Below are 55,357 nucleotides of genomic sequence, written 5' to 3'. Positions count from 1 at the left end.
CGTACTCGAAGGCGTGCCGGAAGCTCTCCTCGCTGGCCCGCAGCGCCTGCTGCTCCTTCTCCAGGCGGGCCAGCGCGCGCTGCATCTCCGCGCGCAACCGGGCGTTTCCGATCGCGATGGAGGCTTGCAGGGAGAACATCTCCAGCGCCTCGCGGGTCCAGGCGCCGGGGCGCTTGCCGCTGCGCGGGCGGTCCACGCTGAGCACGCCGAGCAGCTCGCCGCCGGCGCTGTACATCGGCGCGAGCAGGCCGTCCTCGGGGTGCCAGTCGTTGGCGTACATCGGCAGCGGGCCGTCCCCGGTCCACCGCGGGATGTCGGTGCCCACCGCCCAGCCCCGGTCGTGCGGCAGGAAGCGCAGCGTCCCCCAGTGGTCGCTGACCGCCAGCAGCCGGTCCCAGGACTCCCGGGTGCCGACCTGGCCGAGCAGCACCGACGGACCGCCGTAGTCGCGTTCCTGGTACTCCCAGACGGCCGCCACCACCAGGTCGCCGTCCGGGCGGACCAGGGAGAGCGCCGCGGCGTCGAAGCCGAGCCCGTGCACCGAACCCTCGACCACGGCCTGCAGAGTGCCCGGCAGGCTGCGGGCAGCATTGAGGTCCGCCACGACCCGGTGCAAGGTGCGGAGGGTCGCGAGGCGGACGTACGGCTCCGACTCGGCTTCCATGCGGGGGCTCCCCGGCTTCTTCGGATAGGTCTTGATGGTTATCGTCCGATTGCCAGAAGAACTGAATCACAGCGAGCACAGCGATCGGCACGCTCGGTCAGCAATAGGTCGCCACTTGTGACTCAAATCACACAACGCATAGACAGGCAAACCCGGTTCATCCCGGTCATGCCCGGACACGATGCAGCGATGGACACCTTCGAGTTCGGTCGGACGGGCCGCGAGCTGTAGCCCGCGCCCGCCAGCGGGCCGCACCGCTTCACCGCCCGGAGTGAGGCGAGCCCCCGTCCAGGGTGAACCGCAGGCGGCCGGACGGCCGACCGGCGAGCCGCCGGGCCCGGGGCGATGGACCTAGGCCCACCGCCTGATGCAGCCGCACCCGTACGGCGACTACCGTGCGGTACGTGTCCATGTCGCCGCAGCCCGCCGCTGCCTCCCTCGCCACGCCGGACGAGTTCCGCGCCGCCCTGTCCCAGCTCGCCGCCGGGGTGGCGCTGGTGACGGTCCATGACACGGGCGAAGACGCCGACGAGCCGGGCGAGGACGCCGGGATGACCGCGACCTCGTTCCTGTCGGTCTCGCTGGAGCCGCCGCTGGTGCTGATCTCGGTGCGCGAGGACTCCCGGATGGACGAGCTGCTCTCCCGGAACGACCGCTGGGCGGTCTCGCTGCTGGGCGAGCAGCACCGGACGCTGGCCTCGCGGTTCGCGATGAAGGGCCGGCTCAGCGACCGGCTGCTGTTCGCCGACACCCCGCACGAGCGAGGCCCGGCCAGCGGAGCGCCGCTGGTGACCGGGGCGCTGGCGACCGTGGAGTGCCGCACCGAGCAGCGGATACCGGCCGGCGACCACCTGCTGCTCATCGGGCGGGTGCTGGAGGCGCGGGTCCCCGCGCCGGACGGCCGCCCGCTGATCTACTTCCGGACCGGCTACCGCCAGCTGGCCTGACCGGCGCCGGCCCACCGAACGGCCGGCCCGTAACAGGCGGCGCGTAGCAGGAGGCCCGCTCAGTCGGCCCGCAGCGGGCCGCGGCCGCGCTTGACCTCGGAGCGGCGCTTCTTGTTCTCCAACCGCCGCTCGACCATGCCCCGGCTGGGCTTGGTGGCCCGGCGGGTCCGGGGCGGCGGCGCGGTCGCCTCACCGAGCAGCGAGGCCAGCCGGGCGACCGCGACCTCGCGGTTGCGCCACTGCGAGCGGTGCTCGCTGGCCCGCACCACCAGCACCCGACCGTCCACCAGGCGGGCGGCTAGGCGCTCCAGGGCGCGCTGCTTCCACACCTCGGGCAACGCGGCCGAGGCGGCCAAGTCGTAGCGCAGCTCGACCTGGGTGTCGGAGGTGTTGACGTGCTGGCCACCGGGGCCGCTGGAGCGGGAGAACCGCCACTGGAGCTCGGCCTCCGGAACCACCACCGAGCCCCGCACGCGTATGGGCTCGGGCATGGGTCCATCATCCCCGGCCCGGCCCCGTGCCGTCACCCGGTTATCGCCCACGGCCGCGGGCCGGAACAATGGCCCGCGTGATCGAGATCGGCTACTCCCTGTCCGTACGCTTCCCCGACCCGCCGCAGACCGACTACCGCACCGCCGCGGTGCGGGCGCTGCGCCATGACCTGTTCTGCGGTGACGTCTACCTGGCGCAGGACGAGCTGGAGTTGTCCACAGCCTGGGGATGGGTGCCGGTGCTGGACTTCGCCTGGGCGCTGTGCGACATCGCCGAGCGGCTGGACGAGGACCCGCGCGGCAGCCGGGCCGCCGCGCTCCAGCGGGCCGACCTGGACTTCACCCAGAACACCGAACTCCTGCGGTTCGCCCGCCGGTTCGGGCTGGTCGAGGTCTCGGCCACCTGGCTGGAGGAGGAGCCCCTGGTGGTCCGGCACGCGGAGCTGCGCCGCGAGGCCCGGGACTTCCTGCAGGACGTGCTGGCCGATCTCACCGACCTGCACCCGGGACTGGCCGACAACCCGAACATCTGGACGGTGCAGGCCCGCTTCCCCCGGATCTGACCACCCGGGGAAAAGACGAACGTGAGCTTGGCTCAGCTACTCCGGGAGGCGCGCAGCTCGCCCAGGTCGAGCAGCTCGGTGTCGTCCTCCGGCGTCAGGTCGACCACCTCGGGCCGCTCCTGCTCGGCCGCGACCTCGTCGCCCAGCACATCCGCGAGATCCGCCAGCTCCCGCTGACCTGCGGTCACCGGCGCCGCGGCCGGTGCGGGCCGCTCGACCAGCCCGGGGCGCTCGGCCTGCGTCGCCGGCTCGGTCAGCTCGGTGACCGAGCCGACCGCGGGCGCCGGCGCCGCGGCACGGACCGCGGCGGCGCGGTCGAAGAAGCTGAATCCGGGGCCCCGGCCCGTCGTCTGCTGCGGGCGCGGGCGCTGCCGCTCGACCGGGACCATGGCGGCGGCCGCGACGGCCGCCTCGGCCGGGCCCGCCAGCACCGGGCGCACCGGCGAGGCGGCCACGGCGGGCCGCTCCGCACGCGGCGCGGCCGGCTCCAGCCGGCCGATCCGCTCGACCGGCACCGCCGGGGCGTGGGCGGTGCGGACCTCGGGCAGTGCCAGGGCACTCCCCCGCCGCCGCGCCGCCCGCTCCGCCTCGGCCGCCCGCTGCTCCAGGGCCCGCAGCGCGTTCGCCGCCTTGAGGTAGGCCAGCGGCGTCACCGGGTGCACGGGCCGGGCCGCCTCGGTCGCCCGCTGGGCCGCCTCGGCCTCCCTGAGCGCCTGCTCGGCGGCCAGCACGGCCCGCTCGCGCAGCAGCCGGGCGATCTCGGTCTCCGCCTTCGCCAGCCGCGACTTCTCCGCCGTCAGCCGCCGGCCGAGCCGGGTGGCCCGCTCCTCGGCGACCTCGGCGGCGTACTCGGCCTCCGCCAGCTGCTCCTCGAACCGCTCCTCGTCGCGGATCCGGCGCACGGCCGCGGCGTCCGCCGCCGTGCGGGCGGCGGCGTCACGCTGCCGCAGCACCAGCGCCAGTCCGAGCACCGCGAAGACCGCCGCGACGCCCACCGAGCTGACCACCACGTGGTCCTCGCTGACCAGCAGGGCGGCGAGCGCGGCCACCGTGAGGCCGGCGGCCGCGGTGGGCGGCACGGCGCGGCTGAGCAGAGAGGAGTGTCGGTGGCGTCCGCGAGGCATGAGCAAGAAACTAGCGTGCGAATACCGGCATTGTCAGCCTGAGACCCGATCTCGACCTTGACAGACCGAGGTCGTTACAGAGCGCCAACCGAAACCGACGGATCGTCAGCGGGGCGAGGGGGCCGCGCCCTTGCCGTTCCCGCTGCCGCCGTCCTCGGGCAGCTTGCAGATGTGCTGCAGCCACAGCGCCGCCGCGACCACCCCGGCCCCGGCGAGCACCGCCAGACCCGCGGTGAGCGCCGCGCTCTTGTGGGCGTCGAAGTCCGGCAGCGTGAGCAACTCGATGCCCAGGCCCGCATAGACGCCGCTGACCAGGGCCGCGACCAGCGCACTGGCCTGCCCGAGCACCAGCGCCCGGGCGGCCCCCAGCGGGTCCACCCGCTTGGCGCCCGGCTGCCGGTCCCGGATCGCCTTCAGCCGCGACCGCAGCGAGATCGCCGTCGCCAGCAGGATCACCGCGATCACCGCGAGCACCACCGGAGCGGCCGCCGGCACCCCGGGCAGCGTGTCCAGCGAGTTCCACAGCTTGGCACCGGCCCAGGAGAGCGCCGTCGCGACCACGAAGATGCCGAGCAGGAGACGGAGGCGGAGCGGCTTCACTGGAAAGAGGGTCCTTCCCGACGGTGGGTGGTGCGGGCAGCGCCAACCCACCGTACCCGCACCCTGGCGGCCGATCACCGGCGTGTCCGGATCGCCGCCCTTCGACTCAGGGCGCGGTCACGCTCACTCCGGCAGCCGGAGCTGGATGTCCGTGCGCCGCCGCACGCCCTGGGCACCCTCGCCGCCGAGCCCGGCCAGCAGCTCGGCCACCTTGCCGTGCCCCGGAAGCTCGCCCGCCGGGTCGACGTCGGTCCACGGCGCGAGCACGAAGGCGCGCTCGTGCGCCCGCGGGTGCGGCAGCAGCAGGACCGGGTCGGTGCTCAGCACCTTCTCGTAGCTGAGGATGTCGACGTCCAGGGTGCGGGCGCCCCAACGCACGGCGCGCTCGCGTCCGAAGGCGTCCTCGATCGCGTTCGCCCGCTCCAGCAGCGAGTACGGCGGCAGCGTGGTGCGCAGCAGCACCACCGCGTTGTAGTAGTTGGGCTGCTCGTCGGGGCCACCCAGGGCCGCGGTCTCGAAGACCGCGGAGACGCCGGTGATCTTCAGTCCGGGGGTGTCCGCCAGCGCGTCCACGGCGCCCTGCAGGGTCTCCAGCCGGTTGCCGAGGTTGCTGCCGAGCGCCACCACCGCGGTGCGCGGGTTCTGCAGGGTGGCGTCGACGCTGTCCACCCGGTGCTCCAGGTCGAACGTGGTCGGCGAGGCGGTCGGGTCGCTGGTGCTCATCGGAAGTCCTCTTCGGCTGGTGGCACGGCTGCGGCCGCGGCTGAGACTGCGGGAATCACCGGGACCGTCATGCGCGGCCCCGGTGGATGGTGATGGTCACATCGTCGAACGGCACCGTGATCGGAGCGTCCGGCTTGTGCACGGTCACCTCGACCTCCTCGACCGCGTCGTGCTTGAGGCACTGGTCGGCGATTCGCTGGGCCAAGGTCTCGATCAGGTCCACCGGCTCACCGGCGATGATCGCGGTGACCTCCTCCGCGACGATCCCGTAGTGGGCCGTGCGGGCGAGGTCGTCGCCGGAGGCGGCCGGGCGGGTGTCGAGGAAGAGCACGAGGTCGACCACGAAGGTCTGCCCCTCGATCCGCTCGCGCTCGAAGACACCGTGGTGGCCGCGGGCGCGCAGGCCCCGCAGGGTGACGCGGTCCAGCACCTGAATCACTGCTCCTGATCTTGGAACGGCAGGCACCATCGCCCGCCGTCCGTCGAATCTACCCTCCGGCGAATCTACCCCCGGCCCCCGACAGCGCCGACGGTCAGGCCCCGTCCTCGTCGTCCTCGTCATCTCCGCTGGTCAGCACGGGTGAGCCGTGATGTGACCAGAGTCGCCAACCCGAGGCGGTCCGCCGGAACAGGTTGGTCGAGACCACCTTGCCGCCGACCAGCGGGCCCAGTTCCCCCTCCTCCTCGGCCTCGCCGCCGGAGAGGATGTTCTCGGTACAGGTGACAAGGGCCACATCGCCCTGCACCTCGACCTCGACATCGGTCAGGAAGAACTGGATGTACTCGGTGTTCATCATGATCAGCAGATAGGAGCGGGTCACCTGGGCCCGCCCGCGCAGCACCGGCCACCCGGGGTGCACGCACACCACGCCGGTCTTGTCGTCGGCGTCCGCCGCGGAGAGCCAGACGTCCTCGATGGCCTCCAGGTCGCCGTTCTCCAGGGCCTCGTAGAGCCGCTGGTTGGCGGCCAGCACCGCCTCGCGGTCGGCGGCCGCCGAGGCCGCCGCGCCGTTGCCCAGCATGCCGTTGCCCGCCGTGCTGTCACCAGTCACGCCACCACCCACTTCCGTCAGCTCAACTCGCCCCCGCCGCACGCCAGGCGGCCACCACACGGACCGCGTCCGCCGTACCCGCCACGTCGTGCACCCGGACGGCCCAGGCACCGGCCCGGGCCGAGAGCACCGAGATCGCCGCGGTGGCATCGTCGCGCTGCCGGGCCGGGCGCAGCTCCCCGGTTTTCGGGTCGGCCAGCAGCGTACCCAGGAAGCGCTTGCGCGATGCGGCCACCAGGACCGGGCGGCCCAAGGCGGTCAGCGCGTCCAAACCCCCGAGCAATGCCCAGTTGTGCGCGCTGGTCTTGGCGAAGCCGAGGCCCGGATCCAGGATCAGCTGCTCCTCCTTGACGCCCGCCGCCAGCAGCGCCTCGATCCGCGCGGTCAGCTCGGCCAGCACGTCGGCCACCACATCCCCGTAGACCGCCAGGCTGTCCATGTCGTCGGACTGACCGCGCCAGTGCATCACCACGAACGGGGCACCATGATCGGCCACCACCTGGGCCATCACGGGGTCCGCGAGACCACCGGAGACGTCGTTGACCAGCGCGGCACCGGCCGCCAGCGCCTGCTCGGCGACCGCGGCGCGCATGGTGTCGATCGAGACCACCACACCGGCCGCGGCCAGCTCCCGGACCACCGGGAGCACCCGGCGCAGCTCCTCCTGCTCGGTGACCCGCTTGGCGCCGGGGCGGGTCGACTCACCGCCGACGTCCACCAGGTCCGCGCCCCGCGCCACCAGGTCCAGACCGTGCGCCACCGCGGCGCCCGGATCCAGCCAGAGCCCGCCGTCCGAGAACGAGTCGGGCGTGACATTGACGACGCCCATCACGGCGCAGCGGTCAAGGGCGGGCAGGCCGGGCAGCGGGTTGTTCATGGGGCCATTATCGAACGCCCCGCCGCCCGGTCCTGGTGACCACCAGGGCCTACGCCGCCGGGGCGATCGATCCCGGCTCACCCGCCGGGGCCGGCAGCAGCCCCTGCCGCTGGCGCTTGCGCCCGAACTTCGGCATGCCCAGCGTGATGAACGCCTCGGCCTGCATCGCGGCGAAGCCGATCCGCGGCAGGTCGCGGGTGCTCGGGTAGACCAGGAACCGCGGCTCCCACTCCGGCTGGAACTTGGCGTTGAACTTGTACAGCGACTCGATCTGGAACCAGCGCGACAGGAAGACCAGCAGCCCGCGCCAGGCCCGCAGCACCGGTCCGGCCCCGATCCGCTCACCGCGGGCCAGCGCCGAGCGGAACATCGCGAAGTTCAGCGAGACCCGGCGCACGCCCATGGCGGGCACCGCCTGCAGCGCGGCCACGATCAGCAGCTCGTTCAGGCCGGGATCGGCCGCCCGGTCGCGGCGCATCAGCTCCAGCGAGATGCCGTCCGGGCCCCAGGGCACGAAGTGCAGCACGGCCTTGAGGTCGTCACCGTTCGGTTCGCCCTCCTCCGGCGCCTTGTGCGCGGTGACCACCACGCAGTCGTCGTCGTTGGGGTCGCCGAAGCGGCCCAGCGCCATCGAGAAGCCGCGCTCGGTGTCGGTGCCGCGCCAGCGGGCGGCGGCGTCCGCGATCCGGATCTTCTCGGCCTGACTCAGCTCGCCGACCCGGCGGACCTGGCAGGAGTAGCCGTTGCGCTCGATCCGCTTGACCATCTGGCGCACGTTGCGCATCGCCCGGCCGGCCAGCGAGAAGGTGCTGGCGTCGACGATCGCCTCGTCGCCCAGCTCCAGCGCGTCCAACCCGGCCTCCCGGGTCCAGACCTCGCCGCCGACCTCGCTGCAGCCCATCACGGCCGGCACCCAGGCGTGCTCGCGGGCCTGCGCCATGAAGACCTTGATCGCACCCGGCCAGGCCTCCACGTCGCCCACCGGGTCACCCGAGGCGAGCATCACCCCGGAGACCACCCGGTAGGAGATCGCCGCCTTGCCGGTCGGCGAGAAGAGCACGCTCTTGTCCCGGCGCAGCGCGAAGTAGCCCAGCGAGTCGCGCTCGCCGTGCCGCTCCAGCAGCGCCCGGACCTTGACCTCCTCCTCGGAGGTCAGCTCCGGCTCCGGCTTCTCGGGGCGCAGCAGCAGGTAAGCGGTGGAGAAGGCGGTCAGCAGCCCGAGCCCGGCCAGCGAGTAGCCCACCACGTCGCCGATCCGGTCCGGGTGGTACCTGATCGGGCCGTCCAGGCCGAAGAGCCCCCAGACGGTCTCGTGCGCCCGGTCGAAGAGGCTGGGCGAGCCCATCTCCCGCCTCGGGTGGGCACTGACGATCAGGAACCCGAGGCCCAGGCTGACCGCGCCCATCACGACCAGGTTGAGCAGCGCCCGCCAGCGGGTGCGCGGGTCGGCCTTGGCGTAGAACTCGCCGTGGTGCACCAGCAGCACCGCGAGGACCACCAGCGAGACCACCGCGGGGCCCATCTGGTGCCAGCGCAGGATGTGCAGCGCGGCACCGACCGGCAGCAGCACGCAGACCATCCGCCAGGCCCGGCGCTTGCGGCGGCGCAGCGCGTGCGCCAGCAGCACCAGCAGGATGCCGATCAGCAGGGTGCCCGCGGTGGCCAGCGTGGTGGTGGTGCCGGGCAGCTGTCCGGCCCAGATGTGCACCCGGGTCCGGCGCAGCCTGGGGAAGACCGCGCTGGCGATGTCCATCAGGCCGATCAGCAGAGAGGCGCACCCCACCACGCCCGGGAGCCACGCCCGGGGGACGGCGGCGGCCTGACTGCGCAGCGTCTGCAGCCCTCGTCGACGGGGCTGCTCCGGGGTCTGAGGGGTCGGCTCAGTGGACACGGGAACGCTCATGGGGACTCAGCGTAGAGGTAACGCGCGGGTGCCCGGTCACCCCGGAGGATGAGCCGTGATGGGCCTTCATACGTATGTCCTTACCTTGACCATGTGACCGTCAAGAGCGAGTAATGGCTGGTCCAGCTGCGTCGGACCTCCGCCGGGCGGCCGATCCGCGCCCCCCGCACGAGTGGCGACGCCGAAGTCTAGAGCCTTGGTTCCTGTGGGTGAAGCCGACCGGCAGCCACCGGCGCGCCCGTGCCGCTCACCGTTCACGCCGCGTTGCCCAACTCGCCAAGACATTTGAAGCTGAGACATGACGCCCCGACAGATCGTCCGGCCCCGTGCGGGGGAGGCTCTGGGATGGAACTGACCAGCAGCGTGCTGGTGTACGCCGTTGCGGCGCTGGCCGCGTTGACCCTGCTGGCCACGCTCTGGCTCTGGCCGCGGCTGGCCCGCCAGCGGCCGCTGTCGCTGCTCGGCCGGCTCGGCCTGCTGGCGCTCACTCAGTTGACGGTCCTGGCGGTCTGCGGACTGACCGTCAACAACGCCTACGGCTTCTACACGTCCTGGCGGGACCTGCTCGCCCCCGACACCAGCACACTCGCACTCGGGCCGGCGCAGAGCGGCGGCAAGGGCGGGCCGCCGACCGGGGACGCCCTGGTCCAGCCGAGCGACGACGGCGGCCTGTCCGGCGTCGCCGACGACCTGCCGCAGGGCAAGCCGGAAGAAGTGGGCCGGGTGGACTCCATCCGGGTGAGCGGGAAAGCCACCGGGCTCTCCGACCAGATGTTCATCTATCTGCCACCCGAGTACTTCAATCCGAAGTACTCCCGGGAGCGCTTCCCGGTGCTGCTCACCCTGGCCGGCTTCCCGGGCGGGCCGGTGAGCCTGCTGAACGAGCTGCACACCCCGCAGACGGTCTGGGACCTGCAACGCACCGGCAAGATGGCGCCGACCGTGGTGGTGATGGCCCGGCCCACCGTGGCCGCGCCGCGCGACACCGAGTGCGTGGACGTGCCCGGCGGGCCGCAGAGCGAGACCTGGTTCGCCAAGGACCTGCCCGCCGCGCTGCGCTCCGCCTACCGGGTGAGCCGCTCACCCGGCTCCTGGGGCGTGTTCGGCTACTCCACCGGCGGCAGCTGCGCGCTGCGCCTGGCGATGCGCGACCCCGGCAGCTACGCCTCGGCGGCCGCGCTGCACGCGGACTACCAGGTGGCCGCGGACTGGGGCACCGGCGACCTGTTCAGCGGCAACCAGCAGCTGGCCCAGGGCTACGACCTGAACTGGCGGCTGCACAACGCGCCGGTGCCGCACGCGGCGCTGCTGGTGGTCAGCACCAGGACCGAGGACGACTACGCGGCCACCCGGCAGTTCCTGGCCACCGCCGCGCCGGTCAGCACCGCCCACCCGGAGTTCACCGTCGACTCGCTCTTCCTGCCCGACGGCGGGCACACCTTCGACACCTGGCGCCGGGAGCTGCCCGCCGCGCTGGAGTGGAGCGGCAACCACCTGGCGGCGGCGCCGGACCGGGAACCGATCGGCTGACCGCCGCGACGCCCGCTGACGGGTGGTCAGCGGGCGATGATCAGGCTCATCGCCTCGTTGCGGGTGGCGGGATCGCGCAGCTGGCCGCGGACCGCCGAGGTGATGGTCTTGGCGCCGGGCTTGCGGATGCCGCGCATCGACATGCACATGTGCTCGCACTCGATCACCACGATGGCGCCGCGCGGCTCCAGGATCCGCATCAGCGAGTCGGCGACCTGGCTGGTCAGCCGCTCCTGCACCTGGGGACGGCGGGCGAAGACGTCGACCAGCCGGGCCAGCTTGGACAGGCCGGTGATCTTGCCGCTGGTGGACGGGATGTAGCCGACGTGCGCGACGCCCTGGAACGGAACCAGGTGGTGCTCGCAGGTGGAGAACACCTCGATGTCCTTGACCAGCACCATCTCGTCGTGGCCGAGGTCGAAGGTGGTGGACAGCACCTCCTCGGGCTGCTGCCAGAGCCCGGCGAATATCTCCTTGTAGGCCCGGGCCACCCGGGCCGGGGTCTCCAGCAGCCCCTCGCGGTCCGGGTCCTCACCGACCGCGATCAGCAGCTCCCGCACCGCGTTCTCGGCACGCTTCTGGTCGAAGGTGCCAACGGCGGGCTGTCCGTCGAGCGTCACCGGGTCGATCATGCGGGCCTCGCAAGTAGCTGGAAAGGTGAACGAGCCTGAGCAGCACGAATGCCGCGCCTCCAGGGTACAAACCCTGGAAACGCGGCATCCATTCCGAACGCCGATCGACCTACCGGCCGGTCAGAGTTCGGTCGCGCTGTCCCCGCCCAGCGGCGGGAGCTTGATGATGTCCACCGGGGCGGCATCGACGGAGGCGGCGGCGCCGTTGGTCAGCGCCAGCTCCTTCGGGGACTGCACCGGCGGGCGGGTCGACGGGGTGCGCCGAGCCGAGCCGGTCCAGGCGGGGCGGGCCGGGCGCTTCACCACGGGGGCGAAGATCTCGGCGATCTGCTCCTTGTTCAGGGTCTCCTTCTCGAGGAGCTCCAGAACCAGGTTGTCGAGCACGTCGCGGTTCTCGACCAGGATCTCCCAGGCCTCGTTGTGCGCGTTCTCGATCAGCTTCTTGACCTCCTCGTCCACCAGCCCGGCGACCTCTTCCGAGTAGTCGCGCTGGTGGCCCATCTCACGACCCAGGAACGGCTCGGCGTTGTCGGAGCCGAACTTGATCGCGCCCAGCCGCTCGGTCATGCCGTACTGGGTGACCATCGCGCGGGCCGTGGCCGTGGCCTTCTCGATGTCGTTCGACGCGCCGGTGGTCGGGTCGTGGAAGACCAGCTCCTCCGCCGCACGCCCGCCCAGCATGTAGGCCAGCTGGTCGAGCATCTCGTTGCGGGTGGTGGAGTACTTGTCCTCCTCCGGCAACACCATGGTGTAGCCGAGCGCCCGGCCGCGGGACAGGATGGTGATCTTGTGCACCGGGTCGCTGTTGGGGCAGGCCGCCGCGACCAGGGCGTGGCCGCCCTCGTGGTACGCGGTGATCTTCTTTTCCTTCTCCGACATGATCCGGGTGCGCTTCTGCGGGCCGGCCACCACGCGGTCGATCGCCTCGTCCAGGGTGACGTTGTCGACCAGCTTCTTGTCGGAACGGGCGGTCAGCAGCGCGGCCTCGTTGAGGACGTTCGCCAGGTCCGCGCCGGTGAAGCCGGGAGTGCGCTTGGCGACGGCCTTGAGGTCGACGTCCGGTGCGACCGGCTTTCCCTTCTGGTGCACCTTGAGGATGTCCAGGCGGCCCTGCAGGTCGGGGCGCTCGACGGCGATCTGCCGGTCGAAGCGGCCCGGGCGCAGCAGCGCCGGGTCCAGGATGTCCGGGCGGTTGGTGGCGGCGATGAGGATCACGCCGCCCTTCACGTCGAAGCCGTCCATCTCGACCAGCAGCTGGTTGAGGGTCTGCTCGCGCTCGTCGTGACCACCGCCGAGGCCGGCGCCGCGGTGGCGGCCGACCGCGTCGATCTCGTCGACGAAGACGATCGCCGGGGCGTTCGCCTTGGCCTGCTCGAAGAGGTCACGCACTCGGGAGGCACCGACACCGACGAACATCTCGACGAAGTCGGAACCGGAGATCGAGTAGAAGGGCACGCCCGCCTCACCCGCGACCGCGCGGGCGAGCAGGGTCTTGCCGGTGCCGGGCGGGCCGTAGAGCAGCACGCCCTTGGGGATCTTGGCACCGACCGCCTGGAACTTGGCCGGCTCCTGCAGGAACTCCTTGATCTCGTGGAGTTCCTCGACGGCCTCGTCGGCACCGGCGACGTCGGCGAAGGTGGTCTTCGGGGTGTCCTTGGTGAGCAGCTTGGCCTTGGACTTGCCGAACTGCATGACCCGGGAGCCGCCACCCTGCATCTGGTTCATCAGGAAGAGGAAGACCACCACGATGATCACGATCGGCAGCATCGACTCGAGCAGGCTGACGAAGGTCGAGGTCTTCTCGGGGCTGACGGTGTAGCCCTGCGGCGGCATCTTGCCCTGGGCCGAGGACATCGTCTCGGCCAGGTCCTTGCCCTGGTCGCCGATGTAGGAGGCCTGGAACTTGGTGCCCGAGGGCGCCTTGCCGGAGCTGCCGACCGGCAGCGTGGCGCCGTCCTTCAGCTGGATCTTGATCGTGTTCGAGTCACCAGTGGTGAGCTGGGCCTGCTGGACCTGGCCAGCGTTGATCGCCGCCACCACCTGGCCGGTGTCCACCGTCTTGTAGCCGTTCGAGTCCGAAACGACGTTCATCAGCACAATGACGGCGACGACTGCCAGGAGGATCCATGCGATCGGCGCGCGGAAGTATCGCTTGACGTCCATCCATGCGGGGCGTTGCCGCCCCGTCCCTCCTGCCACTCAACGGCACCGGCCGGTCTTTCGGCCGCCGGTGCATCTGGTATGTGCGTATGCACTCGCTCGCCATCGCCGCTGTGGTACGACGAGCAGGTAATTTGACCGTACAGCAGTCGTGCCCCGCTCTGTGGAAGCACGGCGGTACGGTCCTGTCCAGTTGTGGGTTCCGCCGACTCCAACGGGCGAAGCCGGTGAGGTGTTCCCCGGGAGCCCGGGTTCCGGTTCAGCCGCCGTAGACGTGTGGGGCGAGCGTACCGATGAACGGGAGGTTGCGGAGCTTCTCCGCGTAGTCCAATCCGTAGCCGACCACGAACTCGTTGGGGATGTCGAAGCCGACGTACTTGACGTCGATCTCGACCTTGGCCGCGTCCGGCTTGCGCAGCAGCGCGCAGACCTCCAGCGAGGCCGGGCCACGCGAGCCCAGGTTGCCCAGCAGCCAGGACAGGGTCAGCCCGGAGTCGATGATGTCCTCGACGATCAGCACGTCGCGCCCGGCGATGTCGGTGTCCAGATCCTTGAGGATACGCACCACACCGGAGGACTTGGTACCCATGCCGTAGGAGGAGACCGCCATCCAGTCCATGGTGACCTGCGAGTGCAGCGCCCGGGCGAGGTCGGCCATCACCATCACCGCGCCCTTGAGGACGCCGACGATCAGGAGGTCCTTCCCGGCGTAGTCCCGGTCGATCCGCTCCGCCAGCTCCAGCAGCTTCGCGTCGATCTCGTCCTTGCTGATGAGCACCTTCGCCAGATCGGCGCCCATGTCCTTGTCGTCCACCGGGAGTACGTCCTCAAGGGTTTGTGGTCCTGTGTCGACGGTCAGTCGTCCTGCCGCCGAAACACCAGGTTGCCACACCTACGGGTGACCTCGACGCCCCCGGGTAGCTGGAGCGGCCCCTGGCCGCGCCAGCCGGTGACCAGCAGGTCCACCGTCTCCAGATGGCGGGCGAACAGGTCGCCGGCGGGCGAGCCGGTGCGCAGCGCGACCCGGCGCAGCACCCGGCGGCGCACCGCCGCGGGCAGCTCGGCGAGCGCGGCCACCGGCAGCTCGCCCTGGTCGGGACGGTAGAGCCGCTGCTCGGCGCGGACCGCCCACTGGTCCAGGGCGTCCGCGTCGTCGCGGAACAGCCGGGCGGTGCGGGCCAGCGCCTCGACCACGCCGGCGCCCAGGTGCTTCTCCAGCACCGGGAGCACCTCATGGCGGACCCGAGCGCGGGTGTAGGCGGGGTCGAGGTTGTGCGGGTCGTCCCAGACCTGGATGGACTGCGCGGCGCAGGCCTGGCGGGTGGCGGCGCGGTCCAGATCGAGCAGCGGGCGGCGGTAGCGGCCCTTCTGCGCGGGCATGCCGGCCAGCGAGCGGGCCCCGGAGCCGCGGGCCAGGCCCAGCAGCACCGTCTCGGCCTGGTCGTCGCGGGTGTGGCCGAGGAAGACGGCCAGCGCCTGGTGGCGCTCGGCGGCCTCGTCCAGTGCGGCGTAGCGGGCGTCGCGGGCCGCCGCCTCGGGGCCGCCCTGCCGGCCGACCCGCACCGGGACCGCCTCCACCGGGTCCAGGCCGAGCGCGCGCAGCCGCTCGGCGACCTGGCGGGCGCGGTCGGCGGAGCCGTCCTGCAGCCCGTGGTCGACGGTGACCGCGCCGACCCGCAGGCCGAGCTTGGGGGCCTCGAAGGCGGTGGCGGTGGCGAGCGCCATGGAGTCCGCACCGCCGGAGACGGCGACCAGGACCAGTGGCGAGCCGGGGGCGGCGGGGGTACGGGGCAGCCCGGAGGGGTGGCGGCGGGCGTTGCCGATCAGCACGGTGGCCGGGCCCGGGGAGGCGCCGGCGAGGGCGACGGCGGCGGCCGGCACGGGGATCGGGGTGGCGACGCCGCGCAGCGCGGCGGCCGGGATCGGGACGGCGGCCTCGGCCGCCAGGTCCATCAGAGCGCGGCGGACGGCCAGGCGTATCGCCGCGACAGCGGGGTGTGGGCCCACGGTGGAGCAACTCCTCAGACTGGATGGGTGACCGAACGCTCACAGATAGTCGCAGAAACCGGGGCACGCCCAGGCCACCGGCGCCACCGGTACGACCACCGTCCCACGGACGGGTGAATGCAGAAACGTTCCGCCGCCCCGCCCCCTCACTCGTCCGGGGGTTTCGGCTGGGACTGGCGTCCGACGCGCGCCACCCAGGCGGCCGGGTCGTGGATCTCGTCCTTGGTGGGCAGGGTGTTCGGCGAGGTCCACACCCGGTTGAAACCGTCCATCCCGATCCGGTCCAGCACCCCGCGCACGAAGACCGCGCCGTCCTGGTACTGGCGCAGCTTGGCGTCCATCCCGAGCAGCTTGCGCAGCATCAGGTCGAGCCGGCTGGCGCCCCGGTCGCGGCGGCGCTGGAACTTCTCCCGGATCTCCGCCACGCTCGGCACCACGGCCGGGCCCACCCCGTCCATCACCACGTCCGCGTGGCCCTCCAGCAGCGACATCACCGCGGTCAACCGGGCGAGGATCTCGCGCTGGCCCGCGGTCTGCACCACGTCCAGCAGGCTGCCGGCGCCGCTCGGCGGGCGCTCGCCCGGCATCAGCGCCTCGCGCAGCCGCTCCAGCAGCGCCATCGGCTCGACGTCGGCCGCGGCCAGGAAGGCCTGCACCTCGGACTGCACGTGGTCGCGCAGCCAGGGCACCGCGCTGAACTGGGTGCGGTGGGTCTCCTCGTGCAGGCAGACCCAGAGCCGGAAGTCGTGCGGGTCGACGTCCAGCTCCCGCTCCACCTGGACGATGTTCGGCGCCACCAGCAGCAGCCGCCCCGGACCAGGCCGGCCCGTGCCGGCCCCCGGCCGCTCGAAGAGTCCGGCCGGGCTGTCGGGTGCGGTGATCGGCAGCGGCTCCTCGTCGGCGGCGAAGGTCTCGTACTGGCCGAGCACCTTGCCGGAGAGCAGCGCCAGCACCGCGCCCACCTCGACGCCGGTGAGCTTCTCGCCGACCGCGCCGAGCACCGCACCACCGGAGGTCTCGGAGCGCCTGGCGGCGAGCTTCTGGGTCAGCGGGCGGATCACCGTGCGAAAGCCCGCCACATTGGCGCGCACCCAGCCGGCGCGGTCCACCACCAGGACCGGCGCGGCCCCGTCGGTGGCCAGCCGGGACGCGCGCATGCCGGTGTACCCGCGCACCGCGTCCTCGGCGGTCAGCGCGTGCCGGCGCAGCTCCGCGACCACGGTGCGGGCCTCCTCGCGGCTGACCTGCGGCCCCGGCCGGGCCAGCCGGGTCGCCGTCGCGACCGCGAGATTCCAGTCGACCATGTCAGCACCGCCGCTCGCGCTCGTCATGTCCTCACGGTACGTGCTGCGGCGCCCGGGCCCCACCCCTTCCGGACAGGCTCGGCTACTTGCACCCGCACAGGACCAGCTTGGCCACGATCCGGTCCATCGCGGCCCGGGCGGCGTTCGCGTCGACGTTGGTCCTGGTCATCAGCGCGAAGGCGAGCAGCCGCCCGTCGGCGTCCACCACGGTGCCGGCCAGCGTGTTGACACCGCTCAGGGTGCCGGTCTTGGCCCGCACCACGCCGGCGCCGTCGGCCGAGCCCTGGGCCTGGACGAAGCGCTTGTCGAGCGTTCCGGTCAGCGCGGCGATCGGCAGTCCGGTCAGCACCGCGCGCAGCTGCGGGTGGTCGGCCGAGGCGGCCAGCGTGAGCAGGTCGGACAGCACGATCGGCGGGATGGTGTTGTTCACGTTCAGGCCGCTGCCGTCGTTCAGCTGCACGCCCGCCATCGGCAGGCCGAGCCCGGCGAGCGTCTTGGTGATCGCCTGTGCCGCGCCGTCGTAGCCGACCGGCAGGTGCTGGGCGAGTGCCACCTGCCGGGCCACCGCCTCAGCCAGCGTGTTGTCGGAGTTGGTCAGCAGCCGCTCCACCAGGCGGGGCAGGATCGGCGACTGCACCTGGGCGATCGGCGCCGCGTTCGCCGCGGCCTGGGCCTGGGCCGGCTTGCCGTCCACCGTCACGCCCTGGGCGCCGAGCAGGTCGGCGAACTTGGCGGCCGCCTGGGCGGCCGGGTCGGGGACCCGGGCCGGGGCGTCGATGTCCTGGGTGGCGACCACCCGGCCCTCGTCGATCATCAGCGACGACATCGGCCCGATGTTGTAGCCGTCGTTGTACTTGTGCGCGGCCGGGCCGGTGTACAGCGAGGTGTCGTACCCGAGGTGGACGGTGGCCACCCCGGCCGCCTTCAGCGCGGCGGCGGTCTGCCTGGCCAGGTCCGGCAGCGAGGCGGGGGCCGAGTCCGGGTCCACCGGGGCACCGCCGATCCGGATCTGATCCACCGTCAGGCCCGTCAGCGTCGGGTCGCCGCCGCCGACCAGCACGATGTCGGCCGGGGCGGCGCCGTGCACCACCTTGGTGGTCAACCGGGTGTCCGGGGGCAGCAGGCTGAGCGCGGCCACCGAGGTGGCCAGCTTGGTGGTGGAGGCCGGGGTGGACGGGGTGGTCTCGCCCGAGCCCAGCAGCAGCTTGCCGGTGACGCCGTCGCTGATCGCGAAGGTGAGCGTGCCCAGCGCCTTGTCCGAGGTGAGCTGGCCGAGCGCGGCCTGCAGGCCGGCAGCGGTGGGCAGGGCGTCGGTGCCGCCAGTGAGGGCCGGAACGAGCACTGGTGGGGCGGGTGACGGCGCGGTGGCCCCGTCCGGCGCCTGCGGGTGCGCCGGGCCCCCTCCCGCCAGCAGGGCGAACCCCGTCAGCCCCGCCACCACCGTTGCTCCCAGACTTCTGCGAGTCCCCGTGCCTGCCACAGCCCAGCCCCTTTCCACAGCACTCCCTCCCGTAGGAGACACTTGGATTCTGTCAGTCCCTACCTTGGAGGAACCGTTGGAGTTCGACGTCACCATCGAGATCCCGAAGGGCTCGCGCAACAAGTACGAGGTCGACCACGAGTCCGGTCGTCTTCGTCTTGACCGGATGCTCTTCACCTCGACCCGCTACCCGGCCGACTACGGCTTCGTCGAGGGCACTCTCGGCGAGGACGGCGACCCGCTGGACGCCCTGGTCATCCTGGACGAGCCGACCTTCCCCGGCTGCCTGATCAAGTGCCGCGCGATCGGCATGTTCAAGATGACCGACGAGGCGGGCGGCGACGACAAGCTGCTCTGCGTCCCGGCCACCGACCCGCGCTGGGAGCACCTGCGGGACATCCACCACGTCTCGGAGTTCGACCGCCTGGAGATCCAGCACTTCTTCGAGGTCTACAAGGACCTGGAGCCCGGCAAGTCGGTCGAGGGTGCCGAGTGGGTCGGCCGCGTCGAGGCCGAGACCGAGATCACCGCTTCGGTCAAGCGCCTGGCGGAGTCCGGCGACGCGCACTGAGCGTGATGCTTAACCTCCGCCCTCGGTCGAGCGACCGAGGGCGAAGGTGAGGGATCAGTCTCAGCGTGCTCAGACCACGGCGCGGATCTCGCCGACCACCTCGGCGCCGCCGTAGAGCGGGGCGCCGCCGATCCGGTCCAGCACCTGGTCGGTGTACCCCAGCCGGCGCAGCAGCGCGGCGAGCACCGGGCCGAGCGCCCGGCCCGCGCCGTCGTCGATCTTGAAGGCCAGCGCCCGGCCGTCCGGCAGCGCCACCGCCTGCACGGCCTCCGCGCCCATCTTGGAGAGGGTGCCCGGGATCGCCCGCATCAGCCAGGTGTCCGGGCGGCGGGTGCCGGCCACGTACTCGGGGTGGGCGCGCATCGCGTCGGCGACCAGTCGCGGCGCGCTGCCCTCGGGGGCCCGCAGCAGCGCGCGGTAGCCGCGGGCCAGGCCCACCAGCGAGACGGCCAGCAGCGGGGCGCCGCAGCCGTCCGTGCCGGCGGCGGCTATCGACTCGCCGCTCGCCTCCTCCAGGGCCTCGTGGGCCAGCCGCTGGATCGGGTGCTCCGGGTCCAGGTAGCTCTCGGTCTGCCAGCCGTTGGCCAGGCTGGCGGCCAGCCAGGCGGCGTGCTTGCCCGAGCAGTTCATCACCAGCGGCTCCCGGCGGCCGCCGCCGGCCAGGTACGCCTCGGCCTCGGTCGGGTCCAGCGGCAGGTCCGGCGGGGTCTGCAGGGCGTCGGCGCCCAGGCCCGCGCCGGACAGGATGGTCCGCACCCCGTCCAGGTGAAACGATTCTCCGGAGTGGCTGGCGGCCGCCAGGGCCAGCAGCTCGCCCTCGATCGGCAGCCCCGCCCGCAGCGTGGCCACCGCCTGGAAGGGCTTGTTGCAGGAGCGCGGGAAGATCGGCCGCTCGGGGTCGCCCAGCGCGAACTCGATCGAGCCGTCGGGCGCGAGCACCACCAGGGAACCGCGGTGGTACCCCTCGGTGAAGCCTGAGCGGACGACCTCGGCGAGGACGGGCGACAGGGCGGCGGAGTCTGGCATCGGTGGCAGCCTTCCGGAGCAGGAGGGTGGGAGCCGGCCGCCGTCGCCCGCTGGTTCTCAGTCGGGCAGCGGGCCGCCGGCCAGCAGGTCGTCGACCCGCGCTTCCCCTTCACGGTACCGCCGGGTGATCTCCGCCCCGCAGCCGTCCGCCGTGCGTTGCAGCAGCTGGCGGCGCCCGGAGACCTCGCGCTCGTGCGCGGTGAGCCGGTCCAGCGCCGCGAGCAGCTCGGCGGAGGCGTGCGCGGCCAGGTCGGCCAGCTGCACGTCGCCCATCAGGGCGTCCGCCTGCGCCTGGTACTGCTCGCCGCGCGGGGTGCCCAGGGTCAGGTGCCGGGCCGACTGGCGCACGTTGGAGGGCGCGTCGGCGAGGATCTGCGGCAGCCGGTGCAGCAGGGTCTGCCAGCCGGCGTCCGGCTTCGGCGGGCACAGCCGGACGTCGAGCGTGCGGCGGTCCAGCTCGGCCCGCAGGATGTCCACCCGGCCCTGCAGCAGCCGGCGCAGGTACGAGAGGTCGGCCTCCTGCTCCAGGGCGTCCCGGCGCAGCGTGCGCAGCTCGTCCAGGGCCAGCGCCTCGATCACCGGCACCTCCGGTGCCGCGGGCTTGCCGGGCACCCCGTTCGCCTCCATCGACCAACCACCTGCCCTCGGATAGATCCCACCCGTGTCACCCCTGCCCTTGGTGGCACGCTCCGGCGCCCCCTGGGGTTCCCCACCAGCACCGCTGCCACCCACTCGGGCGAGCGCCCTCGGCACGGGTGTGCGAGCGGTGCGAACGGCCGTCCGCGACGGGCGGCACGGCCGACTCCGGAATCGTGCCACCCCGCGAGCACCGCTGCGGCGCAGATGCACCCGAACGGCGGCCTGGCGAACGGGACCTGGCTGATATGACCTGTCGGCGGCTCGGCACAATGGCCGCATGCGAGCAGTGGTGCAGCGGGTGAGCGAGGCCGCCGTGACGGTGGCCGGGGAACAGGTCGGCGCGATCAGCGGTCCGGGGCTCTGCGTCCTGGTCGGGGTGACGCATCAGGACACGGCGACGCAGGCCGCCGAGCTGGCGCGCAAGCTGTGGACGCTGCGGCTCTTCGACGGTGGGGATAGCGAGCTGTCCTGCTCGGACCTCGACGCGCCGCTGCTGGTGATCAGCCAGTTCACGCTCTACGGCGACGCCCGCAAGGGCCGCCGGCCCACCTGGCAGGCCGCCGCGCCCGGGCCGGTCGCCGAGCCGTTGCTGGCCGAGCTGGTCGAGCGGCTGCGGGCGCTGGGCGCGACGGTGGAGACCGGCCGGTTCGGGGCGGACATGAAGGTCTCGCTGGTGAACGACGGGCCGTTCACCGTGCTGCTGGAGGTCTGAGGTCCCGGAGCGCGCTCCAGCGCTGCGGGGCTACGGGGCTACGGGGCTACGGGGCTACGGGGCGACCACGACCTCCTGGGCGGCCGGCACACCGCCGGCCCGCAGTTCGGCGTCCACCGGGACGTTGCGCTTCACCAGGGCGAGCGCGATCGGGCCCAGCTCGTGGTGGCGGGCCGCGGAGGTGACGAAGCCCAGTGCCCGGCCCTCCGGCTCGGCGGCCAGGCGCACCTCGGTGCCGTGCGCGGGCAGCACCTCCTCGGTGCCGTCCAGGTGCAGGAAGACCAGCCGGCGCGGCGGCTTGCCCAGGTTGTGCACCCGGGCCACCGTCTCCTGGCCGCGGTAGCAGCCCTTGTTGAGGTGCACGGCGGAGCCCAGCCAGTCCACCTCGTGCGGGATGGTGCGGTGGTCGGTCTCGAAGCCCAGCCGCGGGCGGTGCGCCTCGATCCGCAGCGCCTCGTAACCCCAGATCCCGGCCGGGCTGCCGAACTCCTTCGCCTGCTCGGCGAGTTCGCCGCGCGGCAGGAACAGGTCCCGCCCGTACGGCAGTTCGCGCACTGCGGCGGCGCCGGCCGCGGCGGCGGGGTTGCCGGCCGGCAGGTGGACGACGGCGAACCGCTCGGTGGCGTCGGCCACCTCCACCCGGTACATGAACTTCATCCGCTCCAGGTACTCCAGCAGCGCCGGCTGGGTGCCCGGCTCGACGTGGGCCCAGGTGGTGGTGCCGTCGTCGACCAGGTAGAGGGCGTGCTCGACGTGCCCGTGCGGGGAGAGGATCAGCGCCTCGGTCGCGTGCTGGGGCGGGAGTTCGCTCACGTGCTGGGTGAGCAGCAGGTGCAGCCAGGCGAGCCGGTCGGGGCCGGTCACGGTGATCACACCGCGGTGCGAGAGGTCGGTGAAGGCCCGGCCGGCCGCCAGCTCCCGCTGCTCGCGGAAGATGTCGCCGTAGTGGGCCGCGACGCCCTCGTCGGCTCCCTCGGCGGGGACGGCTCCGGGCAGGGACAGCAGCGGGCTCTTCATGCCCGCCAGCTTACGACTGCGGCTGCCCGACCCCGGCGGTGCAGTCGGCGCAGCGGCCGAAGATCGCGAAGTGCTTGAGGTCGGTGTCGAAACCGTGCTCCACGCGCAGGCTCTCGATCAGCGGGGCGGCGATCGCGGTGCCGGTCTCCTGCACCTTGCCGCAGTCCCGGCAGACCAGGTGCAGGTGGTGGTGGCGACCGGCCAGGTGGTAGGTCGGCGCACCGTGGCCCAGGTGGGCGTGCGAGACCAGGCCCAGCTCCTCCAGCAGCTCCAGCGTCCGGTAGACGGTGGAGATGTTCACCCCGCTGGCGGTCAGCCGGACCTGGGCCAGGATCTCGTCCGGGGTCGCGTGGTCGAGCGTGTCCACCGCCTCCAGGACCAGCTGGCGCTGCGGGGTGAGGCGGTAGCCGCGCCGGCGCAGGTCGGCCTTCCAGTCGGTGCCGGTGTCCGCCACCACGCTGCCACCCCTTCGCCACTCGCTCGCCCGCCGCTCAGCGGAAGAAGGCGATCCCGTCGTCCGGCAGGTCGTTGATGTCCTTGATCAGCTGGGCCGGGCTGAGCACCTTGCGCAGCTGGGCGGACATGTAGGGGCGCAGCGGCACCTCGGGCGCCGCCTTCTCGCCGACCCAGAGCAGCTCGTCGTTGACGAAGCCGTAGAGCCGCTTGCCACCGCTGTAGGGCGCCGAGCCCTCGACCCGGGCGACCGCGTCGGTGGCCACGTCGATCTGCGGCTTGCCGTCGGCCAGCTTGCCGTACCAGATCTCCACCGTGCCGTCGTCGCGCACCATGGAGATCTCCACCTCGCGCTCGCCGCTGGTGCCCTGGTGGTTGCTGGTGATCCGCCAGAAGCCGTGCTCGGTCTCCAGCGGGCGGATCTTCTCGCCCTCGTTGTCCAGCACCCAGCTGCGGGAGCGGAACTCCAGGAACGGGCGGCCGTCGTGGCGGAAGACGACTTCCTGGCCGAAGTTGCACTTCTCCTGGCCGGGGAAGTCGAAGACGCCCGCTCCCTCCCAGGTGCCGAGGAGGAAGGCCAGCGAAACGACGTCCTTGTGGAGGTCGGAAGGAATCTCGATCATGGTCCTGGATCGCAGTCGTGGGCGGTGGGCTACCTCTACGGTACGGGAGAGGTCAGCGCTGGCCCTGGTACAGCTTCATCACGGAGAAGACGGCGAACCAGGCGATCACGACGGCCACGACGCCCAGCAGGATGTCGAAGAAGAGTTCAAGACCGTTCACGGTGGGCTCCCGGTGCGGTGTCGGCGGACGGACGATGACGGCGCGAGTCTATCCGGCCCCACCACGCGCTTCACGGTGAGGCCCGCCACGCGGCCGGTCTAAGCTGACGGCGTGTCGAAGAAGCTGGTCATCAAGGTCACCGCCGGAGCGGACGCGCCCGAGCGCTGCTCGCAGGCCTTCACGGTCGCCGCCGTCGCGGTCGCCAGCGGGGTCGAGGTCTCGCTCTGGCTGACCGGGGAGTCCTCCTGGTTCGCCCTGCCCGGGCGGGCCGCGGAGTTCGAGCTGCCGCACGCCGCCCCGCTGCCGGACCTGCTGGAGTCGATCCTGGCAGCCGGCACGGTCACCCTGTGCACCCAGTGCGCGGTCCGGCGCGGCATCGAGCAGGCGGACACCATCGAGGGAGTCCGGATCGCGGGCGCCCAGGTCTTCGTCAGCGAGATCATGGCCGACGCCGTCCAGGCGCTCGTGTACTAGGGCGTCAAGAGGCCGGCCTCACCGCTCGGTCTCGTGGTCCGGCTTGTCCCGGTCGTGCCCCGGCTCCTCCCACTTGGGGTCGTCCCAGCGCGGGTCCCGCCACCAGTCGTCCTCCGGGTCGCGCCGGTTGGCGAAGATCGCGGCCAGCGGCGGGATGACCATCGCCACCAGGCACATGCCGATCGCCGCGCCCACCGAGAAGAACCGCACGACGCCCCAGGCCAGGACGAAGAGCCCGAGGCAGACCGCCATCGCCGCGAAGTAGTAGACATGCCTGCGCCGCTGCTGCACACCTCCCAGTAAAGCGCTGAGCCCCCGCCGACGGGCAGGGGCTCAGCGCTTCTTTCCCGAACGGGGTCAGACCGCGATCGGGACCTCGGTCAGGGCGCCCTGGGAGGCGACCACCTTGCGGTCCACGGTCGCGCCCGGCACCAGCGCACGCACGGTCCAGCTGCCGGGGGCCGCGAAGAAGCGGAACTGCCCCGTGGCCGAGGTGGGCACCTCGGCGGTGAACTCGCCGCCCGCGTCCAGCAGGCGCACGTAGCCGTTGACCGGCTCACCGTCGCGGGTCACCGAACCCTGGATGATCGTCTCGTTCGCCACGTCAACTCCTGCCAGGTCCGGGCCGCCGGCCTTCGCACCACACATGTCTCGGTCTCCTTGCTTCTCGGTACGGCGCGGTGCCGCTCAGGCGCCGATCTCGATCGGCACGCCCACCAGGCTGCCGTACTCGGTCCACGAACCGTCGTAGTTCTTGACGTTCTGCTGGCCGAGCAGCTCGTGCAGCACGAACCAGGTGAGCGCGGAGCGCTCGCCGATCCGGCAGTAGGCGATGGTGTCCTGGGCCAGGTCCACGCCCTCCTGCGCGTAGAGCGCGCGCAGCTCGTCGTCCGACTTGAAGGTGCCGTCGTCGTTGGCGTTCTTCGACCACGGGATGTTGCGGGCGCTCGGCACGTGGCCGGGGCGCTGCGACTGCTCCTGCGGCAGGTGGGCGGGGGCGAGCAGGCGGCCGGAGAACTCGTCGGGCGAGCGCACGTCGACCAGGTTCTTGTTGCCGATCGCGGCGACCACGTCGTCGCGGAAGGCGCGGATCGCGCTGTTCTGGGCCTGCGCCTTGTAGGCGGTGGCCGCGCGGTCGGGGACCTCGGAGCCGTCGACCAGGTCGCGGGAGTCCAGCTCCCACTTCTTGCGGCCGCCGTCCAGCAGGCGGACGTCGCCGTGGCCGTAGAGCTTGAAGTACCAGAACGCGTAGGAGGCGAACCAGTTGTTGTTGCCGCCGTAGAGGACGACGGTGTCGTCGTTGGCGATGCCCTTGGCGCTGAGCAGCGCCTCGAAGCCGGCCTGGTCGACGAAGTCGCGGCGGACCGGGTCCTGGAGGTCCTTCTTCCAGTCGATCCGAACGGCGTTCTTGATGTGGTTCTTGTCGTACGCGGAGGTGTCCTCGTCCACCTCGACGACGACGACCTTCGGGTCGTCCAGGTGGGCCTGGACCCAGTCGGCATCGACCAGCACGTCGCTGCGGCTCATGTTCTGTCTCCATCCGGGGGCGGTTGGCGGAAGGTGAGGGCCCGGCCGGTCACGGTCCGGCCATCCGGGCCACTTGTCCGAAAATCTGTCCGGATAGTGGGACGGGGCGGGGAAGCCGGTACTGCCGGGCAAGCTGGGGAGAAATCCGGCCGCAGGCGAGAATGCCTGGTCAGGCCAAGGGTGCGGGCGTGGCGGCGAGTCGATTCTGCCGGACCGGGCCGCCGGTCAGCGCATGCGACACAGGCAGGCAGCCACGCGGCAGAGGTCTACCGCCCGCCGCTTCGTGAGGTCCGCCTGTCGCTTCATGAGGACGATGCTAGGGAGCCGGGACCGCCCCTGTCACCAGCGTATCGAATGGCGAGACCAATATGTTCGAATAGTGGGATTTCGGACCCTGGGTCAGCCGATCAGCTGGACGTGGCTGCCCTGGAAGGTGAGGGCCAGACCGTCGGGCTGCGGGGCGACCTGCTGCAGCCGCAGGCCGACCGGCATGCCGCCCTGGAGGGTGAAGGTGTGCGAGCCGATCGCCGAGTTGACCAGCTGCCCGACACCCGGCAGGGCGCCCACCCCGGGCAGCGCGCCCACGCTGTCCACCTCGACCGTGTCGCCGTTCGTGCGCAGCTTCACCGTGGTGCTGAGCTTCTGCCCGAACATCACCCCGGTCACCTTCACCAGGCCCGGGCCCCCGTAGCCGAGCGTGACGCTCTGGTCGAGGCCGAGCAGGCTGTGCACCTCCTGGTAGCTGACCCGCCCGGTGCCGGTGCCCGAGTCGATGGTCGCCGACTTGTAGTCGCCGGAGAGCTGAACGCCCTTCAGGTCGGCCGAGAAGGACTCCAGTTGGAAGCTGCTGCCGCCGCCGGACAGCTGAACGCCGGCGCCCGACAGGTGGACGCTGCCGACCTTCCGGCTGATCAGGTCGGTCAGGAAGGGGAGGTCGTCGATCGAGACCGAGGGCTTGCCGGTGATGCCCTGCCGCCCCGCCAGCCGGTCGGCCGCCTGCCCCTGCGCGACCACCACCGCGATCCGGTCGGCGCCGACCAGCAGCCCCGCCGGCACCAGGACGGCGACGGCCGCTTTGATCCAGGTCCGCATCGAACTCTCTCCCCGTCCTCGCTCGTCCTACCGCCGTAACGACGATCCGGCGCGGACCATGGTTCCGAACGGGCATCCGGCAGCTGAGCACCGGGGTCCGGTCGGCCGCCCGCACCCGGTCCGGTCAGCCGCCCGCGAAAGGCGGCAGCACCTCGATGGTGCCGCCCTCGGTCAGCGGCACCCGGGTGCGGTCCCGGCCGCCGACCGGCTCGCTGTCCACCAGGTAGGAACAGATGCCCAGCAGGCGGACGAAGGTCGGACGGTCGGCGTGCCGCGCCGCGGCCTGCGCCAGCGCCTCGGCCAGGCTGGCCGCCCGGTACGGCTCCTCGGCGACGCCCGCCTCGGCCTTGGCGGCGGCCCAGTAGCGGATGGTCCCGGCCACCAAGGTGGTCGGTTCGGTGGTCGCGGTCATGGCGGCCCCTTCTCGAAGGTGTACACATACGTGTGCCGGTCGCTGCCGTGCTCCATCATCGCCCCGGCCCCGGACCAGGCGGGAATCCCGCAGGCCAGAGCAGGCGTACCCGGGGCGCACGGGGCCGGATGCGAAAAGGATCACGTGTCCTGACCCCTGCGCCGGCCAGCTCTGTTGAGCTATTCTCGATCGCTAAGGGATCCGGGCAGAGTCGCCCCCGGGTCCTTTTGTGCTTTCAGGACTCCGATCCGGACGTCCTTGCGAGTGGTAGCCCACCCGTACCAGTGGCCGCACGACGAGGTGCCGGCCCCCGGTCCGCGGAGACGAAAAGAGGACGACCCGGGATATGAGTTCTCTCCTCCTGCTCACCAACGCACTGCAGCCCTCCGCGGAGGTGCTGCCGGCCCTCGGGCTGCTGCTGCACCAGGTGCGGGTGGCCCCGGCCGAGGGGTCGGCGCTGGTCGACACCCCCAGCGCCGACGTGATACTGGTCGACGGCCGGCGTGACCTGCCACAGATCCGCAGCCTGTGCCAGTTGCTGCGGTCCACCGGCGTCAGCTCCCCGCTGATCCTGGTGGTCACCGAGGGCGGGCTGGCCGCCGTCACCGCCGAGTGGGGCGTCGACGACGTCCTGCTGGACACCGCCGGGCCGGCCGAGGTGGAGGCCCGGCTGCGGCTCGCGATGGGCCGCCAGCAGCAGGCCCAGGTGGACGACAGCCCGATGGAGATCCGCAACGGCGACCTGTCGGTGGACGAGGCGACCTACTCGGCCAAGATCAAGGGCCGGGTGCTCGACCTCACCTTCAAGGAGTTCGAGCTGCTCAAGTACCTCGCCCAGCACCCGGGCCGGGTCTTCACCCGGGCCCAGCTGCTGCAGGAGGTCTGGGGCTACGACTACTTCGGCGGCACCCGCACGGTGGACGTCCACGTCCGGCGGCTGCGGGCCAAGCTCGGCGTCGAGCACGAACAGCTGATCGGCACCGTACGCAACGTCGGCTACCGCTTCGTGATCCCCTCGCAGGGCGACAAGGCCGAGCGCGGCGCGGGCCAGAGCGAGCCGGCCGAGCGGACGGGCGCCGAGCGGACGGGCGCCGAGCAGGTGGTCGGCGGCGGCCCGCCCAGCTGACCTGCGCGGGCCCGGCAACGTGACCGGGCCCACCGGCCAGGGCTGGACAAACACGCGTAGACTCCCGCTGTGGCCAAGGTGACGCGCGACGATGTAGCCCGACTGGCTGGGACCTCGACCGCGGTCGTCAGCTATGTCATCAACGACGGACCGCGACCTGTCGCGCCCGCGACCAAGGAGCGGGTGCTCGCCGCGATCGAGCAACTCGGCTATCGGCCGAACAGCGTCGCGCAGGCGATGGCCTCCCGGCGGACCAACCTGATCGGCATGATCGTGCCGGACGCCCGCCAGCCGTTCTTCGCCGAGATGGCACACGCGGTCGAACGCGCCGCCTCCGACCGCGGCAAGCTCGTGCTGATGGGCAACTCGGACTACGCCGACGACCGCGAGATGCACTACATCCAGGCCTTCCTCGGCATGCGGGTCTCCGGCCTGATCCTGGTGAGCCAGGGCGCCCCGCAGCGCGCCGCCAAGGAGTTCGCCGCGATGGAGGGCGCCAAGGTGGTGCTGCTGCACCGCCGGCCCGACGCGATCGACGACGTCTCGGTGGTCACCGACGACGTGGGCGGCGCGGAGCTGGTGGTGCGCCACCTGCTGGAGGTGCACGGCCACCCGTACGTCGCCTGCTTCGGCGGCCCGGTGGACACCCCCGCGCCCGGCGACCCGGTGATCGACCACGTCGAGGGCTGGCAGCGGGCGATGGAGGGCCACCGGCTGCCCGTCGACCAGCACCTGATCGACGCCCCCTTCCACCGCTACGGCGCCTACGAGGTGGCGCTGGAGCTGCTGCGCTCGGAGCACCGCCCGCCGGCCATCTTCTGCTCCACCGACGACCAGGCGATCGGCGTGCTGCGGGCCGCCCGCGAGGTTGGCCTGCGGGTCCCGCAGGACCTGGCGGTGGCGGGCTTCGACGACATCCCCGAGGCCGCGCTGGCCGACCCGCCGCTCACCACGGTGGCCAGCGAGCGCGAGGCGATGGCGCGCGCGGCGGTGGACCTGGTGCTGGACGACTCGCTGATGGTGCCGGGCTCCGAAACCGAGCGGGTGCGCCGGTTCCCGTCCCGCCTCGTGGTGCGACGCTCCTGCGGCTGCGACGGCGCCCCGCGGTGACCCGTGGGTGGGCGGCAGAGTAGCCGCCCTTTATGAGAAGTCAACGGGCTTCTCTGTCCGTTCTGACCGGACTCTCATGGGTTCTTCATCCGCCGGGCGGACGGTTTGATCCATGAGCGACCAGTACCGCACCACCGCAGATGAGTCGGGGTCCAGCCTCCCGCCGAAGCCGGCCGGAGCACCCACCGCTCACCAGGAACACCCGATGGCGCCGGCCCCGGCCGTGGCCCACTTCGACTACACCCAGGGCGCCTACGCCGCCGGCACCCCGGCCGCCTCGGCCGGCGGCGAGCCCCCCTACTACGGCCCGCCGCCCACCGTGGTCGGCGAGCAGCCCGAGCCGGGCAGCCCCGCGCACCGGGCCCGCACCGGGTTCCTGCGCGGCCGGCTCGCCCTGGTCACCGCCGTCGCCGCGGTCGCCGCCGTGCTCGGCGGGCTGGCCGGCGGCGCGGTCGCCGATGCCCGGCACAGCACCTCCGCCGGCTCCACCACGCTGGTCAGCCCCGTCTCCGCGAAGAGCGACGGCAGCGCCGACGTGGCCGCGATCGCCGCCGTCGTCTCGCCCAGCGTGGTGCAGATCGACGTCCAGTCGAACAGCGGCACCTCGACCGGCACCGGCGTGGTCCTCACCGCGAACGGGCAGATCCTCACCAACTACCACGTGATCTCCAGCGCCGTGGGCGGCGGTGGCACGATCACCGTCACCTACCAGAACGGCACCAAGACCTCGGGCAGCATCACCGGGAGCGACAAGTCGCTGGACGTCGCGGTGATCACCGCGAGCGGAGCCAGTGGCCTGCCCACCGCCACCCTCGGCGACTCCGACGCGATGGCGGTCGGCGACTCCGTGGTGGCCATCGGCAACCCCGACGGCCTGACCGGCACCGTCACCTCCGGCATCATCAGCGCCAAGAACCGCCAGGTCACCGTCCAGGTCGACGAGGGCAGCACGCGCGGCAACGGCGGCTTCGGCTACCCCTACTTCCCGGGCTACGGCGGTCGTTCCAGCACCGCCACCGCCTCGGACACCGCCACCTACTCGGCCCTGCAGACCGACGCCGCACTCAACCCGGGCAACTCCGGCGGTCCGCTGATCAACTCGGCCGGCCAGGTGATCGGCATCGACTCCGCGATGTACTCCGGCAGCGGCAGCGGCTCCACCAGCAGCAGCCAGGCGGGCAGCGTCGGCCTCGGCTTCGCCATCCCGATCAACGCCGTCAAGCAGGTGCTGCCGAAGATGCAGGCCGGTCAGACGCTGTAGTCCACGGTTCGGCCCGCCGAACACCGCACAATGGCAAGACCCCTTCCGGACCCAGAGAGGGCCACACCGCCGATGACTCCCCCCGCCGACGACCGCACCCCTGCCGAGCAGCCGGCCACCGCCCGCCTGCTCGTGGTCGACGACGAACCCGCACTGCGGGACGCCCTGGAGAGCAGCCTCGCCTTCGAGGGCTACGAGGTCACCACCGCCACGGACGGCTACGAGGCGCTGGAGGCCGTCGAACGCGACCAGCCCGACCTGGTGCTGCTCGACATCATGATGCCCCGGATGGACGGCCTCACCGCGGTGCGCCGGATGCGCTCGCGCGGGGACACCGCCCCCGTCCTGATGCTCACCGCCCGCGACGCCGTCGGGGACCGGGTCACCGGCCTCGACGTCGGCGCGGACGACTACCTCGCCAAGCCCTTCGAACTCGACGAACTCCTCGCCCGGATCCGCGCGTTGCTGCGCCGCAACGCGCTGGCGACCGAGGCCGCCGCCCGGGCGACCGCCGTCGAGGACGACTCCGAGGTGCTGGCCTTCGCCGACCTGCGGATGAACACCGCCACCCGCGAGGTCACCCGCGAAGGGCGCCCCGTGGAGCTCACCCGCACCGAGTTCATGCTGCTGGAGATGTTCCTGGCGCACCCGCGCCAGGTGCTCACCCGGGAGCAGATCCTCAAGGCGGTCTGGGGCTTCGACTTCGAGCCGTCGTCGAACTCGCTGGACGTGTACGTGATGTACCTGCGGCGCAAGACCGAGCAGGGCGGCATGCCGCGCCTCATCCAGACCGTGCGCGGGGTCGGCTACGCGCTGCGGGCACCCAGCGGCACGACCGGCTGAGCGACGGCGATAGCGAACTGAGGGCGATGACGAGAGTGGCATGGCAACGGGGGCGGGGACGCGTGGCGAGGTGGTACCACGGGAGAACCTTGCGCAGTCGGCTGGCGATCCTCACGGCGGCGGCCGTGGCCGTGGTGATCGCGCTGTCGGCGCTGGCGTGCTGGTTCCTGGTCAGCCAGCGGCTGTACCAGCAGGTCAGGGCGAACCTGGCGGCCAGCCCGCTGGACGTCGTCACCCCGGTCGGCCCGACGAACTGCGGACCCACGCCGGCGGCCGCGCAGACCGCGGTCGAGCAGCACCCGCCGCATCGCGGCAGTGTGGCCGCCAAACGACCGCCGCGCGCCGAGCAGTCCAGCTCCGAGATCTACTCGCCGGTCGACTCGCAGGTCTGCCTCACTCCCGGCTCCACCAAGGGCATCCAGCTCGCACCAGGCGACCAGGATGCCGTCAGCTTCGGCAGCGATCAGGTCAGCTACCGCTCCGGAACCTTCGTGGACGGTACACCGGTCGAGGTCCGGGTCAGCGCCGTCCAGGACTCCGCGCAGAACGTCTACGTCCTGCTCACCGCGCTGCCCGTGAAGAGCGTCGAAGCCTCCCTGCAGCAACTGGCCCTGATCCTCGGCGGCGTCGCCGTCGGCGGCGTCGCCCTGGCCGGTATCACCGGCCGCCTGGTCGCGCGGGCCGCGCTGCGCCCCGTGCACGACCTCACCGACGCTGTCGAGCACATCGCCCGCACCGAGGAGGTCGGAACCACCATCCCCGTGCACGGCAACGACGAGATCGCCCGGCTCTCCGGCTCCTTCAACTCGATGAGCACCGCCCTCGCCAACTCCCGCGAGCGGCAGACCCGGCTGATCGCCGACGCCGGGCACGAGCTGCGCACGCCGCTCACCTCGCTGCGCACCAACGTCGACCTGATGATCCGCAGCGACGACACCGGCCGGCCGCTGCCCCCCGCGACCAAGACCAAGCTGCTGCACAGCATGAAGGCCCAGATGCAGGAGCTCACCGTGCTGATCGGCGACCTGCTGCAACTCTCCCGTCCCGACTCCCCGCGCCCGGGGCAGAACGTGGCCACCGTGGCGTTCCACGACATCGTGGTGCGGGCGGTCGAGCGTGGCAAACTCCGTGGCCCCGGGCTGACCTTCAACGTCGAGCTCGATCCCTGGTACGTCCGGGCGGACGCCGCCGCGCTGGAGCGGGCGGTGATGAACCTGCTGGACAACGCGGTCAAGTACAGCCCGCCCGGTGGGGCCGTCGACGTCGCGCTGCACGAGGGCCGGCTCACCGTGCGCGACCACGGGCCCGGCATTCCGGCCGACGAGCTGCAGTACGTCTTCGACCGGTTCTGGCGCTCGCCCTCCTCGCGCCAACTCCCGGGCTCCGGGCTCGGCCTGTCGATCGTGGCGCAGACCATCCAGGACTCCGGCGGCCAGGTCGCCCTCGGAGCGGCGCAGGACGGCGGCCCCGGTGCCCTCGCGGTGGTCCGGCTGCCCGGCGTGCCCGAGCAGCCGGACGCCGTGCCGCCGGTGCTGCCCAGGGACTGAGGGCGGCCGGGGGGACCCCCATTTCGCGGCCCGGGCGGAACGTCAGACCCCCGGCTCCGCCGCGAGCTGACGTTCCGCCCGGATCCGCTCCGCGACCGCGTCCTCGGTCATCGCGCGGTCGGTGTAGACGAGCGGGCGCTCGGCGTCGGTGATGATGTGCTTGACCACCTGGACGTTGCCGTTGACGTCCCAGACCGCGATGCCCGGGGAGAGGGTCGGGATGATCTCCACCGCCCACCGGGGCAGGCCCAGCACCCGGCCCGTGGCCCTGGCCTCGTCGGCCTTCTGCATGTAGATGGTCCTGGTGGAGGCCATCTTGAGGATCGCCGAGGCCTCCTTCGCCGCCGCCCCGTCCACCACGTCCGACAGGTGGTGGACCACCGCGACGAAGGACAGGCCGAGCCGGCGGCCGAACTTGAGCAGCCGCTGGAAGAGCTGGGCGACGAACGGGCTGTTGATGATGTGCCAGGCCTCCTCGACCAGGAAGATGCGCTTCTTCCGGTCGGGGCGGATCCAGGTGTGCTCCAGCCAGACGCCGACGATGGCCATCAGGATCGGCATCGCGATCGAGTTGCGGTCGATGTGCGAGAGGTCGAAGACGATCAGCGGGGCGTCCAGGTCGATGCCGTCCGTGGTCGAGGCGTCGAACATGCCGCGCAGGTCGCCGTCGACCAGCCGGTCGAGCACCAGGGCCACGTCCAGGCCCCAGGACTGCACCTCCTGCGGCTCGACGCCCAGCGACTCGACCGAGGAGAGGTCGGGGCGGCGCAGCGTGTCGATGATGTCGCCGAGGATCGGCTGACGGTCCGTCACCGTGGCCCGCACATGGGCGTGCGCGGCCTTCAGCGCGAAGCCGGCCCGCTCCTCGAGCCCGCGCCCCATCGCCACCTCGATGATGGTGCGCAGCAGCGACAGCTGGCCCGTGGTGGTGATCGCCGGGTCCAGCGGGTTGAGTTTCACCCCGCCGTCCCGGGCCGCCATCGGGTCCAGGCGCACCGACTTTATGCCCAGCGCGTTGGCGATCAGGTTCCACTCGCCGACGCCGTCCTCGCCCTGTGCGTCCAGCACCACCACCTGGCGGTCGCGGAACCTCAACTGGCGCAGCACGTAGGTCTTCTCCAGCGCCGACTTGCCGTTGCCGGACTCGCCGAGGACCAGCCAGTGCGGGGCGGGCAGCTGCTGGCCGTAGAGCTGGAACGGGTCGTAGACGTACCCCTTGCCGCTGTAGACCTCGCGCCCGATGATCACCCCGGAGTCGCCCAGGCCCGGTGCGGCGGTGGGCAGGTAGACCGCCTGGGCCTGGCCGGTGGAGGTGCGCACCGGCAGCCGGGCGGTCTCCACCTTGCCGAACATCAGGCTGGTGAAGGCGTCGGTGAGATTGCCAATCGCCAAGGGGGGCCTCCAGTGCGGGTCAGCGGCGGATGCCGGTGGCGAACGGCAGGGTGTTGACGAACGCCCGGTGGTGCTCGCGGTCGCACCACTCCAGCTTGAGGTAGCTCTTGCCGGCCGAGGCCCGGATGGTCCGCTTGTCGCGGGCCAACGCCTCGGGGCTGCGCGAGGAGACGGTGATGTAGCCGACCAGGTTGACCCCGGCGGCGCCGGAGGCCAGGTCGTCGCCGCGCTGGTCGACCCGGCCGGTGTGGGCCAGGTCGCGCGGGTCGACCGTGCGGTTCATCTTGGCGGCCCGGCTGGACTCGGCCTCGTCGTTGGTCTTCTCGGTGAGCATCCGCTCGATCGCCACGTCCGTGGGCTCCAGGTCCATGGTGACGGCCACCGTGCGGATCACGTCGGGGGTGTGGACCAGCAGCGGGGCCAGGAAGTTGACGCCCACCGGGGTGAGCGGCCACTCCTTGATCCAGGCGGTGGCGTGGCACCAGGGCGCGCGGGTGGCGGACTCGCGGGTCTTGGCGGTCAGGTACTGCGGGTGGGTGGCGTCCAGCTCGGCCGGCCAGGCGTTGCGCCGGCTCATCGCCTGGAGGTGGTCGATCGGGTGGTCCGGGTCGTACATCGAGTGCAGCAGCGAGGAGAGCCTGGCCTGGCCGAGCGGCTGCCGCACCCGGATGTCGGCCTCGGCCAACCGGGCGCAGATGTCGGTCAGTTCACGTGCCATCACGGCCGCCAGGCCCTCGTCGTCGCGGTTCGCCTGGTCGGCGTCCCGCTTGTCGTAGGCGCTGCGGCCCATCGCGTGCGCCTCGGCGGCCAGGTCGCGGTTGTACTGCATGCAGGCGACCAGGTAGGCCCGGTGCTGCTCGGAGGAGGTGGAGACCATCGACTGCAGCTGGTCGTAGGAGTCCTGCAGCCAGCGCGGCGCGTCGTGATCGCCGCGCCGCTCGACGTCCTTGGCGTGCGCGTCCGGGTCGGCGGGCAGGGTGCGGGCCAGGATCTGCAGCCGGGTCACGAACCCGTCCCCGTTGGCGACATGCTTGAGCAGCGTGCCGAAGCGGTCGACCAGCGCCTCCTGGTCCTCGGAGTCGCGCAGGCCCACGCCCGGGCCCTCGATCTCGATCGCGGCGGTGACCGTGCGCCGCTCCAGGTGCATCAGCACCGCGACCTCGTCCGGCCCGAACGGCGCGCTCAGCCAGCGCAGCCGGCCCACCCCCGGCGGCGGGCCGACCTCGATCTCGCGGCCGTCAAGACGGGTGCCGGCGTCCATCGCGGTGGACTGCCACACGGCCCGCCCGCTGCGCACGGTGCGCCGGTAGCTGCGGTTGATCTCGACCCACTTGTAGAAGGTCCGGCGCCGGTAGGGGACGTAGACGGCGGCGATCGCCAGCAGCGGGAAGCCGACCAGGCCGGCGATCCGCAGCGCCAGGATCGGCATCAGCAGGCCCCAGAGCATGCCCAGGAAGGCGCCGAAGATGATCAGCAGGATCTCCCCCGACTCCCGGTTGCGCCCGATCGGCGCGTTCGGTCGGGCCTTGCCGATCAGATAGGTGCGGCGCTGGTGGACATAACTCTGGGCGTACTGCCCCCCGTACTGGCCGAGCTCGCTGCTCAAGGTGCGTCACCCTCCCTTCGCTGGGTTCTGTGCTGGGGCCTGGGCGGGCGGCTGGGCCGGTGGCGCCGGGGTGCGCGAGGCGTGCGCGGCGATCCCGGCCGCGGCCGAGCCGCCACCGGCGCCACCACCCCCGCCGCCCCCTCCCTCGGCGCCGCCGCGCGAGCCGTGCGTCGAGATGCCCTGCTTCACCAGGTTGGCCGGACCGTTGATCATCGCCGAGCCGGCCGACACCGCGCTCGCCCGGGCCTGGCGCAGGTGCACCATCTCGTCACCGAAGCCGGGCACGAAGCGGTAGATGGCGGTGCTGGCGAAGATCGACAGGAAGAGGATCGCCAGGCCCGAGAGCACCCGGGCGAAGTCGTCCGAGGCTCCGGCGCCACTGGCCACCGCGCTGGCCAGGCCCAGGATGATCACGATCACCGGTTTGGCGAGGTCGATCGCGGCCATCAGGCCCGCCCAGCGGCGCACGTGCTTCCACAACTGCTTGTCCACCAGGCCGGCGTAGACCGCGGTGCCCAGCAGCGCTCCCACGTAGAGCATCGCGGCCCGGATCAGCAGTTCGATCCAGAGCACCGCGGCGGCCAGCACCGCGACCAGCGAGACCAGGATCAGGATCAGCGGACCGCCGCCGATCGTGCCGTGCTCCAGGGTGTCGGCGAGCCCGCCGAGATAGCCCTTGGTGTCCGACTTGGTCCCCGAGGCGATGGCGGCGGTCAGGCTGTCGGTGGCGCCGGTCACGGTGTAGAGGATCAGCGGGGTGAAGGCGGAGGCCACCACGGTCAGCCAGAGGAAGCCGATCGCCTCCGAGAAGGCCTGGGTCAGCGGCACCCCGCGCACCGCGCGCTTGGTCACCGCGAGCAGCCACAGCACCAGGGTGACCACGGTGGCGCCGGCGAAGACGACGGCGTACTGCTGCAGGAAGCTGGCGTTGGTGAAGTCGACCTGGGTGGTGCCGTCTATCTGGCCGGACAGGCTGCGCACCACCCAGGCGGCGGCCTGGGCGCAGCCCTTGGCGAGCGAGCCGAGGGGGTCGGTGACGGAGCCCACGGTGGAGGTGCCGGGGAGGTTGGTACCACCATTGCCCTGGGCGCAGTACACGTCGCTGCCGGGCAGCGGAAGGACGTTGCAGCCCCCCGAGGCACCAGGCGACGGGGCAGCGGACGGGCTCGGACCCCCCGAAGGCGACGGCGCCGCGAAGGCGCGCTGCGCCAGCAGCAGCCCGCCCAGCTGCACCAGCAGCACCGCGCTCCCCAGCCGCCCGGTCCGGCGCAGGAGGGAGCCTTGCAGACCGTCAGCGGGCATAGCGGAAGCCTCCGAACTGCTGGACGGCGCCGGTGATCTCGTCGGCACTGGCGGCCTGTTGGTCGGCTGGGACGGGAGCGGGGCCGTTCTGGGTGGCGAAGTCGGTGAGCTTCCAGTCGCCGCCGGTCCAGCGCAGGCTCAGCGTGAGCGTGAACCAGTTCGCGGACACCGGCTTGGTCGAGGAGGTTCCGGCCAGCCCCTCCAACCCCGTGCACCAGACCATCGCCTTGGTGCTGTCGGCCGTGTAGCCGTCCGTGTGGGTGCCGATCGGCACCGTGCGGCTGACGAAGGTGAGTCCCTTGGGCGGCTGGCCCTGGGCGTCCAGGCCGTAGCCGCTCAGCACGGCCGCGGTGAGCTGCTGGTCCAGCCGGCCGCGCAGCGCGTCGGCGGTGGCCGGGTCGGCGATGGTGGCGAACACGCCGCGCCGTCCGTCGGCCCGGAACATGTCGGTGCTGCCCAGCGCGACCGCGTAGTTGGCCGCCGCCGACTGGGCGCCCTGTTCGGTGTCGGGGTAGCCGGTGGCGATCCCGTTGCTGGTGGTGCTGACCGGCTGGGTGCCGCTGGGCGCGGTGGGCGCGCTCGCCCCGGGCGGCGGGGGGGCCTGGTGGCCGCCGCTCGCCGAGGGGTCGGGCTTGCCGCGGTTGGCGATGGCGATCGCGACCACCAGCAGGGTGACCACCAGCAGCACCGTCAGCAGGGTGCGCAGCGGCCGGGGCTGACGGCCCGCCGGATACGGGGAGGACTGTTCGCCGACCGGCAGCCGCGTACGGGTGTGCGGCTGGTCGTCGGGCAACGGCACGGCGGCCCTCCTGGGACAGGGGAGCCGGCGGTGGGCTCCAGCGTTACGTTCCGGGACACCCGGCGGCGGCCGACCTGGCTGACCGCAGGTCGGCCGTCCAGTTCTGACTCTCCGATTCTGACCGACCGGCACGGCTACCGGTACGACTGTCGGAAGACTTCCGGTATGACTGTCTGACCGTCAGATGGACATGCCGTACACAATGGTGAACAGAGTGCCCAGGGATCCGATGATGAACACGCCGGTCAGGCCGGCGATGATCAGCCCCTTGCCCTGCTCGGCACTGAAGGTGTCGCGCATCGCGGTGGCTCCGATCCGCTGCTTCGCCGCCCCCCAGACCGCGATCGCCAGGCAAGCCAGAATGGCGACCGCCATCACGACCTCCACCATGATCCGGGCCTCCGAACCGAGGGTGGAGAACGGGCCCCAGTCCGGGGCGATTCCCCCGATGATGGTGTCGATGCTGCCCTTCGGGGCCGGACTCGGGCTCGGGTCTGCCAGCAAGCCCCCCGCGTATCCGTTCACGACGCCACCCACACTGCTCGCTGTGTCACTCACGTGCATTCCTGTCTCACCGCCCGCTCAGGCAATTGAAGGCCCATCACCTCAGGAGCGCGAAGGGCTGAGGCCTATTCTTGGCCGGATCTGATGTCGACTTGGCTACTTCTTGCAGATTGGTCGCGCGGCTCGGGACATGTACGTCAGTATGTCCACCGTACGAAGGATAGCGCTCACTCTTTGTATCTCCGATGATTGCGCCGAGCAACGCCTTGCAGAAGACTGGCGGGGGTGTCGGCCGATCGCCCTGGCGCGTGCGGGGGGCATATGCGGGCCCGTGTCGCGCCGGAGGCTCCGGCCCAGGATCCACTGGGGCACAAGCACTCTGACACTGCATCGGGATGGTGCTGATGGTACTCCGGAAAGGCGGTCGCGCGGCGATCGCGGGGGGAGCTGTTGCATTCGGCTTCCTACTGCTGGTCGGCGTCGGAACATACGCCGCCGGCGGCACCGTGCAGGCCGGCGGCTCGGGCCTGGCGCTCGCCCCGGGGACCGTTCCGGCCGCCTATCAGGGCCTGATCCAGCAGGCCGGCGGCAAGTGCCCGCAGATCTCCCCGCCGATGCTGGCCGCCCAGCTCTACCAGGAGAGCGGCTTCGATCCGTCAGCCCGCAGTGGTGCCGGGGCGCTTGGCCTGGCCCAGTTCCTGCCGAGCACCTGGGCGATCTACGGAGTGGACGGCGACGGTGACGGCAAGGTCGACATCTGGAACCCGGCCGACGCCATCGCCTCGGCCGCCAACTACGACTGCGCGCTGGCCAAGGACACCGCCAACGTCCCCGGCGACCCGCAGGCCAACCTGCTCGCCGCCTACAACGCCGGCCCCTACGCGGTGATCAGCGCCGGCGGGGTGCCCGGCTACACCGAGACCCAGGGGTACGTCCGCTCGATCAAGGCGCTGGAGGCGAGCTTCACCGCACCCACCAGCACGGTCGCCGTCTCCCCGCAGGCCTCCGGCGCGATCTACTTCGCCCAGACCAAGCTCGGCACGCCCTACCTGTGGGGCGGCGACGGACTCGCCTCGCAGAACTACGAGTTCGACTGCTCCGGCCTGACCGTGGCCGCCTACGCCTCGGTCGGCATCACGCTGCCCCGGGTGGCCAACGACCAGTGGTACGCCGGACCGCACCCCTCGCGCGACCAACTGCGCCCCGGCGACCTGGTCTTCTTCGCCACCGACCTGAGCGACCCGCGCACCATCCACCACGTCGGCATCTACGTCGGCGGCGGCTACATGATCAACGCCCCGCACACCGGCGCGGTGATCCGCTACGACTCCATCGATCAGAAGGAGTACATCGGCGCCACCCGGGTCACCCAGGACGGCGCCGCCGCCGTACCGGTCCGCGACAACAACGGCAACGGCAACATCACCGGCGGCTCCGACCCCGGCGCGAACGGCCCGGCCCAGTCGACCGCCACCCCGACCACTCCGCCGCCCGGCGCCCCCGCTTCGAACCCCGCGCCACCCGCCGCCGCGGCCGCCCTGCCCACCGGCGCCAGCACCACCAGGCCGGGGAAGGCCGCCTGACGGCCCACCAGATCCGCCCGGCTCACGTCAAGTTTCCGTAACACCCGCCTGCCATGGAACGCTGTGCTCCGCCCGGCTCGTTATGCACAGGGCCACCCACCGACCACGCGGCGCACAGGAGGTACGGCGTGTCGACGCTGCTTGCCGACACCAGCAACCCGGACCTCGAACTGCTCTACACCGTCAACGGCTGGGCCAAGGCCTCCCCCGGCTGGCTCGACGGCCTGGTCTCCTGGATCGGCGAGTACGGCATCCTGCTCGGCCTGTTCACCCTGTGCGCCGTCGCCTGGCTGCGGGCCCGCCACCGGCCGGCCGCGCCCGCGGCGGTGGCCGGGGTGCTCTGGGTCCCGCTCGCGGTGGCCCTGGCCGAACTGGCCAACCTGCCGATCGCCGCCATCGTGAACCGGCCCCGCCCGTTCCTGAACCACCCGGGCCTGGACGTGCTGGTGGCCGGCAAGGCCGGCACCCACTCCTTCGTCAGTGACCACGCCACCATGTCGATGGCGGTGGCCGTGGCGCTCTTCCTGGTCGACCGGCGGCTGGGGGCACTGGCCGGCACCTTGGCGGCGCTGCAGGGCTTCTGCCGGATCTTCATGGGCGTGCACTATCCGACCGACGTGCTGGGCGGCTACGCCCTCGCCACCGCCGTGGTGCTGCTGCTGGCCCCGCTGGCGATGGCCGTCCTGGTGCCGCTGTGCCACGCGCTGGCCCGCACGGCGGCCGCGCCGCTGATCACGGCCGGCCCGTACGGCAACCCGCGCGGCGGGCGCCGTCGGCGCGGCGCCCGGGCGCTCGATCGCCCGCTGCCCGGCCCGGAACGCGCCACCACCGCCGATTCCGATCTCGCCGCCTGATCCGGCCCCGGCCGGCGCCCCGCGGCGAACGCTACGCCGAGCCCGCCCCCGCCTGATGCTCGCCCGCGTCCCGCCGCGCCCGATCGCGCGAGCGCCGGGCCGGCGCGAACCAGCCGCAGTCACAGGAGGCGTACGCGAAGGACCCTCGCTCGGCGACCGCCACCCGGTGCGCGGCGGGCCCGTCTTCGTGTTCATCGCGGGAGTCGGCGTGGGCCGACGGCTCCGTATACACGTTGTTAACGGTAACTCCCGACCCCTATCCCCGGCGCGCACCGGCCGCCGCGCGCCGTCACTGCCGTAACCCGCGCGACGGCCGGTCGTTTTCGCCAGTACCGGCCCCGCCCACCCAGGGGCGGCGGCCCGCCGGTCGTCCGGCCCGTCGGGGACCGGATCACCCTGGGGGTTGAGATCACCATGACGACGAACAGCACGACGACGAACAGCACACCGACGTTCAGCACGACGGCGGCCCGCTCCGCCCGCCTGCTCGGCCCGGTGGCGGCCGCCGCCCTGCTGGCCGCCACGCTGTCGGCCTGCGGCGGCGCCTCCGGCGGCTCCGCCGACGCGAGCCCCGCCGGGACGGCGAGCCAGAGCCCGGTGGCCGACAAGCTCGCCGACGACCCGCTGACGGCCGTGCGCAACGCCGCCGACATCACCGGGCGGACCGGCTCGGTGCAGGCCGCCACCCAGCTGACCACCGAGTCGGGCGCGAAGCAGGCCGACTTCTCCGGCAGCGGCTCGTACGACTACGGCAAGCGGATCGGCCGCCTGGAGGTGCAGGTGCCGCCCGGGGCGGCCACCACCGGCAAGGTGGTCGAGGTGGTCGAGCCGGGCATCGTCTTCCTGCAGAACAGCGGCGCCAAGGTGCCTGCGGGCAAGTGGGTCAAGCTGGACGTGCGCCAGCTCGCCGACGGCAACCTGATCAGCAACGGCGCCACCGACCCGGCCACCGCCGCCGCGGCCCTGCGCGGTGTCCAGCAGGCCTCGGTGGTCGGCGACGAGACGCTGAACGGCGTGCCGCTCAAGCACTACAAGGGCACTCTCGACCTGGCGAAGGCCGCCGACGCCACCGGCGGCCAGGGGGCGTACGGCCTGCGGATGGCGGCCGCCACCTTCACCGTCAAGGACGTCCCGTTCGAGGCCTGGCTGGACGCCCAGGGGCGGCTGAACAAGGTGACCGAGTTCTTCACCTTCGCCGGGGTGGCCGGCTCCAAGGACGCCAAGGACCAGGTGAAGGTCACCTCCTCACTGACCTTCAGCGACTTCGGCAAGCCGGTCCAGCTCAGCGAGCCGCCCGCCGCCGACGTGGTCGAGATGACGGAGTCCGGCTCGCCGACGAAGTGACGGCCACCTCGGCTCCGCGCCGGCAGCCACCCGTTTCGGCGACAGAGATGGCCCGTCCGTGCCATGGGGACCGGGCCCGGCACTCTCTAGGCTGGATGGGGGCGCCTCCCGGCCGAAGGCCGGGGGAGGGTGGCTGCCGCCCCGGCGTACGGGTGGTGAAGGGGTGGTGCAGGATGTCGTCCTCGGCGGATCGAGCGGATCGAACAGATCGGGCGGATCGCGCGGATCGCACAGGCGGCCACGAGAGCGCGGCCCTCGACGAGATCGAGCTGGCCGGCGAGCTGATGATCGCGGCGACGGCCAGCGCCGGCGACCGGCTGCCCACCGCCCGGATCGACGAGGTGCTGCTGCACCCGAGCCGGGCGCCCGAGGCCGCGGCCGGCCACGGCGGCGCCCCGGTCAGCTCCGCAGCAGCCGACTGATCGCCGCCATCGCCTCGGCCACCTTCTCGTCCATCGCCGGGCCGCCCTCCTCGACGGCGGCCGCCACGCAGTGCTTGATGTGCTCCTCCAGCAGCGCCAGCGCGAAGGACTGCAGCGCCTTGGTGCTGGCCGAGACCTGGGTGAGGATGTCGATGCAGTAGACGTCCTCCTCCACCATCCGTTGCAGCCCCCGGGCCTGACCCTCGATCCGGCGCAGCCGCTTGAGATGGTCCGCCTTGTGCGAGCTGTACCCGTGCGGGCCGTGGTTGCCGGCCGCGACGGCGCTGCCGTCCGTGCTGCTGCTGGTGGTCATCGGGCCTGCCCCGTTCTCGTCCGCGCCCGACGGGAATTGTCAGACAGACCCCAGTGTCCCGCACCGCGGCCGCCCATGGGGTTACCCCGTCCGGGCGGCGGATCACGATCACCGGGCCGAAGCCGGGGGCAATCCCTTCGAGCTTCCGTCAGACTGAGACCTCACGACCGCCCGCCGACGTACGGGGCCCGAACGGGTACCGCTCGGCCAGTGGCCGGAAGAGGAGTATCCGGTTCCCCGCCGCACACCCCGTTTGCACAATGCCGACGCAGAGCACCTAGCATCATTCAGTCCACTCCCCGCTCATCGGAGATTTCCGTGCGTTTTAGCCTGACCCCGAAGGAGACGAGCTTCTACGACATGTTCGCCGCAGCCGCGGAGAACCTGGTCGTCGGATCGAAGCTCCTGCTGGAACTGCTGGGCTCAGACGTCTCGTCCCGGGCGGAGATCGTCGAGCGCATGCGCGCCGCCGAGCACGCCGGGGACGACACCACCCACGCGATCTTCCACCAGCTCAACTCCTCGTTCATCACGCCGTTCGACCGTGAGGACATCTACAGCCTGGCCTCCTCGCTGGACGACATCATGGACTTCATGGAGGAGGCCGTCGACCTGGTCGTCCTCTACGACATCCAGACCCTGCCCGCGGGTGTCGAGCAGCAGATCGAGGTGCTGGCCCGGGCCGCCGAGCTGACCGCCGCGGCGATGCCGAACCTGCGCAGCATGTCCGGGCTGAACGAGTACTGGATCGAGATCAACCGGCTGGAGAACCAGGCGGACCAGATCCACCGCAAGCTGCTGGCCCACCTGTTCAGCGGCCAGTACGAGGCGATCGAGGTGCTCAAGCTGAAGCAGGTGGTCGACGTGCTGGAGGAGGCCGCCGACGCGTTCGAGCATGTCGCCAACACGGTGGAGACCATCGCGGTCAAGGAGTCCTGACCAGCGTGGACATGGCAGCACTCATCTGCGTCGTCGGCGTCGCCTTCTTCTTCACCTACACCAACGGCTTCCACGACTCGGCGAACGCGATCGCCACCTCGGTCTCCACCCGGGCACTGACCCCGAAGGCCGCGCTGGCGATGGCCGCGGTGATGAACCTGGCCGGTGCCTTCCTCGGCAGCGGCGTGGCGCAGACCGTCTCCAAGGGGCTGATCGACACCCCGCAGGGCAGCCAGGGGATGACGGTCCTCTTCGGCGCGCTGGTCGGCGCGATCGCCTGGAACCTGGTCACCTGGTACTTCGGCCTGCCGTCCTCCTCCTCGCACGCGCTCTTCGGCGGCCTGGTCGGGGCGGCGCTGGCCGCCGGCACCGGGGTGATCTGGAGCGGGGTGGTCGACAAGGTGATCATCCCGATGGTGGTCTCGCCGATCGTCGGCCTGCTGGCCGGCTACCTGGTGATGCTGGGCATCCTCTGGCTCTTCCGCCGCGCCAACCCGCACAAGGCCAAGCGCAACTTCCGGGTCGCGCAGACCGCCTCGGCCGCCGCGATGGCGCTGGCCCACGGTCTGCAGGACGCCCAGAAGACGATGGGCGTCGTGGTGCTGGCGCTGACCATCTCGGGTCACCAGAGCGGCAACGGCATTCCGATCTGGGTCAAGCTCTCCTGCGCCGCCATGCTGTCGCTGGGCACCTACGCGGGCGGCTGGCGGATCATGCGGACCCTGGGCCGCAAGATCATCGAGCTGGACCCGCCACAGGGCTTCGCCGCCGAGTCCACCTCGGCGACGATCATGTACATCACGTCCTACGTCTTCAAGGCGCCGATCTCCACCACCCACGTGATCACCGCCTCGATCATGGGTGTCGGCGCGACCAAGCGGATCCGCGCGGTGCGCTGGGGCGTGGCCAAGAACATCGTGCTGGGCTGGTTCATCACCATGCCGGCCGCGGCCCTGGTCGCCGCGGCCGTCTACGGCGTCACCTGGGCGATCGTCAGCTGACGCGCAGAACGAAAAGACCGCAGAGCGAAAGACAGCAGAACGAAAAGACGAGGGCCCGCCCCCCACTTCCCGGGGGGCGGGCCCTCTCATACTCCGCGGCGGCACCGCCATGCAGCGCCGTGGAGCAGCTCGATCCGACCGGACGGTCTAGCCGAAGCGGCCGGAGATGTAGTCCTCGGTCGCCTGCACCGACGGGTTCGAGAAGATCCGCTGGGTGTCGTCCAGCTCGATCAGCTTGCCCGGCTGGCCCACGCCGGCCAGGTTGAAGAAGGCGGTGCGGTCGGAGACACGGGCCGCCTGCTGCATGTTGTGGGTCACGATGACGATCGTGAACCGCTCCTTGAGCTCGCCGATCAGGTCCTCGATCGCCAGCGTGGAGATCGGGTCCAGCGCGGAGCAGGGCTCGTCCATCAGCAGCACCTGCGGCTCGACCGCGATCGCGCGGGCGATGCAGAGCCGCTGCTGCTGGCCACCGGAGAGGCCGGCGCCCGGCTTGTTCAGCCGGTCCTTGACCTCGTTCCACAGGTTGGCGCCCTTGAGCGAGCTCTCCACCACGCCGTCCAGCACGGCCTTCTTCTTCACACCCGCGAGCTTGAGCCCGGCGACCACGTTCTCGTAGATCGACATGGTCGGGAACGGGTTCGGCCGCTGGAAGACCATTCCGACGGTGCGCCGCACCGCCACCGGGTCGACGCCGGCACCGTAGAGGTTCTCGTCGTCCAGCAGGACCTTGCCCTCGACCCGGGCGCCCGGGATCACCTCGTGCATCCGGTTGAGGGTGCGCAGGAAGGTGGACTTGCCGCAGCCGGAGGGGCCGATGAACGCCGTCACCGAGCGGGGCTCGACGGTCATCGAGATGTCCTCGATGGCCTTGGTTCCGCCGTAGTAGGCCGACAGTCCGCTGACGTCGATGCGCTTAGCCATGATCTTTCTTCTTCTCTCGTCTGTTCGTACGTCAGTCGGTCGGTCAGCGCCCGGCCTTGGGCGAGCGCCAGCTTGCGATGCCCCGGGCGATCAGGTTGAGACCCATCACCAGAGCGATCAGCACCAGCGCGGCACCCCAGGCACGGGCGTACCCGTACTGGTTGTTGACCTGGGAGTACTGCTGCCAGATGAAGACCGGCAACGACTCCTGCGGTCCGACGAACGGATTGCTGTTGATCGAGTCCCAGACGCCCACCAGCATCATGACCGGAGCGGTCTCACCGGCGATGCGGGCGATCGCCAGCATCACGCCGGTGGTGATGCCACCGATGGCGGTCGGGAGGACGATCCGCAGGATGGTCTTCCACTTCGGCACACCGAGCGCGTACGAGGCCTCGCGCAGCTCGTTCGGGACGAGCTTGAGCATCTCCTCGGTGGACCGGACGACCACCGGCATCATCAGGATCGCCAGCGCGAGGCTGCCCGAGAAGCCGGAGTACTGGAAGCCGAGCCCGATGTTCCAGACGGAGAGGATGAACAGACCGGCGACGATGGACGGGATACCCGTCATCACGTCGACGAAGAAGGTGACGATCTTGGCCAGCGGCCCGCGGCCGTACTCGACCAGGTAGACCGCGGTGAGCAGGCCGATCGGGGCGGCGATCGCGGTGGCCAGGCCGATCTGCTGCAGGGTGCCGAGCAGCGCGTGGTAGATACCGCCGCCGGGGCCCGAGGAGGCCACCACACCACGCATGGAGTGAGTCAGGAAGTCGCCGTTCACCACGCCGGCGCCCTGCTGGATCGTGTAGACCATCAGCGAGACCAGCGGGATGACCGCCAGGATGAAGGCCACCCAGATCAGCGAGGTGGCGATCCGGTCCTTGGCCTGCCGGACGCCCTCGACCCGGGCCGCGAGCCCGAAGCTGATCGCCACGAAGAGCAGGGCGGCGAGCAGCCCCCACTGCAGGTGGCTGGCCAGACCGGCGCCGGCGCCGATCGCGCAGCCGAGCACGATGGACAGCGCCGCGACCCCGGCCGGGGCCCAGCGCGGCAGCCGGGCCGCGGTGAGCGTGTGGTTGAGCTGGGGGACCGGCGTGCGGTCCGCTACGGAAGGCGCGGTGGTCATGCGTTGGCTCCCGAGTACTCCTTGCGGCGGGCGATGATCAGCCGTGCCGCACCGTTCACCAGCAGCGTGATCACGAACAGCACCATGCCGGCGGCCATCAGCGCGTCCTTGCCGAGCGGGCCGGCCTCGCCGAACTTCAGCGCGATGTTCTGCGCGAAGGTGCCACCGCCCGCGTCCAGGATGTGCAGCGACAGCACGCTGCTGGAGGAGAGCACCGTGGCCACCGCGATCGTCTCGCCGAGCGCGCGGCCCAGGCCCAGCATGGAGGCCGAGATGATGCCGGGACGGCCGAACGGCAGGACGGCGGTGCGGATCATCTCCCAGCGGGTCGCGCCGAGGGCCAGCGCGGCCTCCTCGTGGGCCCGCGGGACCTGGCGGAACACCTCGCGGCTGACCGCGGTGATGATCGGCAGGACCATGATCGCCAGCAGGATCCCCACGGTGAACAGGCTGCGGGCCGGGGCGCCGGGGTCGGTGGTCTTGAAGATGTAGGTCCAGCCGAGGTACTCGTTCAGCCAGCTCATCAGCCCGTTCAGGTGCGGCACCAGGAAGAGCGCGCCCCACAGGCCGTAGATGATGCTGGGCACCGCGGCCAGCAGGTCCACCAGGTAGGCGAACGGCTGGGCGATCCGGCGCGGCGCGTAGTGCGAGATGAACAGCGCGATGCCGGTCGCGATCGGGACCGCGATCAGCATCGCGATGGCCGCGCTGACGATCGTGCCGAAGGCCAGGACCGCGATACCGAAGCTGGGCTTCAGGATGTTGTCGGGGTCCCAGCCGAAGGTGGTGAGGAAGTTCGTGTGGTCCTTGCTGATCGCGATCCCGCTGCGGAACAGCAGGAAGCCCGCGATCGCGGCCATGATGACCAGCAGCAGGATCCCGGAGCCGGCCGAGAGGCCGAAGAACACGCTGTCGCCCAGGCGGCTGTTGCCCTTGAGGGAGCTCTGCCCGGATCGGCCGGTGGAAGCGGGTGGACGGACCCCGGTGGAAGCGGGGGGCCCGGACTTCTCGGAGAAGTCGGGCGGTGGGGAGGAAGTCATGAAGTTCTAACTCCGGTCTGGCGGTGCTGCCCGGCGGGCGGGCGGCACCATGGCGGCGGTGCCCCGGACGAATCGGTGGTGAGGTGGTGCGGTGGAGACATCCGGTCGGCGATCCCGTCCCCCCGTCATGGGACCGCCGACCGGTCAAGCTGTGGAGCGGATCAGCTCAGGTTGCCGATTGCGGCCTGCACCTTGCTGGCGACCGGGGTCGGCAGCGGGACGTAGCCCTTGTCGGCGATGGCCTGCTGGCCGCCGTTGCTGGCGATGTAGGTGAAGAAGGACTTCAGGCTGTCCAGGGTGGCCGGGGCGTTGCCCTTGTCGCAGGCGATCTCGTAGGTCACCAGGACGATCGGGTAGGCGTTGTCGGCCTTGGTGCCGTAGTCGAGCTGCAGCGCCAGGTCGTTGCCGGTGCCGACCACGGTGGAGTTGCCCAGCGTGATGGCGGCGTTGGCGGCGGTGGCGTCGACGGCCTTGGCGGCACCGGTGTTGATGCTGGCGGTCTTCAGGCTGTTGTTCTGCGCGTAGGACAGCTCGACGTAGCCGATCGAGTCCTTGACCTGCTTGATCTGGGCCGCGACACCGGCGCTGCCGGTGGCCGACTGGCCGCCCTTGCCCGCCCAGGTCTTGCTGGCCGGGTAGGACCAGGCGCCGCCCGAGGTCTTCGCGAAGTACGAGGTCAGGTTGTAGCTGGTGCCCGAGTCGTCCGACCGGTGGAAGGTCTGGATCGCGTCGGCCGGCAGGGTCACGCCCGGGTTGAGCGCGGCGATCGCCGGGTCGTTCCACTTGGTGATCTGACCGTCGAAGATCTTGGCGGAGGTCGGGCCGTCCAGGATCAGGTTGTTCACACCGTCGACGTTGTAGACCAGGGTGACCAGACCGGCCACCATCGGCAGGTCGATGGCCTGGCCACCGTTCTGGCAGACCGCCTTGGAGGCGGCGACGTCGGTGGCCTTCAGCGCGAAGTCCGAGCCCGCGAAGGCGACCTTGCCCTGGTTGAACTGCGCGACACCGGCGCCGGAGCCGACACCGTTGTAGCTGACCTGGGTGCCGGAGCAGGCCGTGCCGTAGGCGGCCTTCCAGACGTCGACCGCGTTGCCCTGGGCGGTCGAGCCGGCGCCCTGCAGCGGGGCCTGCTTCGAGGCACAGGTGATCGCCGCGGCGCTGGAGGCGCCCGAGGCGGAGGAGGTGGTCTTGGCACTGTTGTTGTCGGAGCCGCAGGCCGCGAGCGACAGCGTGCTGACGAGCGCCACGGCACCGATCGCGAGGGCCTTGGTGCGGCCGTTCCGCTGGAGCTTCACAGGGGTGTCCCTTTCTTTGGCACAACCCGCGCGTATCCGACGTTCGGACCTGCGGGCCTTGCTGTTGGTCCGGGGCCTCGCTGGCCCTCCGGTAGGACCGAAGCTAAGCGGACCAGGTGACACGTCAGCCGGTCGCAAATGAACGGAGAGTGAACCTCGGACGGATGCCAGGAAACATGGGCTGGTAGTCACGGTTGCATCACGGCAAGGATAAGACCAAGACACGTGATCAACTGGCTGCCAGTCGTCACCGGGGCGAACATCCGGCGTTGCTGATGGTGCGTCAGCCGACACCGGCGACGGGTCAGCCCGCCGGCCACCCGAGCTGGGCGAGCAGCGCGTCGATCAGCTCCCGGTCCCGGGCATGGGTCAGCTTGGCCCGCGCCTTGGCCGGCTTCAGCCACTTCATCCGGTCCACCTCCCGGTTCGGCCGGAACTCCCCGCGCACCGGCACCGCCGCCCAGTACCGCACCTCCTTGGGCCGCCCCTGCGCCAGGTAGTACTGCGCGGGCAACGGCGCCAGCAGCCGGCAGACCAGCCCGGTCTCCTCCTCCACCTCGCGCAGCGCCGCCTGCCACGGCGTCTCGCCCGCCCGCAACTTGCCCTTCGGCAGGCTCCAGTCGTCGTACTTGGGCCGGTGGATCAAGGCGATCCGCGGCTTGCGCTCCCCCGAACCGTCCCGCCGCGGCCCACCTGGCCGCCACAGCACCGCGCCCGCCGCCAGCACCGTGCCGACCCGGCCCGCCGAACCGCCGCCGGGCCCGGGCCCGGACACAGAACCGTCCGCCGCCGCCGAGTCAGGCGCCACCGTGTGCCCGGAGCCGGTCCGCGGCCCGTGCTTCTTCGCCTCCCGCAGCTGCCGACGGGCCAACGACCCGCCCGGCTCGGCCGACGCCGACGTCCTCGGGTCCGCCCGGCGGGGATCCGGCTGCCGCTCCGCCCTCAGGCGCTCGCCCATTCATGCCATCCGTGGTGCGGGAGGGTCGGCCACTGCTGACCGAAGGCGTACCTGGCCGCCTCGACCTCCAATCGCTGATCAGCATGCACCACCCCCAGCACGTACGCCGTCGCCGGGGTGATCCGCGGCGTGCGCGCCGCCGTGGCCACCGTCACCGCCGCGTCCGCCGCCTCCTGGTGCCGGTCCAGCACCTGGTCCAGCACGTCCAGTTCGAGTCCCGGCCGCCCGCACACCTCCAGCGCGTACCGGGCCCGCTTCACCAGCACCCGCACCCGGTGCCACGGCGCGTCGTCCGCCGCCAGGGCCCCGTCCGCGTCTCCGGCGCCGCCCGTCCGCCCCTGGACCGGCACCGACGCCTCCATCGCGGGAGTCACCCCGGAGGTCACCGCTGGAATCACCGCGGGAGTCACCGCCAACCGGTGCAGCGCGTCCCCCTGGTACGCGGTCGCCGCCCGGTGCAGCGGCAGCGCCTGCACCACCTGCCCCAGCGCACCGAACGCCCCCGCCGCCTGTGCCGGCAGCACCTCGCCGGCCCGGCCGCGCGCCGGCGCCAGCAACGGCACCTCCCCCACCAGCAAGGTCATCCGATCCGCCAGCGCGTGCAGCCGCGACGAGCGCAGCTCCTGCAGCACCGAACTGTGCGCCCGGGTCCTGGCCAGGGTCAGCTGCCGGTCCAGCAGCGCCCGCGCCTTCGGCGCCCCCTGGTGCCCGGCCAGCATCCCCGGGCCGCGCGACTCGCCACCGAGCCCGGTGGCGCTGAGCGTGTCGAGCGCCGCCAGCAGGCGGGCCGATCTGCGCACGAAGGCCGGCTCCTGGGCCAGCAGACCCAGCAGCCAGCGCAGCTCGGTGCGCGACTCCTGCGCCCAGCCGGGCTCGAAGAGCACCCCGAAGGTGTGCAGCGCGCCGCCGACCCGCCGCACCGCGCGCAGCAGCTCGCCGGTCCCGGCACTGGTGCCGGACGAGTTCAACGAGGGCAGCGCGCCGGGCCGGGCCCCCGCCTCCCCCACGGCCTGCGGCAGGGCGCGCAGGAACAGCCCCGCCTGCTCGGTGAGATAGCGGGAGAGAACCTCCTCGGCGGTCGCGGTGGACGCCGAGGTCGTCATGGGCGCGTCAGTCATGTCGTGGGTACTCCCCGTTCCCCCAGGGCAGGCGACGGATGATCAGGAGCAGTCGGATGGTCAGAGCGAACTGGTGACGCTCCGGCGCCGCTGGCGCGAATCGATGAGCAGTTCCTGGATGTCCCGCAGCCGGTGACCGTCGGCGTCATGGCTGCGTCTGGACCAGATCCCGTCCGGCCCCAGATGCCAGGACGCGGTGTCGTCCGCCATGCCGAGGTCGATCAGCCCGGACAGCTCCGCGCGGTGGGCCGGATCGGCCACCCGCACCAGCGCCTCGATCCGCCGGTCCAGGTTACGGTGCATCATATCCGCACTGCCGAACCAGACTTCGGGGTCGCCGCCGTTGCCGAAGACGAAGATCCGGGAGTGCTCCAGGAAGCGCCCCAGGATGCTGCGCACCCGGATGTTCTCGCTCAGCCCGGCCACTCCCGGACGGATCGCACAGATCCCGCGCACCAGGACGTCCACCGGCACCCCCGCCTGCGCGGCCCGGTAGAGCGCGTCGATCACCTGCTCGTCGACGATCGAGTTCAGCTTCAGCTTCACGTAGGCCGGCCGGCCCTCGTGGTGGCCCGCGACCTCGTTCTGGATCCGCGCGATCAGCCCGTCCCGCAGGCCGCGCGGCGCGGTCAGCAGGCGCCGGTAGGACTCGCGGCGCGAGTAGCCGGAGAGCCGGTTGAAGAGGTCGGAGAGGTCGGCGCCGACCTGCGGGTCCGCCGTCAACAACCCCAGGTCCTCGTAGAGCCTGGCCGTCTTCGGGTGGTAGTTGCCGGTGCCGACGTGCGCGTAGCGGCGCAGCGTCTCGCCCTCCTGGCGCACCACCAGCGAGAGCTTGGAGTGCGTCTTCAGGCCGATCAGCCCGTACACCACATGGCAGCCCGCCTCCTCCAGCTTGCGGGCCCACTTGATGTTGGCCTGCTCGTCGAAGCGCGCCTTGATCTCCACCAGCACCAGCACCTGCTTGCCGGACTCGGCCGCGTCGATCAGCGCGTCCACGATCGGCGAGTCGCCCGAGGTGCGGTACAGCGTCTGCTTGATCGCCAGCACGTGCGGGTCGGCCGCGGCCTGCTCCAGGAAGGCCTGCACCGAGGTGGAGAAGCTGTCGTACGGGTGGTGCAGCAGCACGTCGCGCTCGCGCATCGCGGCGAAGATGTCCGGCTGCGAGGCCGACTCGACATCGGTCAGCCCGCGCGCGGTGCCGGCCACGAACTTGGAGTACTTCAGCTCCGGGCGGTCCAGCCCGGCGATCCCGAACAGCCCGGTCAGGTCCAGCGGCCCGGGCAGCGGGAACACCTCGGCCTCGGTGATGTTCAGCTCGCGCACCAGCAGGTCGAGGATATAGGGGTCGATCGACTCCTCCACCTCGAGGCGGACCGGCGGGCCGAACCGGCGGCGCATGAGCTCCTTCTCCAGCGCCTTGAGGATGTTCTCGGTGTCGTCCTCCTCCACCTCGAGATCCTCGTTGCGGGTCACCCGGAAGGCGTGGTGGGCCAGCACCTCCATCCCGGGGAACAGCTCCTCCAGGTGGGCGCCCATCACGTCCTCCAGCGGCACGTACCGCTGCGGCGAGGCCTCCAGGAAGCGCATCAGCGACTGCGGAACCTTCACCCGGGCGAAGTGCTTGTGACCCGAGACCGGGTTGCGCACCACCACCGCCAGATTCAGGCTCAGGCCCGATATGTACGGGAACGGATGCGCCGGGTCCACCGCCAGCGGCGTGAGCACCGGGAAGATCTGCGCCCGGAACAGGGTGTGCAGCCGGGCCTGCTCCTTGTCGGTCAGCTCCGCCCAGCGCACCAGCTCGATGCCCTCGGCCGCCAGATCCGGCAGCACCTCCTGCTGGAACGCGGCCGCGTGCCGCGCCATCAGCTCACGCGACCTGGTCCAGATCAGATCGAGCACCTCGCGCGGCTGCAGCCCCGACGCGCTGCGCTGGGCGACCCCAGTGGCGATCCGACGCTTGAGGCCGGCCACCCGGACCATGAAGAACTCGTCCAGGTTGCTGGCGAAGATCGCCAGGAACTTGGTCCGCTCCAGCAGCGGGATCTCCGGGTCCTCCGCGAGTTCCAGCACCCGCTCGTTGAACGCCAGCCAGCTGCGCTCCCGATCCAGGAAACGGCCCTGCGGCAACTCCTCCAGCTCGTCGGCACCGGACGCGTCGGGAAACTGGTCGAGGGCCACCCCCAGCGCCTTGGTCAGGCGGGACGGCGTCGGCACACCAGCGGACTCGGGCATCGTGGGCACTCCTGACGGGTCGGACGCTGCGGGCTCTTCGGCCGCGACCGGGCGGGGGACGGTCATGGTTTCCAGCTCCTCCAGCGACGGACATCCGGGCATCTGATCGACTCAGCCGCTGCGCTCTCCGCCGGACACGGCGGACGGAGCCGACCGCTCGGGGCGGTCGATAGCCGACCGGCCCCGGCGATGTGGCCCACGCTGCGAGAGCGAGACACTACGGACGTCATCCTGTGATCTTCGCGGCGGCAATTGAATCCACGGTAAACACCGCATGGCCAGGAGGAAAGCTGAGGCGGTCGGCCCTGCGGCCTGCTACCCCACCTGCTTGCCTTCGGTGACCCGATACATCAGGTCTACCTCGTGGACGGTGAATCCGACTCGTTCGTAGACCCGCACGGCGGCCGTGTTGTCGGCGTCGACGTAAAGCAGCACGGTCGGCAGGCCGCGGTCCTGCGCGAGATGCCGCAGACCGGCCGCGGTCAGTGCCCGGCCCAGGCCGTTGCCCTGCTCGGCCGGGTCCACGCCGACCACGTAGACCTCGCCCAGCTCGGGCTCGGTGGCGGTGGCCGGGTGCACCTTGGTCCAGTGGAAACCGACCACCCGCTCCTCGCCGGACTCCGCCGCGCGCACCGCGAGGAAGAAACCGTTCGGGTCGAACCACGGCTCGGCGATCCGCTCGGCGAGGTCACCCGCGGTCCAGGAGCCCTGCTCGGGATGGTGGGCGAAGGCGAGCGCGTTGAGCCGCAGCCAGGCCTCGTCGTCCACGCCGGGACGGAAGGTCCGCAGCGTGACCCCGGCGGGGAAGGGCACCTCGGCGGGAGCCGGCCCGGTGCGGCGCATCTGCCGCAGCTCGCGGACCAGCTCCGCGCCGTACCGCTCGGCGAGCCGACGCGCGGCGGGGTGGCCGCCGTGCGCCCAGAAGTCGACGGCCGGCCGCGCATCGCCTTCGCCGGCCTTGCCGGCTTCCGCGAGGACGGCGTCGGCCAGTTGCCGTCCCAGGCCCTGCCCGCGCCGGTCAGGGCTGACGGCGAACTCGACCGTGGTGGGCGACGACCCCTGTGCTCCTTCGAGTTGTGCGTATCCGGCCGGGGCACCGGCGGCGGTCAGCACCAGGTGCCGGATCCCCGGACGCGGGTCCGTCGTCCGCAGCCGGAGCCGACCGGCCTCGGAAACGGCCTCCCGCCCGTCCAGCTCGGCGGCGGCTCGCAGCACGGCCCGCACAGCGGAGAGCTGCTCGGGGGTGAGGGTGTCAGCGGAGGTGATGTTCGTGGCGATCTCCATGATTCGGACCCTACGCTGCCTCACATGTCATCAGATGCCAGACGAAGATTCCGTCCTGCGGCCTACGCGGTCTGTATCGAGAACGAGCGGATCCTGCTCGCGCGCTGGGTGTCGCACGACGGTGAGCGGCTGTGGACGCTGCCCGGCGGCGGACTGGACCACGGCGAGGACCCGTACGACGCGGCCATCCGCGAGGTCGAGGAGGAGACCGGCTACCTGGTCGAGCTGGAACGGCTGCTCGGCGTCGACTCGCACCAGGTGATCTACCCGCCGGATCCGGTGAACGGCCCGTCGCCACGCGACTTCCAGGGGCTGCGGATCATCTACCAGGGCCGGATCGCCGGTGGTGAACTGCGGAACGAGGCGGACGGCTCGACCGATCTGGCCGCCTGGATTCCACTCGCGGACGTCGCGGGACTCCCCCGGATCCCACTCGTCGACATCGCGCTCGCGCTCTATCGGGAGCGGCCGGCCCTGGGGCGGATAGTTCGCCAGCTGTAGCAGATGTTTGGTTGGTAAACGCAGAGAAGCCCCCTTCCCGAAGGAAGAGGGCTTCTCTAGAAGAATTGTTCGGCGGCGTCCTACTCTCCCACAGGGTCCCCCCTGCAGTACCATCGGCGCTATGAGGCTTAGCTTCCGGGTTCGGAATGTAACCGGGCGTTTCC

General features: G+C 71.7%; 58 protein-coding genes and 1 rRNA gene (1 of these 59 cut by a window edge). 18 read left to right on the top strand and 41 right to left on the bottom strand.

Translation table 11 applies throughout. The features are described from left to right. Positions 1-664: the start of a diguanylate cyclase domain-containing protein gene (locus ABH937_RS29030; RefSeq protein WP_370219991.1), read on the bottom strand. The gene continues 1,181 nt to the left of window position 1, outside the view; only the first 664 of its 1,845 coding nucleotides appear in the window; it begins with the start codon at positions 662-664; its stop codon lies off the left edge, out of view. 410 nt (positions 665-1,074) lie between these two features. Between ABH937_RS29030 and ABH937_RS29025 the strand changes: the two genes are divergently transcribed. Then, on the top strand, positions 1,075-1,611 hold the full coding sequence (locus tag ABH937_RS29025; RefSeq protein WP_280689890.1) for a flavin reductase family protein: 537 nt from the start codon (positions 1,075-1,077) through the stop codon (positions 1,609-1,611). A 59-nt stretch (positions 1,612-1,670) separates the two neighbouring features. Here the strand turns inward: ABH937_RS29025 and arfB are convergent, their stop codons facing one another. After that, the gene (arfB, locus tag ABH937_RS29020; protein ID WP_370219990.1) at positions 1,671-2,102 is read right to left on the bottom strand and encodes an alternative ribosome rescue aminoacyl-tRNA hydrolase ArfB; all 432 of its coding nucleotides are present in this window, start codon (positions 2,100-2,102) and stop codon (positions 1,671-1,673) included. Between the two features lie 77 nt (positions 2,103-2,179). Between arfB and ABH937_RS29015 the strand changes: the two genes are divergently transcribed. Then, complete coding sequence (locus ABH937_RS29015) at positions 2,180-2,665, top strand: hypothetical protein (protein WP_370219989.1); 486 nt, start codon at positions 2,180-2,182, stop codon at positions 2,663-2,665. 32 nt (positions 2,666-2,697) lie between these two features. On the opposite strand, the gene ABH937_RS29010 is transcribed toward ABH937_RS29015, so the two are convergent. From ABH937_RS29010 to ABH937_RS28980, 7 genes are all read right to left on the bottom strand, one after another. Beyond that, positions 2,698-3,789 (bottom strand): hypothetical protein, encoded by a 1,092-nt coding sequence (locus ABH937_RS29010; protein ID WP_370219988.1) that lies wholly within the window; start codon positions 3,787-3,789, stop codon positions 2,698-2,700. A 105-nt stretch (positions 3,790-3,894) separates the two neighbouring features. Continuing rightward, the gene (locus ABH937_RS29005; protein WP_280689806.1) at positions 3,895-4,389 is read right to left on the bottom strand and encodes a DUF3180 domain-containing protein; all 495 of its coding nucleotides are present in this window, start codon (positions 4,387-4,389) and stop codon (positions 3,895-3,897) included. 123 nt (positions 4,390-4,512) lie between these two features. Then, positions 4,513-5,112 (bottom strand): 2-amino-4-hydroxy-6-hydroxymethyldihydropteridine diphosphokinase, encoded by a 600-nt coding sequence (folK, locus tag ABH937_RS29000; protein WP_280689807.1) that lies wholly within the window; start codon positions 5,110-5,112, stop codon positions 4,513-4,515. Positions 5,113-5,179: 67 nt separating this feature from the next. Then, the gene (gene folB, locus ABH937_RS28995; protein WP_280689891.1) at positions 5,180-5,539 is read right to left on the bottom strand and encodes a dihydroneopterin aldolase; all 360 of its coding nucleotides are present in this window, start codon (positions 5,537-5,539) and stop codon (positions 5,180-5,182) included. A gap of 106 nt (positions 5,540-5,645) precedes the next feature. After that, positions 5,646-6,134: a nuclear transport factor 2 family protein gene (locus tag ABH937_RS28990; RefSeq protein ID WP_280689893.1), complete on the bottom strand. Its 489-nt coding sequence runs from the start codon at positions 6,132-6,134 to the stop codon at positions 5,646-5,648. A gap of 52 nt (positions 6,135-6,186) precedes the next feature. After that, on the bottom strand, positions 6,187-7,041 hold the full coding sequence (gene folP / locus ABH937_RS28985; protein WP_370219987.1) for a dihydropteroate synthase: 855 nt from the start codon (positions 7,039-7,041) through the stop codon (positions 6,187-6,189). 49 nt (positions 7,042-7,090) lie between these two features. Beyond that, positions 7,091-8,944 (bottom strand): phosphatidylglycerol lysyltransferase domain-containing protein, encoded by a 1,854-nt coding sequence (locus ABH937_RS28980; protein ID WP_370219986.1) that lies wholly within the window; start codon positions 8,942-8,944, stop codon positions 7,091-7,093. A 345-nt stretch (positions 8,945-9,289) separates the two neighbouring features. Here ABH937_RS28980 and ABH937_RS28975 point away from each other — a divergent pair, with 345 nt between their 5' ends. Further along, positions 9,290-10,474, top strand: a complete 1,185-nt coding sequence (locus tag ABH937_RS28975) for an esterase family protein (protein WP_280689810.1) — start codon at positions 9,290-9,292, stop codon at positions 10,472-10,474. Between the two features lie 26 nt (positions 10,475-10,500). Here the strand turns inward: ABH937_RS28975 and folE are convergent, their stop codons facing one another. The 6 genes from folE to dacB all read right to left on the bottom strand — a co-directional run bounded on the left by folE (position 10,501) and on the right by dacB (position 18,015). Further along, complete coding sequence (folE, locus tag ABH937_RS28970) at positions 10,501-11,106, bottom strand: GTP cyclohydrolase I FolE (protein ID WP_280689812.1); 606 nt, start codon at positions 11,104-11,106, stop codon at positions 10,501-10,503. A 120-nt stretch (positions 11,107-11,226) separates the two neighbouring features. Further along, positions 11,227-13,269 (bottom strand): ATP-dependent zinc metalloprotease FtsH, encoded by a 2,043-nt coding sequence (gene ftsH, locus ABH937_RS28965; RefSeq protein WP_280689814.1) that lies wholly within the window; start codon positions 13,267-13,269, stop codon positions 11,227-11,229. A 256-nt stretch (positions 13,270-13,525) separates the two neighbouring features. Then, entirely contained in the window at positions 13,526-14,080 is a 555-nt protein-coding gene (gene hpt / locus ABH937_RS28960; protein ID WP_280689815.1) for a hypoxanthine phosphoribosyltransferase, read from the bottom strand. 41 nt (positions 14,081-14,121) lie between these two features. Then, the gene (tilS, locus tag ABH937_RS28955) at positions 14,122-15,273 is read right to left on the bottom strand and encodes a tRNA lysidine(34) synthetase TilS (RefSeq protein WP_280689817.1); all 1,152 of its coding nucleotides are present in this window, start codon (positions 15,271-15,273) and stop codon (positions 14,122-14,124) included. Positions 15,274-15,419: 146 nt separating this feature from the next. After that, entirely contained in the window at positions 15,420-16,604 is a 1,185-nt protein-coding gene (locus ABH937_RS28950) for a zinc-dependent metalloprotease (RefSeq protein ID WP_280689818.1), read from the bottom strand. A 55-nt stretch (positions 16,605-16,659) separates the two neighbouring features. Next, positions 16,660-18,015 carry a D-alanyl-D-alanine carboxypeptidase/D-alanyl-D-alanine-endopeptidase gene (gene dacB, locus ABH937_RS28945; protein ID WP_280689820.1) on the bottom strand — a complete coding sequence of 452 codons (1,356 nt, stop codon included), beginning with the start codon at positions 18,013-18,015 and terminating at the stop codon, positions 16,660-16,662. Positions 18,016-18,133: 118 nt separating this feature from the next. On the opposite strand from dacB, the gene ABH937_RS28940 reads away from it, so the two are divergent. Continuing rightward, positions 18,134-18,628: an inorganic diphosphatase gene (locus tag ABH937_RS28940; RefSeq protein WP_280689822.1), complete on the top strand. Its 495-nt coding sequence runs from the start codon at positions 18,134-18,136 to the stop codon at positions 18,626-18,628. Positions 18,629-18,697: 69 nt separating this feature from the next. Here the strand turns inward: ABH937_RS28940 and ABH937_RS28935 are convergent, their stop codons facing one another. After that, a complete protein-coding gene (locus ABH937_RS28935; RefSeq protein ID WP_280689824.1) occupies positions 18,698-19,654 on the bottom strand; it encodes an asparaginase in 957 nt (318 codons plus the stop codon). Positions 19,655-19,711: 57 nt separating this feature from the next. Beyond that, positions 19,712-20,281: an ABC transporter substrate-binding protein gene (locus tag ABH937_RS28930; protein WP_370219985.1), complete on the bottom strand. Its 570-nt coding sequence runs from the start codon at positions 20,279-20,281 to the stop codon at positions 19,712-19,714. 289 nt (positions 20,282-20,570) lie between these two features. Between ABH937_RS28930 and dtd the strand changes: the two genes are divergently transcribed. Then, positions 20,571-21,005 (top strand): D-aminoacyl-tRNA deacylase, encoded by a 435-nt coding sequence (gene dtd, locus ABH937_RS28925; protein ID WP_370219984.1) that lies wholly within the window; start codon positions 20,571-20,573, stop codon positions 21,003-21,005. A gap of 54 nt (positions 21,006-21,059) precedes the next feature. On the opposite strand, the gene ABH937_RS28920 is transcribed toward dtd, so the two are convergent. From ABH937_RS28920 to ABH937_RS28910, 3 genes are read right to left on the bottom strand one after another with little or no spacing between them, the layout of a single operon-like run. Continuing rightward, positions 21,060-22,022, bottom strand: coding sequence for a folate-binding protein YgfZ (locus ABH937_RS28920; protein WP_280689828.1), 963 nt, complete (start codon positions 22,020-22,022; stop codon positions 21,060-21,062). Between the two features lie 10 nt (positions 22,023-22,032). After that, a complete protein-coding gene (locus ABH937_RS28915; RefSeq protein ID WP_280689829.1) occupies positions 22,033-22,479 on the bottom strand; it encodes a Fur family transcriptional regulator in 447 nt (148 codons plus the stop codon). 34 nt (positions 22,480-22,513) lie between these two features. Next, positions 22,514-23,098 carry an FABP family protein gene (locus ABH937_RS28910; protein WP_280689830.1) on the bottom strand — a complete coding sequence of 195 codons (585 nt, stop codon included), beginning with the start codon at positions 23,096-23,098 and terminating at the stop codon, positions 22,514-22,516. A gap of 271 nt (positions 23,099-23,369) precedes the next feature. Here ABH937_RS28910 and ABH937_RS28905 point away from each other — a divergent pair, with 271 nt between their 5' ends. Beyond that, a complete protein-coding gene (locus ABH937_RS28905) occupies positions 23,370-23,732 on the top strand; it encodes a DsrE family protein (protein ID WP_280689831.1) in 363 nt (120 codons plus the stop codon). 18 nt (positions 23,733-23,750) lie between these two features. Here the strand turns inward: ABH937_RS28905 and ABH937_RS28900 are convergent, their stop codons facing one another. The 6 genes from ABH937_RS28900 to ABH937_RS28875 form a co-directional block, all read right to left on the bottom strand. Continuing rightward, positions 23,751-24,023 carry a DUF3099 domain-containing protein gene (locus ABH937_RS28900; protein ID WP_280689833.1) on the bottom strand — a complete coding sequence of 91 codons (273 nt, stop codon included), beginning with the start codon at positions 24,021-24,023 and terminating at the stop codon, positions 23,751-23,753. Between the two features lie 66 nt (positions 24,024-24,089). Beyond that, positions 24,090-24,380 carry a DUF1416 domain-containing protein gene (locus tag ABH937_RS28895; RefSeq protein WP_266294945.1) on the bottom strand — a complete coding sequence of 97 codons (291 nt, stop codon included), beginning with the start codon at positions 24,378-24,380 and terminating at the stop codon, positions 24,090-24,092. A 39-nt stretch (positions 24,381-24,419) separates the two neighbouring features. Next, a complete protein-coding gene (locus tag ABH937_RS28890; RefSeq protein WP_280689834.1) occupies positions 24,420-25,259 on the bottom strand; it encodes a sulfurtransferase in 840 nt (279 codons plus the stop codon). A 225-nt stretch (positions 25,260-25,484) separates the two neighbouring features. Next, a complete protein-coding gene (locus ABH937_RS28885; RefSeq protein ID WP_369405619.1) occupies positions 25,485-25,565 on the bottom strand; it encodes an Ms5788A family Cys-rich leader peptide in 81 nt (26 codons plus the stop codon). Positions 25,566-25,658: 93 nt separating this feature from the next. After that, positions 25,659-26,351 (bottom strand): DUF2993 domain-containing protein, encoded by a 693-nt coding sequence (locus ABH937_RS28880; RefSeq protein ID WP_280689835.1) that lies wholly within the window; start codon positions 26,349-26,351, stop codon positions 25,659-25,661. Positions 26,352-26,475: 124 nt separating this feature from the next. Further along, on the bottom strand, positions 26,476-26,763 hold the full coding sequence (locus ABH937_RS28875) for a MoaD/ThiS family protein (protein ID WP_280689837.1): 288 nt from the start codon (positions 26,761-26,763) through the stop codon (positions 26,476-26,478). A 346-nt stretch (positions 26,764-27,109) separates the two neighbouring features. On the opposite strand from ABH937_RS28875, the gene ABH937_RS28870 reads away from it, so the two are divergent. The 5 genes from ABH937_RS28870 (at position 27,110) to ABH937_RS28850 (ending at position 32,650) form a co-directional block, all read left to right on the top strand. After that, positions 27,110-27,889 (top strand): response regulator transcription factor, encoded by a 780-nt coding sequence (locus ABH937_RS28870; RefSeq protein ID WP_280689838.1) that lies wholly within the window; start codon positions 27,110-27,112, stop codon positions 27,887-27,889. A 69-nt stretch (positions 27,890-27,958) separates the two neighbouring features. Continuing rightward, entirely contained in the window at positions 27,959-28,999 is a 1,041-nt protein-coding gene (locus tag ABH937_RS28865) for a LacI family DNA-binding transcriptional regulator (protein WP_280689839.1), read from the top strand. A 112-nt stretch (positions 29,000-29,111) separates the two neighbouring features. After that, complete coding sequence (locus tag ABH937_RS28860) at positions 29,112-30,260, top strand: trypsin-like peptidase domain-containing protein (RefSeq protein ID WP_370219983.1); 1,149 nt, start codon at positions 29,112-29,114, stop codon at positions 30,258-30,260. Between the two features lie 72 nt (positions 30,261-30,332). After that, on the top strand, positions 30,333-31,103 hold the full coding sequence (locus ABH937_RS28855; protein WP_280689841.1) for a response regulator transcription factor: 771 nt from the start codon (positions 30,333-30,335) through the stop codon (positions 31,101-31,103). 89 nt (positions 31,104-31,192) lie between these two features. Continuing rightward, positions 31,193-32,650, top strand: coding sequence for a HAMP domain-containing sensor histidine kinase (locus ABH937_RS28850; protein WP_280689842.1), 1,458 nt, complete (start codon positions 31,193-31,195; stop codon positions 32,648-32,650). A gap of 42 nt (positions 32,651-32,692) precedes the next feature. Here ABH937_RS28850 and ABH937_RS28845 read toward each other — a convergent pair whose 3' ends face one another. The 5 genes from ABH937_RS28845 to ABH937_RS28825 form a co-directional block, all read right to left on the bottom strand. Next, a complete protein-coding gene (locus tag ABH937_RS28845; RefSeq protein ID WP_280689895.1) occupies positions 32,693-34,003 on the bottom strand; it encodes an ATP-binding protein in 1,311 nt (436 codons plus the stop codon). Positions 34,004-34,061: 58 nt separating this feature from the next. Beyond that, positions 34,062-35,648, bottom strand: a complete 1,587-nt coding sequence (locus tag ABH937_RS28840; RefSeq protein ID WP_280689843.1) for an SCO6880 family protein — start codon at positions 35,646-35,648, stop codon at positions 34,062-34,064. A gap of 6 nt (positions 35,649-35,654) precedes the next feature. After that, the gene (locus tag ABH937_RS28835; RefSeq protein ID WP_370219982.1) at positions 35,655-36,950 is read right to left on the bottom strand and encodes a hypothetical protein; all 1,296 of its coding nucleotides are present in this window, start codon (positions 36,948-36,950) and stop codon (positions 35,655-35,657) included. Further along, positions 36,940-37,749 (bottom strand): hypothetical protein, encoded by an 810-nt coding sequence (locus tag ABH937_RS28830; RefSeq protein WP_280689847.1) that lies wholly within the window; start codon positions 37,747-37,749, stop codon positions 36,940-36,942. The genes ABH937_RS28835 and ABH937_RS28830 overlap by 11 nt, the downstream gene beginning before the upstream one ends. A gap of 180 nt (positions 37,750-37,929) precedes the next feature. After that, entirely contained in the window at positions 37,930-38,250 is a 321-nt protein-coding gene (locus ABH937_RS28825; RefSeq protein ID WP_280689896.1) for a hypothetical protein, read from the bottom strand. A gap of 407 nt (positions 38,251-38,657) precedes the next feature. Here ABH937_RS28825 and ABH937_RS28820 point away from each other — a divergent pair, with 407 nt between their 5' ends. From ABH937_RS28820 to ABH937_RS28805, 4 genes are all read left to right on the top strand, one after another. Then, on the top strand, positions 38,658-39,836 hold the full coding sequence (locus ABH937_RS28820) for a bifunctional lytic transglycosylase/C40 family peptidase (RefSeq protein ID WP_280689848.1): 1,179 nt from the start codon (positions 38,658-38,660) through the stop codon (positions 39,834-39,836). A gap of 128 nt (positions 39,837-39,964) precedes the next feature. Further along, a complete protein-coding gene (locus ABH937_RS28815; protein WP_280689849.1) occupies positions 39,965-40,690 on the top strand; it encodes a phosphatase PAP2 family protein in 726 nt (241 codons plus the stop codon). A gap of 414 nt (positions 40,691-41,104) precedes the next feature. Next, positions 41,105-42,034 carry a hypothetical protein gene (locus ABH937_RS28810; protein ID WP_280689850.1) on the top strand — a complete coding sequence of 310 codons (930 nt, stop codon included), beginning with the start codon at positions 41,105-41,107 and terminating at the stop codon, positions 42,032-42,034. A gap of 173 nt (positions 42,035-42,207) precedes the next feature. Next, positions 42,208-42,456: a hypothetical protein gene (locus ABH937_RS28805; protein WP_280689851.1), complete on the top strand. Its 249-nt coding sequence runs from the start codon at positions 42,208-42,210 to the stop codon at positions 42,454-42,456. Here the strand turns inward: ABH937_RS28805 and ABH937_RS28800 are convergent. Further along, positions 42,434-42,769 carry a metal-sensitive transcriptional regulator gene (locus tag ABH937_RS28800; RefSeq protein WP_280689852.1) on the bottom strand — a complete coding sequence of 112 codons (336 nt, stop codon included), beginning with the start codon at positions 42,767-42,769 and terminating at the stop codon, positions 42,434-42,436. The genes ABH937_RS28805 and ABH937_RS28800 overlap by 23 nt on opposite strands. 318 nt (positions 42,770-43,087) lie before the next feature. Here ABH937_RS28800 and ABH937_RS28795 point away from each other — a divergent pair, with 318 nt between their 5' ends. Then, positions 43,088-43,708 (top strand): DUF47 domain-containing protein, encoded by a 621-nt coding sequence (locus tag ABH937_RS28795; protein WP_280689853.1) that lies wholly within the window; start codon positions 43,088-43,090, stop codon positions 43,706-43,708. Between the two features lie 5 nt (positions 43,709-43,713). Continuing rightward, complete coding sequence (locus ABH937_RS28790) at positions 43,714-44,709, top strand: inorganic phosphate transporter (RefSeq protein WP_280689854.1); 996 nt, start codon at positions 43,714-43,716, stop codon at positions 44,707-44,709. 147 nt (positions 44,710-44,856) lie between these two features. Here ABH937_RS28790 and pstB read toward each other — a convergent pair whose 3' ends face one another. The 8 genes from pstB to mshD all read right to left on the bottom strand — a co-directional run bounded on the left by pstB (position 44,857) and on the right by mshD (position 54,692). After that, a complete protein-coding gene (gene pstB / locus ABH937_RS28785; protein WP_280689856.1) occupies positions 44,857-45,633 on the bottom strand; it encodes a phosphate ABC transporter ATP-binding protein PstB in 777 nt (258 codons plus the stop codon). Positions 45,634-45,676: 43 nt separating this feature from the next. Beyond that, complete coding sequence (pstA, locus tag ABH937_RS28780; protein WP_280689857.1) at positions 45,677-46,759, bottom strand: phosphate ABC transporter permease PstA; 1,083 nt, start codon at positions 46,757-46,759, stop codon at positions 45,677-45,679. After that, positions 46,756-47,799: a phosphate ABC transporter permease subunit PstC gene (gene pstC / locus ABH937_RS28775; protein WP_280689858.1), complete on the bottom strand. Its 1,044-nt coding sequence runs from the start codon at positions 47,797-47,799 to the stop codon at positions 46,756-46,758. The genes pstA and pstC overlap by 4 nt, the downstream gene beginning before the upstream one ends. A gap of 161 nt (positions 47,800-47,960) precedes the next feature. Next, positions 47,961-49,097, bottom strand: coding sequence for a phosphate ABC transporter substrate-binding protein PstS (gene pstS, locus ABH937_RS28770; RefSeq protein ID WP_280689859.1), 1,137 nt, complete (start codon positions 49,095-49,097; stop codon positions 47,961-47,963). A gap of 304 nt (positions 49,098-49,401) precedes the next feature. Next, positions 49,402-49,872 (bottom strand): NUDIX hydrolase, encoded by a 471-nt coding sequence (locus tag ABH937_RS28765; protein WP_370145744.1) that lies wholly within the window; start codon positions 49,870-49,872, stop codon positions 49,402-49,404. Positions 49,873-50,039: 167 nt separating this feature from the next. After that, complete coding sequence (locus tag ABH937_RS28760; RefSeq protein ID WP_280689861.1) at positions 50,040-51,173, bottom strand: CHAD domain-containing protein; 1,134 nt, start codon at positions 51,171-51,173, stop codon at positions 50,040-50,042. A gap of 60 nt (positions 51,174-51,233) precedes the next feature. After that, the gene (locus tag ABH937_RS28755; RefSeq protein WP_280689862.1) at positions 51,234-53,474 is read right to left on the bottom strand and encodes an RNA degradosome polyphosphate kinase; all 2,241 of its coding nucleotides are present in this window, start codon (positions 53,472-53,474) and stop codon (positions 51,234-51,236) included. Between the two features lie 249 nt (positions 53,475-53,723). Next, positions 53,724-54,692 carry a mycothiol synthase gene (mshD, locus tag ABH937_RS28750; RefSeq protein WP_280689864.1) on the bottom strand — a complete coding sequence of 323 codons (969 nt, stop codon included), beginning with the start codon at positions 54,690-54,692 and terminating at the stop codon, positions 53,724-53,726. A gap of 24 nt (positions 54,693-54,716) precedes the next feature. Here mshD and ABH937_RS28745 point away from each other — a divergent pair, with 24 nt between their 5' ends. Next, the gene (locus tag ABH937_RS28745; RefSeq protein WP_280689866.1) at positions 54,717-55,193 is read left to right on the top strand and encodes an NUDIX hydrolase; all 477 of its coding nucleotides are present in this window, start codon (positions 54,717-54,719) and stop codon (positions 55,191-55,193) included. A gap of 67 nt (positions 55,194-55,260) precedes the next feature. Here ABH937_RS28745 and rrf read toward each other — a convergent pair. Next, positions 55,261-55,357: ribosomal RNA gene (gene rrf / locus ABH937_RS28740) — 5S ribosomal RNA — on the bottom strand; the annotation flags it as partial.

The sequence above is a fragment of the Kitasatospora sp. GAS1066B genome, from assembly GCF_041262605.1.
Taxonomy (GTDB): domain Bacteria; phylum Actinomycetota; class Actinomycetes; order Streptomycetales; family Streptomycetaceae; genus Kitasatospora.
Note: the sequence above shows the minus strand (reverse complement) of the source record. Positions and strands in the feature narration are given on the sequence as shown.

What these genes read in the sequence shown, in the direction of transcription:
- mshD (WP_280689864.1), bottom strand. Translation starts at nt 54,692, where the DNA reads ATGGAGATCGCCACGAACATCACCTCCGCTGACACCCTCACCCCCGAG.
- ABH937_RS28980 (WP_370219986.1), bottom strand. Translation starts at nt 8,944, where the DNA reads ATGAGCGTTCCCGTGTCCACTGAGCCGACCCCTCAGACCCCGGAGCAG.
- pstA (WP_280689857.1), bottom strand. Translation starts at nt 46,759, where the DNA reads ATGACCACCGCGCCTTCCGTAGCGGACCGCACGCCGGTCCCCCAGCTC.
- ABH937_RS28835 (WP_370219982.1), bottom strand. Translation starts at nt 36,950, where the DNA reads ATGCCCGCTGACGGTCTGCAAGGCTCCCTCCTGCGCCGGACCGGGCGG.
- ABH937_RS28990 (WP_280689893.1), bottom strand. Translation starts at nt 6,134, where the DNA reads ATGCTGGGCAACGGCGCGGCGGCCTCGGCGGCCGCCGACCGCGAGGCG.
- ABH937_RS28880 (WP_280689835.1), bottom strand. Translation starts at nt 26,351, where the DNA reads ATGCGGACCTGGATCAAAGCGGCCGTCGCCGTCCTGGTGCCGGCGGGG.
- ABH937_RS28860 (WP_370219983.1), top strand. Translation starts at nt 29,112, where the DNA reads ATGAGCGACCAGTACCGCACCACCGCAGATGAGTCGGGGTCCAGCCTC.
- ABH937_RS28895 (WP_266294945.1), bottom strand. Translation starts at nt 24,380, where the DNA reads ATGTGTGGTGCGAAGGCCGGCGGCCCGGACCTGGCAGGAGTTGACGTG.
- ABH937_RS28855 (WP_280689841.1), top strand. Translation starts at nt 30,333, where the DNA reads ATGACTCCCCCCGCCGACGACCGCACCCCTGCCGAGCAGCCGGCCACC.
- pstC (WP_280689858.1), bottom strand. Translation starts at nt 47,799, where the DNA reads ATGACTTCCTCCCCACCGCCCGACTTCTCCGAGAAGTCCGGGCCCCCC.
- folK (WP_280689807.1), bottom strand. Translation starts at nt 5,112, where the DNA reads ATGAGCACCAGCGACCCGACCGCCTCGCCGACCACGTTCGACCTGGAG.
- ABH937_RS28800 (WP_280689852.1), bottom strand. Translation starts at nt 42,769, where the DNA reads ATGACCACCAGCAGCAGCACGGACGGCAGCGCCGTCGCGGCCGGCAAC.
- arfB (WP_370219990.1), bottom strand. Translation starts at nt 2,102, where the DNA reads ATGCCCGAGCCCATACGCGTGCGGGGCTCGGTGGTGGTTCCGGAGGCC.
- ABH937_RS28755 (WP_280689862.1), bottom strand. Translation starts at nt 53,474, where the DNA reads ATGACCGTCCCCCGCCCGGTCGCGGCCGAAGAGCCCGCAGCGTCCGAC.
- ABH937_RS28885 (WP_369405619.1), bottom strand. Translation starts at nt 25,565, where the DNA reads ATGAAGCGACAGGCGGACCTCACGAAGCGGCGGGCGGTAGACCTCTGC.
- ABH937_RS28805 (WP_280689851.1), top strand. Translation starts at nt 42,208, where the DNA reads ATGTCGTCCTCGGCGGATCGAGCGGATCGAACAGATCGGGCGGATCGC.
- ftsH (WP_280689814.1), bottom strand. Translation starts at nt 13,269, where the DNA reads ATGGACGTCAAGCGATACTTCCGCGCGCCGATCGCATGGATCCTCCTG.
- folE (WP_280689812.1), bottom strand. Translation starts at nt 11,106, where the DNA reads ATGATCGACCCGGTGACGCTCGACGGACAGCCCGCCGTTGGCACCTTC.
- folP (WP_370219987.1), bottom strand. Translation starts at nt 7,041, where the DNA reads ATGAACAACCCGCTGCCCGGCCTGCCCGCCCTTGACCGCTGCGCCGTG.
- ABH937_RS29025 (WP_280689890.1), top strand. Translation starts at nt 1,075, where the DNA reads ATGTCGCCGCAGCCCGCCGCTGCCTCCCTCGCCACGCCGGACGAGTTC.
- ABH937_RS28935 (WP_280689824.1), bottom strand. Translation starts at nt 19,654, where the DNA reads ATGCCAGACTCCGCCGCCCTGTCGCCCGTCCTCGCCGAGGTCGTCCGC.
- pstB (WP_280689856.1), bottom strand. Translation starts at nt 45,633, where the DNA reads ATGGCTAAGCGCATCGACGTCAGCGGACTGTCGGCCTACTACGGCGGA.
- ABH937_RS28950 (WP_280689818.1), bottom strand. Translation starts at nt 16,604, where the DNA reads ATGACGAGCGCGAGCGGCGGTGCTGACATGGTCGACTGGAATCTCGCG.
- ABH937_RS28745 (WP_280689866.1), top strand. Translation starts at nt 54,717, where the DNA reads ATGTCATCAGATGCCAGACGAAGATTCCGTCCTGCGGCCTACGCGGTC.
- ABH937_RS28820 (WP_280689848.1), top strand. Translation starts at nt 38,658, where the DNA reads ATGGTACTCCGGAAAGGCGGTCGCGCGGCGATCGCGGGGGGAGCTGTT.
- ABH937_RS28930 (WP_370219985.1), bottom strand. Translation starts at nt 20,281, where the DNA reads ATGGAGGCGAACGGGGTGCCCGGCAAGCCCGCGGCACCGGAGGTGCCG.
- ABH937_RS28975 (WP_280689810.1), top strand. Translation starts at nt 9,290, where the DNA reads ATGGAACTGACCAGCAGCGTGCTGGTGTACGCCGTTGCGGCGCTGGCC.
- ABH937_RS28845 (WP_280689895.1), bottom strand. Translation starts at nt 34,003, where the DNA reads ATGTTCGGCAAGGTGGAGACCGCCCGGCTGCCGGTGCGCACCTCCACC.
- ABH937_RS28870 (WP_280689838.1), top strand. Translation starts at nt 27,110, where the DNA reads ATGAGTTCTCTCCTCCTGCTCACCAACGCACTGCAGCCCTCCGCGGAG.
- ABH937_RS28875 (WP_280689837.1), bottom strand. Translation starts at nt 26,763, where the DNA reads ATGACCGCGACCACCGAACCGACCACCTTGGTGGCCGGGACCATCCGC.
- ABH937_RS28910 (WP_280689830.1), bottom strand. Translation starts at nt 23,098, where the DNA reads ATGATCGAGATTCCTTCCGACCTCCACAAGGACGTCGTTTCGCTGGCC.
- ABH937_RS28890 (WP_280689834.1), bottom strand. Translation starts at nt 25,259, where the DNA reads ATGAGCCGCAGCGACGTGCTGGTCGATGCCGACTGGGTCCAGGCCCAC.
- dtd (WP_370219984.1), top strand. Translation starts at nt 20,571, where the DNA reads ATGCGAGCAGTGGTGCAGCGGGTGAGCGAGGCCGCCGTGACGGTGGCC.
- ABH937_RS28760 (WP_280689861.1), bottom strand. Translation starts at nt 51,173, where the DNA reads ATGACTGACGCGCCCATGACGACCTCGGCGTCCACCGCGACCGCCGAG.
- ABH937_RS28920 (WP_280689828.1), bottom strand. Translation starts at nt 22,022, where the DNA reads ATGAAGAGCCCGCTGCTGTCCCTGCCCGGAGCCGTCCCCGCCGAGGGA.
- ABH937_RS28810 (WP_280689850.1), top strand. Translation starts at nt 41,105, where the DNA reads ATGACGACGAACAGCACGACGACGAACAGCACACCGACGTTCAGCACG.
- ABH937_RS29010 (WP_370219988.1), bottom strand. Translation starts at nt 3,789, where the DNA reads ATGCCTCGCGGACGCCACCGACACTCCTCTCTGCTCAGCCGCGCCGTG.